Annotated in this window: 50 protein-coding genes, 1 tRNA gene and 1 pseudogene (1 of these 52 cut by a window edge); 21 read left to right on the top strand and 31 right to left on the bottom strand. The window is 59.8% G+C overall.

The features are described 5' to 3' along the window. Both AUC43_RS19210 and AUC43_RS19205 read right to left on the bottom strand, forming a co-directional pair. Positions 1–2,291, bottom strand: the 5' portion of a protein-coding gene (locus AUC43_RS19210) for an efflux RND transporter permease subunit (RefSeq protein WP_071885982.1). Its footprint begins 802 nt before the window's first position; the window shows 2,291 of its 3,093 coding nt (coding positions 1–2,291); it begins with the start codon at positions 2,289–2,291; its stop codon lies beyond the left edge, outside the window. A 228-nt stretch (positions 2,292–2,519) separates the two neighbouring features. Continuing rightward, positions 2,520–3,740: an efflux RND transporter periplasmic adaptor subunit gene (locus AUC43_RS19205; protein ID WP_082685223.1), complete on the bottom strand. Its 1,221-nt coding sequence runs from the start codon at positions 3,738–3,740 to the stop codon at positions 2,520–2,522. 184 nt (positions 3,741–3,924) lie between these two features. On the opposite strand from AUC43_RS19205, the gene AUC43_RS19200 reads away from it, so the two are divergent. Both AUC43_RS19200 and AUC43_RS19195 read left to right on the top strand, forming a co-directional pair. Continuing rightward, positions 3,925–4,281, top strand: coding sequence for an MGMT family protein (locus tag AUC43_RS19200; RefSeq protein WP_068197583.1), 357 nt, complete (start codon positions 3,925–3,927; stop codon positions 4,279–4,281). A 58-nt stretch (positions 4,282–4,339) separates the two neighbouring features. Continuing rightward, positions 4,340–4,990, top strand: coding sequence for a TonB-dependent receptor (locus AUC43_RS19195; RefSeq protein ID WP_157781185.1), 651 nt, complete (start codon positions 4,340–4,342; stop codon positions 4,988–4,990). 142 nt (positions 4,991–5,132) lie between these two features. Here the strand turns inward: AUC43_RS19195 and AUC43_RS19190 are convergent, their stop codons facing one another. Next, positions 5,133–5,549 carry a response regulator gene (locus tag AUC43_RS19190; RefSeq protein ID WP_068197576.1) on the bottom strand — a complete coding sequence of 139 codons (417 nt, stop codon included), beginning with the start codon at positions 5,547–5,549 and terminating at the stop codon, positions 5,133–5,135. Beyond that, positions 5,546–6,349: a sensor histidine kinase gene (locus AUC43_RS19185; RefSeq protein ID WP_157781184.1), complete on the bottom strand. Its 804-nt coding sequence runs from the start codon at positions 6,347–6,349 to the stop codon at positions 5,546–5,548. The genes AUC43_RS19190 and AUC43_RS19185 overlap by 4 nt, the downstream gene beginning before the upstream one ends. Positions 6,350–6,628: 279 nt before the next feature. Here AUC43_RS19185 and AUC43_RS21150 point away from each other — a divergent pair, with 279 nt between their 5' ends. Further along, positions 6,629–6,949, top strand: coding sequence for a hypothetical protein (locus AUC43_RS21150; RefSeq protein WP_157781183.1), 321 nt, complete (start codon positions 6,629–6,631; stop codon positions 6,947–6,949). Positions 6,950–6,955: 6 nt separating this feature from the next. Here AUC43_RS21150 and xseB read toward each other — a convergent pair whose 3' ends face one another. Continuing rightward, the gene (xseB, locus tag AUC43_RS19180) at positions 6,956–7,261 is read right to left on the bottom strand and encodes an exodeoxyribonuclease VII small subunit (protein WP_082685222.1); all 306 of its coding nucleotides are present in this window, start codon (positions 7,259–7,261) and stop codon (positions 6,956–6,958) included. Between the two features lie 35 nt (positions 7,262–7,296). Next, positions 7,297–8,679: an exodeoxyribonuclease VII large subunit gene (gene xseA / locus AUC43_RS19175; protein ID WP_068197571.1), complete on the bottom strand. Its 1,383-nt coding sequence runs from the start codon at positions 8,677–8,679 to the stop codon at positions 7,297–7,299. Between the two features lie 458 nt (positions 8,680–9,137). Here xseA and AUC43_RS19170 point away from each other — a divergent pair, with 458 nt between their 5' ends. The 4 genes from AUC43_RS19170 (at position 9,138) to AUC43_RS19155 (ending at position 14,782) form a co-directional block, all read left to right on the top strand. After that, complete coding sequence (locus tag AUC43_RS19170) at positions 9,138–11,147, top strand: M13 family metallopeptidase (protein WP_233254059.1); 2,010 nt, start codon at positions 9,138–9,140, stop codon at positions 11,145–11,147. Between the two features lie 154 nt (positions 11,148–11,301). After that, on the top strand, positions 11,302–13,398 hold the full coding sequence (locus AUC43_RS19165; protein WP_068197565.1) for a M13 family metallopeptidase: 2,097 nt from the start codon (positions 11,302–11,304) through the stop codon (positions 13,396–13,398). Positions 13,399–13,575: 177 nt separating this feature from the next. Next, entirely contained in the window at positions 13,576–13,971 is a 396-nt protein-coding gene (locus AUC43_RS19160; protein WP_071886144.1) for a BLUF domain-containing protein, read from the top strand. Between the two features lie 154 nt (positions 13,972–14,125). Continuing rightward, positions 14,126–14,782, top strand: a complete 657-nt coding sequence (locus AUC43_RS19155; protein ID WP_082685221.1) for an outer membrane beta-barrel protein — start codon at positions 14,126–14,128, stop codon at positions 14,780–14,782. Positions 14,783–14,857: 75 nt separating this feature from the next. Here the strand turns inward: AUC43_RS19155 and AUC43_RS19150 are convergent, their stop codons facing one another. The 3 genes from AUC43_RS19150 to AUC43_RS19140 form a co-directional block, all read right to left on the bottom strand. After that, on the bottom strand, positions 14,858–15,598 hold the full coding sequence (locus AUC43_RS19150; protein WP_068197556.1) for a peptidylprolyl isomerase: 741 nt from the start codon (positions 15,596–15,598) through the stop codon (positions 14,858–14,860). Between the two features lie 129 nt (positions 15,599–15,727). Then, on the bottom strand, positions 15,728–16,651 hold the full coding sequence (locus AUC43_RS19145) for a manganese catalase family protein (protein WP_068197552.1): 924 nt from the start codon (positions 16,649–16,651) through the stop codon (positions 15,728–15,730). A gap of 157 nt (positions 16,652–16,808) precedes the next feature. Further along, positions 16,809–18,005, bottom strand: a complete 1,197-nt coding sequence (locus AUC43_RS19140; protein WP_068197549.1) for a zinc dependent phospholipase C family protein — start codon at positions 18,003–18,005, stop codon at positions 16,809–16,811. A gap of 154 nt (positions 18,006–18,159) precedes the next feature. On the opposite strand from AUC43_RS19140, the gene AUC43_RS19135 reads away from it, so the two are divergent. Continuing rightward, on the top strand, positions 18,160–18,726 hold the full coding sequence (locus AUC43_RS19135; RefSeq protein WP_068197546.1) for a hypothetical protein: 567 nt from the start codon (positions 18,160–18,162) through the stop codon (positions 18,724–18,726). Here AUC43_RS19135 and AUC43_RS19130 read toward each other — a convergent pair. Both AUC43_RS19130 and AUC43_RS19125 read right to left on the bottom strand, forming a co-directional pair. Further along, complete coding sequence (locus tag AUC43_RS19130; RefSeq protein ID WP_068197544.1) at positions 18,723–19,277, bottom strand: CinA family protein; 555 nt, start codon at positions 19,275–19,277, stop codon at positions 18,723–18,725. The genes AUC43_RS19135 and AUC43_RS19130 overlap by 4 nt on opposite strands. 201 nt (positions 19,278–19,478) lie before the next feature. Beyond that, positions 19,479–20,777: a metal-dependent hydrolase family protein gene (locus tag AUC43_RS19125; protein ID WP_068197541.1), complete on the bottom strand. Its 1,299-nt coding sequence runs from the start codon at positions 20,775–20,777 to the stop codon at positions 19,479–19,481. Positions 20,778–20,847: 70 nt separating this feature from the next. Here AUC43_RS19125 and AUC43_RS19120 point away from each other — a divergent pair, with 70 nt between their 5' ends. After that, positions 20,848–21,102, top strand: coding sequence for an acyl-CoA-binding protein (locus AUC43_RS19120; protein WP_068197538.1), 255 nt, complete (start codon positions 20,848–20,850; stop codon positions 21,100–21,102). Positions 21,103–21,364: 262 nt separating this feature from the next. On the opposite strand, the gene AUC43_RS19115 is transcribed toward AUC43_RS19120, so the two are convergent. After that, positions 21,365–22,798 (bottom strand): SusD/RagB family nutrient-binding outer membrane lipoprotein, encoded by a 1,434-nt coding sequence (locus tag AUC43_RS19115; RefSeq protein ID WP_071885980.1) that lies wholly within the window; start codon positions 22,796–22,798, stop codon positions 21,365–21,367. 18 nt (positions 22,799–22,816) lie between these two features. After that, on the bottom strand, positions 22,817–26,047 hold the full coding sequence (locus AUC43_RS19110) for a SusC/RagA family TonB-linked outer membrane protein (protein WP_068197533.1): 3,231 nt from the start codon (positions 26,045–26,047) through the stop codon (positions 22,817–22,819). An 863-nt stretch (positions 26,048–26,910) separates the two neighbouring features. Between AUC43_RS19110 and AUC43_RS19105 the strand changes: the two genes are divergently transcribed. The 3 genes from AUC43_RS19105 to AUC43_RS19095 all read left to right on the top strand — a co-directional run bounded on the left by AUC43_RS19105 (position 26,911) and on the right by AUC43_RS19095 (position 31,358). Continuing rightward, positions 26,911–27,945: a hypothetical protein gene (locus tag AUC43_RS19105; protein ID WP_068197529.1), complete on the top strand. Its 1,035-nt coding sequence runs from the start codon at positions 26,911–26,913 to the stop codon at positions 27,943–27,945. Positions 27,946–28,331: 386 nt separating this feature from the next. Continuing rightward, positions 28,332–29,726, top strand: coding sequence for a S8 family peptidase (locus AUC43_RS19100; protein WP_068197525.1), 1,395 nt, complete (start codon positions 28,332–28,334; stop codon positions 29,724–29,726). A 234-nt stretch (positions 29,727–29,960) separates the two neighbouring features. Continuing rightward, on the top strand, positions 29,961–31,358 hold the full coding sequence (locus tag AUC43_RS19095) for a S8 family peptidase (protein WP_068197522.1): 1,398 nt from the start codon (positions 29,961–29,963) through the stop codon (positions 31,356–31,358). Between the two features lie 156 nt (positions 31,359–31,514). Here AUC43_RS19095 and AUC43_RS19090 read toward each other — a convergent pair whose 3' ends face one another. The 3 genes and pseudogenes from AUC43_RS19090 to AUC43_RS19085 all read right to left on the bottom strand — a co-directional run bounded on the left by AUC43_RS19090 (position 31,515) and on the right by AUC43_RS19085 (position 32,698). Beyond that, positions 31,515–31,739, bottom strand: a complete 225-nt coding sequence (locus AUC43_RS19090) for a CDGSH iron-sulfur domain-containing protein (RefSeq protein WP_068197520.1) — start codon at positions 31,737–31,739, stop codon at positions 31,515–31,517. A gap of 255 nt (positions 31,740–31,994) precedes the next feature. After that, a pseudogene (locus AUC43_RS21895) lies at positions 31,995–32,108 on the bottom strand (four helix bundle protein); the annotation flags it as partial. A gap of 62 nt (positions 32,109–32,170) precedes the next feature. Continuing rightward, positions 32,171–32,698 (bottom strand): GNAT family N-acetyltransferase, encoded by a 528-nt coding sequence (locus tag AUC43_RS19085; RefSeq protein ID WP_068197517.1) that lies wholly within the window; start codon positions 32,696–32,698, stop codon positions 32,171–32,173. Between the two features lie 117 nt (positions 32,699–32,815). Between AUC43_RS19085 and AUC43_RS19080 the strand changes: the two genes are divergently transcribed. Beyond that, a complete protein-coding gene (locus AUC43_RS19080; RefSeq protein ID WP_157781182.1) occupies positions 32,816–33,289 on the top strand; it encodes a hypothetical protein in 474 nt (157 codons plus the stop codon). A gap of 7 nt (positions 33,290–33,296) precedes the next feature. On the opposite strand, the gene AUC43_RS19075 is transcribed toward AUC43_RS19080, so the two are convergent. Continuing rightward, entirely contained in the window at positions 33,297–33,767 is a 471-nt protein-coding gene (locus AUC43_RS19075; protein WP_068197511.1) for a hypothetical protein, read from the bottom strand. A gap of 125 nt (positions 33,768–33,892) precedes the next feature. Here AUC43_RS19075 and AUC43_RS19070 point away from each other — a divergent pair, with 125 nt between their 5' ends. Then, positions 33,893–34,516: a deoxynucleoside kinase gene (locus AUC43_RS19070; protein ID WP_068197508.1), complete on the top strand. Its 624-nt coding sequence runs from the start codon at positions 33,893–33,895 to the stop codon at positions 34,514–34,516. Positions 34,517–34,621: 105 nt separating this feature from the next. Here AUC43_RS19070 and AUC43_RS19065 read toward each other — a convergent pair whose 3' ends face one another. The 3 genes from AUC43_RS19065 to AUC43_RS19055 form a co-directional block, all read right to left on the bottom strand. Then, positions 34,622–35,305 (bottom strand): DUF2461 domain-containing protein, encoded by a 684-nt coding sequence (locus AUC43_RS19065; protein WP_068197505.1) that lies wholly within the window; start codon positions 35,303–35,305, stop codon positions 34,622–34,624. A gap of 110 nt (positions 35,306–35,415) precedes the next feature. Further along, positions 35,416–36,240: an MOSC domain-containing protein gene (locus tag AUC43_RS19060; protein ID WP_068197502.1), complete on the bottom strand. Its 825-nt coding sequence runs from the start codon at positions 36,238–36,240 to the stop codon at positions 35,416–35,418. An 80-nt stretch (positions 36,241–36,320) separates the two neighbouring features. Next, a complete protein-coding gene (locus tag AUC43_RS19055; RefSeq protein ID WP_157781181.1) occupies positions 36,321–36,902 on the bottom strand; it encodes a hypothetical protein in 582 nt (193 codons plus the stop codon). Positions 36,903–37,163: 261 nt separating this feature from the next. Between AUC43_RS19055 and AUC43_RS19050 the strand changes: the two genes are divergently transcribed. After that, a tRNA-Lys gene (locus tag AUC43_RS19050) sits at positions 37,164–37,236 on the top strand. 255 nt (positions 37,237–37,491) lie between these two features. Here AUC43_RS19050 and AUC43_RS19045 read toward each other — a convergent pair. The 8 genes from AUC43_RS19045 to AUC43_RS19010 form a co-directional block, all read right to left on the bottom strand. After that, positions 37,492–38,436 carry an N-acetylornithine carbamoyltransferase gene (locus AUC43_RS19045; protein ID WP_068197496.1) on the bottom strand — a complete coding sequence of 315 codons (945 nt, stop codon included), beginning with the start codon at positions 38,434–38,436 and terminating at the stop codon, positions 37,492–37,494. Between the two features lie 81 nt (positions 38,437–38,517). Further along, positions 38,518–41,748 carry a carbamoyl-phosphate synthase (glutamine-hydrolyzing) large subunit gene (gene carB / locus AUC43_RS19040; RefSeq protein ID WP_068197491.1) on the bottom strand — a complete coding sequence of 1,077 codons (3,231 nt, stop codon included), beginning with the start codon at positions 41,746–41,748 and terminating at the stop codon, positions 38,518–38,520. 63 nt (positions 41,749–41,811) lie between these two features. After that, on the bottom strand, positions 41,812–42,198 hold the full coding sequence (locus tag AUC43_RS19035) for a DUF3592 domain-containing protein (RefSeq protein WP_157781180.1): 387 nt from the start codon (positions 42,196–42,198) through the stop codon (positions 41,812–41,814). Between the two features lie 14 nt (positions 42,199–42,212). Next, positions 42,213–43,301 (bottom strand): glutamine-hydrolyzing carbamoyl-phosphate synthase small subunit, encoded by a 1,089-nt coding sequence (carA, locus tag AUC43_RS19030; RefSeq protein WP_068197485.1) that lies wholly within the window; start codon positions 43,299–43,301, stop codon positions 42,213–42,215. 538 nt (positions 43,302–43,839) lie between these two features. Then, complete coding sequence (locus AUC43_RS19025; RefSeq protein ID WP_068197480.1) at positions 43,840–44,979, bottom strand: aspartate aminotransferase family protein; 1,140 nt, start codon at positions 44,977–44,979, stop codon at positions 43,840–43,842. Then, positions 44,979–45,959, bottom strand: a complete 981-nt coding sequence (gene argC, locus AUC43_RS19020; RefSeq protein ID WP_068197476.1) for an N-acetyl-gamma-glutamyl-phosphate reductase — start codon at positions 45,957–45,959, stop codon at positions 44,979–44,981. The genes AUC43_RS19025 and argC overlap by 1 nt, the downstream gene beginning before the upstream one ends. Next, entirely contained in the window at positions 45,949–47,139 is a 1,191-nt protein-coding gene (gene argG, locus AUC43_RS19015) for an argininosuccinate synthase (protein ID WP_068197474.1), read from the bottom strand. The genes argC and argG overlap by 11 nt, the downstream gene beginning before the upstream one ends. Beyond that, positions 47,136–47,762 carry a GNAT family N-acetyltransferase gene (locus AUC43_RS19010; RefSeq protein ID WP_082685220.1) on the bottom strand — a complete coding sequence of 209 codons (627 nt, stop codon included), beginning with the start codon at positions 47,760–47,762 and terminating at the stop codon, positions 47,136–47,138. The genes argG and AUC43_RS19010 overlap by 4 nt, the downstream gene beginning before the upstream one ends. Before the next feature lie 424 nt (positions 47,763–48,186). On the opposite strand from AUC43_RS19010, the gene argB reads away from it, so the two are divergent. From argB to argH, 3 genes are all read left to right on the top strand, one after another. Next, on the top strand, positions 48,187–48,969 hold the full coding sequence (argB, locus tag AUC43_RS19005) for an acetylglutamate kinase (RefSeq protein ID WP_068197471.1): 783 nt from the start codon (positions 48,187–48,189) through the stop codon (positions 48,967–48,969). After that, the gene (locus AUC43_RS19000) at positions 48,957–50,048 is read left to right on the top strand and encodes a M20 family metallo-hydrolase (RefSeq protein ID WP_068197468.1); all 1,092 of its coding nucleotides are present in this window, start codon (positions 48,957–48,959) and stop codon (positions 50,046–50,048) included. Before argB ends, AUC43_RS19000 begins: the two co-directional genes overlap by 13 nt. A 122-nt stretch (positions 50,049–50,170) precedes the next feature. Continuing rightward, positions 50,171–51,484 (top strand): argininosuccinate lyase, encoded by a 1,314-nt coding sequence (argH, locus tag AUC43_RS18995; protein ID WP_068197466.1) that lies wholly within the window; start codon positions 50,171–50,173, stop codon positions 51,482–51,484. An 86-nt stretch (positions 51,485–51,570) separates the two neighbouring features. On the opposite strand, the gene AUC43_RS18990 is transcribed toward argH, so the two are convergent. Both AUC43_RS18990 and AUC43_RS18985 read right to left on the bottom strand, forming a co-directional pair. Then, a complete protein-coding gene (locus AUC43_RS18990; RefSeq protein ID WP_068197463.1) occupies positions 51,571–52,371 on the bottom strand; it encodes a phosphatase PAP2 family protein in 801 nt (266 codons plus the stop codon). A 73-nt stretch (positions 52,372–52,444) separates the two neighbouring features. After that, complete coding sequence (locus AUC43_RS18985) at positions 52,445–52,867, bottom strand: EamA family transporter (RefSeq protein WP_068197461.1); 423 nt, start codon at positions 52,865–52,867, stop codon at positions 52,445–52,447. Positions 52,868–53,005: 138 nt separating this feature from the next. On the opposite strand from AUC43_RS18985, the gene AUC43_RS18980 reads away from it, so the two are divergent. From AUC43_RS18980 to AUC43_RS18970, 3 genes are all read left to right on the top strand, one after another. After that, positions 53,006–53,737 carry a PD-(D/E)XK nuclease-like domain-containing protein gene (locus tag AUC43_RS18980; RefSeq protein WP_068197458.1) on the top strand — a complete coding sequence of 244 codons (732 nt, stop codon included), beginning with the start codon at positions 53,006–53,008 and terminating at the stop codon, positions 53,735–53,737. A gap of 111 nt (positions 53,738–53,848) precedes the next feature. Continuing rightward, complete coding sequence (locus tag AUC43_RS18975) at positions 53,849–54,442, top strand: TetR/AcrR family transcriptional regulator (RefSeq protein ID WP_071885978.1); 594 nt, start codon at positions 53,849–53,851, stop codon at positions 54,440–54,442. Between the two features lie 58 nt (positions 54,443–54,500). Next, positions 54,501–55,427, top strand: coding sequence for an alpha/beta fold hydrolase (locus AUC43_RS18970; RefSeq protein WP_068197452.1), 927 nt, complete (start codon positions 54,501–54,503; stop codon positions 55,425–55,427). Between the two features lie 66 nt (positions 55,428–55,493). On the opposite strand, the gene AUC43_RS18965 is transcribed toward AUC43_RS18970, so the two are convergent. Then, the gene (locus tag AUC43_RS18965; protein ID WP_068197449.1) at positions 55,494–56,504 is read right to left on the bottom strand and encodes a J domain-containing protein; all 1,011 of its coding nucleotides are present in this window, start codon (positions 56,502–56,504) and stop codon (positions 55,494–55,496) included. Between the last annotated feature and the right edge of the window lie 77 nt (positions 56,505–56,581).

The raw sequence follows: 56,581 nt of genomic DNA, 5'->3' as shown, positions 1-56,581 counted from the left end.
AGGGGCTGGTTGCGGTCTTCGCGGGCCACCTGGCCGATAATCTGGTACTGCTTGCCGTTGCGGATGAAGTAGCCGTAGCGTTGCCCACTCAGGCCCGCCTGCAGCGTCTGCGAGATGCTTTGCACCGACACGCCCAGGCTCTGGGCCTTTTCGCGGTCAATGTTGACGCGCAGCTCGGGCTTGTTGAACTTCAGGTTCACGTCCACAAACTGGAAGGTGGGGTCCTGCCGAGCCAGGTCCAGAAACTTGGGCACCGCGGTGCGCAGCTTCTCAAAGTCCTGGGTTTGCACCACGAACTGCACCGGCAGGCCCCCACCGCCGCCCGAGCCAATGCTCTGGTCCTGCGACACCGACGTGCGGGCGGCCGACAGGCGCTTCACGCCGTTGGTCAGCTTTTTGGCAATGTCGTCCTGCGTTTTTTCGCGCTGGTCGGCTTCCACCAGCAGCACCCGGGCAATGCCGGAGTTGGAGCCGCCGGCAAAGCCCGGCGAGGTCACGGCAAACACGCTGCTCAGGTTTTTCTCACCCACCGAGTCCATCACCAGCTTAGTGACCTGGTCCATGTACTTGTCCATGAACTCAAACGAAGCACCTTCCGGCCCGGTGGCATTCACGATGATGCGGCTGCGGTCCTCAATCGGGGCCAGCTCCGAGGGCAGGGTTTTCATAAAAAACCAAATGCCCCCGCCCGTCACGGCAATCATGGCCCAGGCCATCCAGCGGTTGCGCAGAAAGGTTTGCAGGCTGCCCTGGTAGGCGCCAATCATCTTCTCGAAAAAGGGCTCGGTTTTGCGGTAAAACCAGTTGTGCTTTTCCTCGCGCTTCAGCAGGCGAGAGCACATCATGGGCGTGAGCGTGAGCGACACGAAGGCCGATATCAGCACCGAGCCCGCCACCACAATGCCAAACTCGCGGAACAGGCGGCCCGTGATGCCCGTGAGGAACACCACCGGCAAAAACACCGCCGCCAGCACCACCGTGGTACTCACCACCGCCATCAGAATTTCCTCCGAACCTTTGATGGCCGCCGTTTTCGGATCTTCGCCGTCTTCTATCCGGGAGTAAATGTTCTCCAGCACTACAATGGCATCGTCGACCACCAGGCCAATGGCCAGCACGATGGCCAGCAGCGTCAGCACGTTGATGGAGAAATTGAGCAGGTACATCACGAAGAAAATGCCCACCAATGACACCGGTATGGCCACCACCGGAATGATGGTGGAGCGCCAGTCGCGCAAAAACAGGAAGATGATGATTACCACCAGCACGAAGGCCTCGATGATGGTGTGCTCCACCTCGCTGATGGACTTGCGAATGAAGATGGAGTTGTCGAAACCCGGCTTCAGCACCAGGTCCTTGGGCAAGTCCTTCTCGTAAATCTTGATGCGCTTGTTGAACTCCGTGGCAATGTCAATCTGGTTGGAGCCCGGCTGCGGAATCACGGCCAGGCCCACCATGGGCACGCCGTTTACCTTGAAGATGGTCTGGTCATTTTCCGGATACAGCTCGGCATAGCCAATGTCAGACAACCGAATCAGCGAGACGGCATCCTTGCGGATAATCAGGTTGTTGAAGTCTTCCACCGACGAAAGCCGGCCCATGGTGCGCAGCGTGAGCTGGGTGCTCTGGCCCTGGACCGAGCCGCTGGGCAGCTCCACGTTTTCGCGGGTGAGGGCCTGCTGCACTTCCACCGGCGACACGCGCAGGGCGGAAAGCTTCACCGGGTCAAGCCACAGGCGCATGGAATACTTCCGCTCGCCGTACACGCGCACTTCCGACACGCCGGGGATGGTCTGAATCCGCTCTTTCAGGGTATTGTTGGCGTAGTCCGTCAGCTCCAGCAGCGTGCGTTTGTTGCTGCTCAGGTAGGTCATCACAATGGGTTGGGAGTCGGCGTTGGCCTTGCTCACCACCGGCGGGTCAATGTCGCGCGGCAAGCGGCCCTGGGCACTCGAGACTTTGTCGCGCACGTCGTTGGCAGCGCTTTCCAGGTCGGCGTCGAGGTCAAACTCTACCGTAATCTGGGTGCGGCCGTCGCGGCTGTTCGACGTCAGGTTCTTGATGCCGGCAATGCCGTTGATGCCTTCTTCCAGGGGCTCGGTCACCTGCCCCTGCATCACGTCGGCCGAGGCGCCGGTGTAGCTGGCCGACACCGTAATAATAGGCGGGTCCACACTCGGGTACTCGCGAATGCTCAGGTACCGAAAGCCGATAACGCCAAAAATGATGATGACCAAGCTCATCACAATGGCGAGGACCGGCCGGTTGATGCTGGTGCTGGATAAACTCATGTTATAAACTCAGAGTATGCTAATTCAGAACAAAAAACTCCCCTCCTTATCAAGTAGGGGATGTTTGAGCTTCAGCTCAAACGGGGGTGGTTGCGTTGTTGAACGATATCAGCACGATACCCGAACGGCTCCAGACCAACTCGTTCGGGCATCCTTCAACGCCTTTAACCACCCCGGCTAAACTGCCAAGTTGAGCGTCCCCTCCTTACCAAGGAGGGGAGCGGGTTTTTATTTTGTAGCCTTCACCCGGTCGCCGGGCTTCACCTGCAGAATACCGGTGCGAATCACGGAATCGCCCACGGCCAGGCCATCGGTGATTTGAATCACCTTGTCGGAGCGAATACCGATTTTAACGTTCTTGGGCACCATTTTGCCCCCTTTCACGGTGTACACGCTGTAGCCGCTGGCTTCCGGTACCACCGATTCGGTGGGGATTTGCAGCGCCGTGTTCGTTTCGCCGAGCTTAAGGTTCACCCGCACAAAGGCGCCGGGGCGTAGCTCGTTGTTGGTATTGGCGTAGCGGGCGCGCACGGGCTGGGTGCGGCTCACAGGGTCAATCTGTGGGTCGATGGCGTAGACCTTGGCGTCATAATTCTTATTAGTCGTTTCGTCTACTACGGTCACCACGTCGCCCACGCGCACATTGGCAGCAAAGCGGCCGGGCACGGCAAAGTCAATCTTCACCGGCCGCACGCGCGACAGGGTGGTGATTTCGGTGCCGGGGCTCACGTAGGTGCCCACGGTGGCCGTGGTCAGGCCCAGAATGCCGGAGAAGGGCGCCCGCACGTAGGCCTTGGCCAGGGTGGCGCGCAGGGCCTGCAGGTCGGCCTGGGCCGTGAGCAGCTGGTTGTTTGACTGCTCGTACTCCTGGGCACTGATGTACTCCTTGTCCAGCAGCGTGCGCTGGCGGCGCTCCTGGTCGCGGAAGAGCTTGATGTTGTACTCCTGCTTGCGAATAGCGGCCTGCGCTTCGTCGGCGTTGATGCTGAACAGCAGCTGGCCCTTGCTCACGGCCTGGCCTTCCTTGATGTTGAGGCTGGTGATTTTGCCCGACAGCTCGCTTTTGATAATGACCGACTCATCGGCCAAAACCGAGCCCGTGGCGGCTACTTCGTCGGCCAGGCTGGTGGCTTGCACCACGTATACCTGCACGGCCAGGCGCTGCCCGCCTTTGCCGCCGGCCCCGCCTGGGCCGCCTTTGCCTCCGACCCCGGGGCCCCCGGCCGCGCCACCTTTCTTATCGCCGGCCGCGTTGTTGGGGAAGTACTTCATCTTAATAAAAACCAACGCGCCAATTACTAGGGCCGCAATCAGCCAGCCTAACCAGCCCCGGCCCTTAGAGGGAGGGGTTTCGGGCGTGGGGTCGGAGGGAGGTGCGGCAGTGGGCCCAGGTGTAGTGGTGATATCCCAGGTAGGAGCAGGTGCAACGGTGGTGTTTTCGAGGGGCATAGGTTGCAAGAACGCGCGAGCAGAAGTGGATGTTCATGGCTTTTTGCCCTGCCTGGACCGTAGGCCAGCCCAAGGGGTGCGAAAGTCGAACTGATAAAGAGCAAATTTCGCTTAAAAGGTTGCGCAGTCACTTTTAAAATAGACGTACAACAGGGCAACCTAGACCGAGAGTACCTTCGCCCCGATGAAGCCAACTGCCTCCAACGGTTCCGAGCCGCGCAATTTTTTTCAGGATGTACACGAAGTAGTGCGCCTTATTCCGCCGGGCCGTGTGAGCACCTACGGCACCATAGCCCACTACCTGGGGGCCCGCCACGGCGCGCGCACCGTGGGCTACGCCATGCTGGCCGCCCACACCGCCGAGCAATACGTGCCAGCCCACCGCGTGGTCAACCGCCTGGGCCACCTCACCGGGCGGCTCCACTACACCAGCCCTACCGCCATGCAGGAAGCCCTGGAAGCTGAAGGCGTGCGCGTGGAAGAAGACCGGGTGCTGGACTTCGCCAAGCTGTTCTGGGACCCGGCCGTGGAGCTGGCATAGTTGAGCTGGCGTAGGCACCGTCTTGTCCCATAGCTCAACTCCTGCCAAAGGACCGGAATTGGACTCATCCTCCTCTGATATAGGTGCCACAGCTCGAGTACAAGACGCCGCTGCTGTCGGCCGTGGTCAGTGGCACGCTCTCGCAGGTACCGGCGTGGAGCTGAGCGTGGCCCAGGGAATCAGCCGCCGGCTCCAGCTCAACGCCGCCATCTCACTCGGCGACTGGCGCTGGAACGGCAAGAGCTTGCTGAACCAGACCTTCGAAGACGGCTCGCCCGCCACCAGCGAAGTCGACGTGCCCGTGTACCTCGACGGCGTGTACGTGGGCGCCGCCGCCCAGAACCAGTTCCAGATGGGGCTGCGCTACGAGCCTTTCCGCGGCGCCTACATCCGGCCTTCTTACCTGATTTTCACGAAGTATTACGCCGCCTTCAAGCCGGAAACCATCCGCGACCAGGCCACCAGCACCGCCGCCTACCGCCTGCCCACCTCCCGCAACCTCGACATTCACATGGGCTACGATATCAAGCCCCTGATTAACGAAAAAGTCCGCTTTGGCGTGAAAGCCTCCGTGCTCAACGTGCTCAACGAGTTTTACTTCACCGACGTGTCGAACCGCGCCGCCTCCAACACCAGCAGCCTCGACCTGCTGCAGGCCTTCTTCAACCGCGACCGCACCTTCACCGTGGGCCTTTCGGCCACGCTGTAAGGTTGACGATTAGCCACTAATTGGGTGCTAATAACAAGCCCCGCTCTCTGCTAGCCAGAGAGCGGGGCTTGTTATTTAAGAGAAGAGTAGTAGGAGGGGAGTAGCGAAGGACAGCTGCGAATTTCCGCCACTCAGTCACTCGCTAGTCTCTTTTACCAGCGGCTGCGGCGGCGAGTACCGCGCTGCGCATTTCTTCTGGCGAGGTGTTTTTTACCAAGTAGCTGTGGGCGCCCTCGGCCAGCACGGTGCTCACCAGGGAGGGGTCGTCGTGCATGGAAATGATGACCACCCGCACCGCCGGAAACTGGGTGCGCAGCAGCCGGGTGGTTTGCAGGCCGTCGAGGATGGGCATTTGCATGTCCATCAGCACCACGTTGGGGCTGCTCCCCTGGTCCAGAAGCTCGAGCAGCTCCTGGCCATTGCCGGCTTCGCACACCACTTCGATGCCCGCGTAGCCGCTCAGCAACGCCCGCAGGCCCTTGCGAAACAGGATATGGTCGTCGACGATGGCCAGCCGCACGGGGACCGCACCGGCCGCGGGAGCGTTGTTGAAGGTCATGAGTTTAACGTAAAAGTGGGGCTGGGTGTGCCAGCGGGCAAGAGCGTAACCGGTAAAACAGCCTCGACGCGGGTACCCACGCCGGGCTCAGAATGATAGTGGAGCTGGCCGCCGAGCACGGCCACGCGGCTGCGCAGGTTGATAAGGCCCATGCCCACGGGCTGGCCGTGGGGGCCGGGCGGGGGCAGTTCCTCGAGGGCGGCCAAATCAAAACCCTGGCCGTCGTCGGAGTACGTGAGGGTGAGCAGGCCGGGCACGGCGGCCACGCGCAGCAAAATGTGCAAGGCATCGGCGTGCACCAGCCCGTTGGTGAGCAGCTCCTGGGCTATGCGGTACACCATCAGCTCGTGGGGCGGGATGAGCCGGCCTAGGGGGCCTTCCTGCTCCAGGCGCACTTCGGGGCCGCTCTCGGTGGGCACGGCCTGCACCAAAGCCCGGAGCGCCTGGGCCAGGCCCAGCTGCTGAAGCGTGGCCGGCTGCAGGTTGCGCGAGATGCGCCGCACCTCGGCCACGGCCTGGTCTATCAGCGCGCTGGCTTCGGGCGCGGGCGGGCTGCCCGGGGCAAACAGGTGCAGCTTGGCCAGGGCCAGGATGGTCCCCACGCCGTCGTGCAGTTCCCCCGCAATGCGTTGGCGTTCGTCTTCCTGCGCGACCAGCGCCGCGGCCAGCGCCTGTTGCTGGGCGGCTTCCTGCATCTGGGCCAGCTCCTGGTGCTGCCGCATCTGCGCTCGCTGGTAGCGCACCACAAACCACACCAGCCCAAGCACCAGCAAGAGCAATGTAGGAGTGAGAAGCAGCAAGGGTAAAAAGTCCGTCACGTAAAGGCTCCCAACGCGTGGGTAGCACAAAAGAAGATTAAAACAACCTATTAGCGCAGCGGCAAAGGGCCAGGAGAAGGCGTGTAGCGCACGTAGGACGGTTCAGGTTGCGAATTGATTTGGAAATGGAGTCTGTCTTATTCGCTGCATCTTAATACAGATCAGCTATTTAGAGCCGATGCTTGAACAACGCGCTAAATACTTAAAAAGAGGTCAGCGCGCATAGTTTCTGGCTGCGAAGCCGTTGCTTCCAATGGTTTAGTGCGTAAAAAAGCCAAGGTTAGGAAAAAGTTAACCGTCGAGCTGTCTTCATCCATAAACAGGTACCGCCAGACCCGATTGCCTATTGTCGTTGGTGCTAATGTCGTAGCTAAAGGAGCTGATGGTCACGGCCGAGTAGAGGAGCTGGCCCATGCTTACGAACCTCCCCGGGACTTTCTGCGGCGAAACGAATGCTTTTTAACTGTTCATGCTAATGGGTCCACTGCAAAAGCCACTGAAAAAAATGTAAGAAAAAAGAGTTTGTATTGGATGCGCAAGACGAAGGTACTGCCGTTTTTAAAAAATAATATTTCCGCTTAGAAATACTTACCAGCCCCGGCCCGGGCCGCCCGCCAGGTCGTCGTGCTCGTCCTCTTCCTCTGGTTCTTCGTCGTCGGCTTCCTCCTCGTCTTCCTCTTCCTCGTCAAGCAGCTCGTCGGCTTCATCTTCATCGTCGAGGGTATCGAATACGCGGTCGAGCGATGCTTCGGCGTGGCGCAGCTTGTGGCGGCAGAGCCGAATCAGCTCCGCGGAACGTTCGACGCGGGCGGTGAGGTCGTCCACGTCCACGGCATCGGTTTCAAGGGCGCGGAGGATGGTTTCCAGTTCCTCAATGGCTTCGCGGTAGGTCATGTTTCAGTTAATGGTAATCAGTGAGCAGTGAGTGTTTAACGATTGTCAGTTGTTGGTTTGGCGGGCGCCTGGCGCACTATTCGCTGTTCCTTAATACCCGTTAACTGACACAGGCGCAGCTCGGCGCGGTGCAAGTGGCGCTCCAGGGCCAGCTGCAGCCGGAAGCGCCGCCGCAATACGTCTTCGCGCCGCCGCCGGTGGTGGCGGATAAAGCGCCCAAGCAGCGCCCGGCCGCGCTGGCGCAGGCCGCGCTGCTCGCGGGCCAGGGCGCGGCGCGCGGCCCGCGGGAGCTGGTGCCGGAAGCGGACCAGGTGCTGGCCCAGCTGCCGCAGCTGCTCGCGCGGGCCCTGGGCGGCCTGGCGAGCGCGCTGGTGCAGAGCCTCGCGGGCAGCATCTACCTGCCGGTGGGCGGCGTAGCGGCTGCGGCCGCTGAGCTGGTCGAGGCGGGCGTGGCGCTGGCTGAGCTGCCGCCGGGCCAGCGCAACCACCTGCTCGCCGTAGCCCAGCAGGGCCGCTTCGAGGCGGGCCAGGCGCTCGACCAGGAAAGCCGCCACGGCGGTGGGGGTTTTGAGGGAGCGGTGGGCGGTGAGGTCCACCAGGGCTTCGTCGCGCTCGTGCCCTATGCCGGTGAGCACCGGCAGCGGAAACGCGCCCACGGCGGCGGCCAGGCCATATTCATCAAAGGCCAGCAAATCGGTGCGGCTGCCTCCGCCGCGGATAAGCACCACGGCATCGAACTGGCTGCGGCGGGCGCGCACACCGTCCAGCGCCGCCCGAATGCTGGCCGGGGCCTCGTCGCCCTGCATCATGGCAGGAAACAGGGTGACGGCAAAGTCAAAAGGCGCTTCGTCCAGCTGCTGCACAAAATCCTGGAAGCCCGCCGCTGTGGGCGACGAGATAACCGCCAGGCGCTGCGGGGCCAGCGGCAGCGTGAGCAGCTTCTGGCGCTCCAGCAGGCCTTTTTCTTCCAGCAGCCGCAGGGTGCGCAGCCGCAGCAAGGCCAGCTCGCCCACGGTGTAGCTGGGGTCGATGGCCACCACGTCGAGGCTCAGGCCGTATTGCTCGTGAAAGCGCACCTGCACCCGCAGCAGCAGCTTCAGGCCAGGGCGCAGGGGCTGGCCGGTGTGCCGCTCAAAAGCCGGGGCCAGCTGCTGGTAGCGCTGGCTCCAGAGCGTGGCGCGGGCCTGGGCCTTCACGGGCACGCCGCGGCCGTCGGTGGTTTGCTCCGTGAGGGTGAGGTAGCAGTGCGCGCCCGCAAACCGGGGCACGGTGAGCTCGGCTACTTCGGCCACTACCCAGTACGAATCGGCGAGCTGCTGCTGCAGCGCCTGGCGCACCCGCCCGAGCAAGTCGGCCAGGCCCAGCGGAGCCGGCGGCAGAATGGGCGGGAGCTCGGGGCGGCGGTTGTAAAGCGGCATTGGCGCAAGTTACGGGGGATATGCGCACCCAAGCGAACAGTAGCAAGGCCATGGAGTACCCGCACTCCCCTCCTTACCAAGGAGGGGACGCTCAACTGCCAAGTTGAGCTGGGGTGGTTGAGCCGTTGAACGACTGGCGAACGGTTGGGCCTGAACATCTCGCGCTCGAATCGTTCGGGTATCGTGCAACGAGGGCAACCACCCCCGTCCGAACCTGCGGTTCGAACATCCCCTCCTTGGTAAGGAGGGGAGTGGTCGTTGTTATTTCATTTAAGTAGTTGACAATCTGGGTTTAATGTTTGTCTCAGCCGCCCGCTAATATTTAATGTTGAGCTGCAACTATGAGGAAAGTGACGTGTCTGTAACATCACGGCATCATTTCCCAACCCAACACTTCTTACATGGTTTTAACTTCTATTGCACGACGGCTTAGCTTGGCCGTATTAGGCCTGGGTAGCATGGCTACCACGGCAGCGGTGGCCCAAACCACCAAGTCTGCGCCTGCTTCCAAAGGCGTGGGCATCAACATTGCCAACATCGACCCGACGGTGAAGCCCTGCGAGGACTTCTTCCACTTTGCTTCGGGCAACTGGCTCAAGAACAATCCCATCCCGGCTTCCGAAAGCCAGTGGGGCTCATTCCACGAGCTTTTTAATTCCAACCAGGCCACCCTGCGCACCATCCTGGAAGACGCGGCCCGCAACGCCTCCAAAGCCACCAAAGGCACCAACGCGCAAAAAGTAGGCGACTTCTACGCCTCAGCCATGGACTCGGCCGCCATCGAAGCCGCTGGCCTCAAGTTCCTGCAGCCCCACCTCAGCCGCATCGCGGCCATCAAGGACCTGGGCGAAATGCAGCGTTTCCTGGCCGACCCCAAGGCGCACGCGGGCAGCGTGTGGTACGGGTTTGGCGTGGGCCAGGACGAGAAAATCAGCACGCAGTACGCCGTGCAGATGAACCAGGGTGGTCTCACGCTGCCCGACCGCGACTACTACCTGAAGGACGACGGCCGCTCGAAAACCATCCGCACGGCCTACGATACCTACCTCGTCAACACCTTCAAGCTGCTCGGCGACGACGAGGCCACGGCCAAGGCGAACGCCGCTGCGGTGCTGCGCATCGAAACGCGCCTGGCCAAGGCCAGCAAGAGCCGCGTGGACTTGCGCGACCCCATTGCCAACTATAATAAAATGACGGTGGCCCAGGCCAACGCCGCCTTCCCCAACCTGAACCTGCCGCTTACGCTAAAGCAAAACGGCCTGGGGGCGGCCAAGGAAATCATTGTGGGCCAGCCTGAATTCCTGAAGGAAGCCAGTGCCATGCTCAAGGAGGCCCCCATTGCCGACCAGAAGCAGTACCTGCGCTGGCATTTGGTGAGCAGCGTAACTGGCGCCCTGCCCAAAGCCTTCGGCGATGACGCCTTCCGCTTCTCGCAAGTGCAAAGCGGCGCCAAGCAGCAGCAGCCCCGCTGGAAGCGCATGCAGGCCTCGACGGACGGCGCCCTGGGCGAAGCCTTCGGCCAACTGTACGTCGACAAAGCCTTCTCGCCCGCTGCCAAGGCCCGCGCCAAGCAGATGATTGAGAACCTGCGCACGGCCTACGCCGAGCGCATCAAAGCCACGGACTGGATGAGCGCCGCCACCAAAGCCGAGGCATTGAAGAAGCTCAACGCCTTCGCCGTAAAAATCGGCTACCCCGATAAGTGGAAAGACTACTCCAAGCTGACCATCAGCCGCGAATCGTACCTCAACAACCTGCTGGCCGCCCGCGAGTGGGCCAGTGACTACGAAGTAGGGCACTTCGGCAAGCCGATAAACCGCGGCGAGTGGGGCATGACCCCGCCCACGGTGAACGCCTACTACAACCCGCCAATGAACGAGATTGTGTTCCCGGCCGGCATCCTGCAGCCGCCCTTCTACGACCCCAAGGCCGACGACGCGGTGAACTACGGCGGCATCGGCGCCGTGATTGGCCACGAAATGACCCACGGCTTTGATGACCAGGGCCGGCAGTACGACGCCAAAGGCAACCTGCGCGACTGGTGGACCAAGGAAGATGCCGAGAAGTTTACCACCCGCGCCGCGGTGGTGGGCAAGCAGTTCGATGCCTTCTCGCCCCTGGACTCGGTGCACGTAAACGGCCAGCTGACCATGGGCGAGAACCTGGCCGACCTCGGTGGCCTCACCATTGCCTACGCCGCTTTCATGAAGACGCCCCAGGCCAAGGCCGGCAAGGCCATTGACGGCTACACGCCCGAGCAGCGCTTCTTTCTGAACTGGGCCCAGGTGTGGCACAGCAACACCCGCCCCGAAGCCCTGCGCCAACGCATACAAGTTGACCCGCACGCGCCCGACCAGTACCGCACCATCGGCCCGTTGCAGAACATGCCCGAGTTCTACAAAGCGTTCAACTGCCAGGACGGCAACAAGATGATGCGGGCGCAGGCCGACCGTGCCAAAATCTGGTAGGCTCAGACATCAATTAATAACGGGAGAGGGGAAGATTTCAGCTCAATTGCTATTCTTTCATTCTTTCCTTTGCTTTGCTGAAAATTCTTAACAGCATGTTGCGGTTGTATCTTGCAGTTCGTAACGTTTTGCTCCTTTTCTTTTTAATCCCATTATGCAGCAATTTTCTTTTGTGCGGCGCGCGGCCCTTTCGGCGGCAGTGCTGGGCTTGGTAGCCGGCACGGCCCAGGCCCAAACCAAGATTAAAACCAAGTCCAGCGCGGGCAAGGAAAAAGTGTCGGTTGCTACCTCTGGCCAATCGGGTGTCGGTATCACGCTAGCCAACCTGGACCGTACGGTAGCGCCCTGCGACGACTTCTACCGGTTTGCCAACGGCAACTGGATGAAGAACAACCCCATTCCCGCGTCTGAAACCGGCTGGGGTGGGTTCAACCAGCTTCGCAACCGCAACCGCGACGTGGCCCGGGGCATTCTGGAGAAAGTAGCCGCCGACCGCACCGCCAAGCCCGGCTCGAATGCGCAGAAAGTGGGCGACTTCTACGCCGCTGCCATGGACAGCGTGGCCGTGGAGCGCGCGGGCCTGAAGTACCTGCAGCCCCGTCTGGATAAGATTAACGCCATCCAAGACGTGGCTGGCATTCAGCGATACTTGGCCGACCCCAAAAACTACGGCAAAGGCTGGTATGGCCTCAGCGTAGGGCAGGACCCCAAGAACAGCAGCGTGTATGCCGTGCAGATGCGGCAGGGCGGCCTGACGCTGGCCGACCGCGACTATTACCTGAAGGACGACGCCCGTTCGAAAGCCATTCGCGCGGCCTACCGTACCTACCAAATCAACACATTCAAGCTGCTGGGCGATGACCAGGCCACGGCCGAGAAAAACGCAGATGCCGTGACGCGTATGGAGACGCGCATGGCCAAAGCCAGCCGCGACCGGGTGGCGCTCCGCGACCGCGACAAGAACTACAACAAAATGACCGTGGCCCAGGTGGCCACCGAATTCCCCAACCTCGACATTCCGCAGCGCTTAAAAGAAAGCGGCTTGAGCGGAGCCAAGGAAATCATTGTGGGCCAGCCCGACTACCTGAAGGAGGCCAATGCTATGATTAAGGAGGAGCCCGTGGCCGACCAGAAGCAGTACCTGCGCTGGCACCTGGTGGAAGGCGTGACGGCGGCCTTGCCAAAGGCCTTTGTGGACGAGGACTTCCGCTTCACGCAAGTGCTGACCGGTGCCAAGCAGCCACAGGCTCGCTGGAAGCGTGCCTTTGCCGCCACCGACGGCGCCCTGGGCGAAGCTTTTGGCCAGCTGTACGTGGACCAGGACTTTAGCCCCGCTGCCAAAGCCCGTGCCAAGCAAATGGTGGAGAACATGCGTGTGACATATGCCGAGCGCATTATGGCCACGGAGTGGATGAGCGCGGCCACCAAAGCCGAGGCCCTGAAAAAGCTCAATGCTTTTGTGGTGAAAATCGGTTACCCCGACAAGTGGAAGGACTACTCCAAGCTGACCATCAGCCGCGAAAGCGCCCTGAATAACTTGTTTGCAGTGGCAGAGTTTAACACCAACGACAACCTGAGCAAATACGGCCAGCCCGTCGACCGCAGCGTGTGGGGCATGACCCCGCCCACGGTGAACGCCTACTACAATGCTAGCTTGAACGAGATTGTGTTCCCGGCCGGCATTTTGCAGCCCCCGTTCTACGATCCCAAGGCGGACGACGCGGTGAACTACGGCGGCATCGGCGCCGTGATTGGCCACGAAATGACCCACGGCTTCGACGACCAGGGCCGCAAGGTGGACTCGCAGGGCAACCTGCGCGACTGGTGGACCAAGGAAGACGGCGAGAAGTTCATGGCCAAAGCCGATGTGGTGGGCAAGCAGTACGACGCCTTCACACCCCTGGACTCGGTGCACGTCAACGGCAAGCTCACGATGGGCGAGAACCTGGCCGACCTCGGCGGTTTGACCATTGCCTACGCGGCTTTCATGAAAACTCCCCAGGCCAAATCCGGTAAAACCATCGATGGTTTCACGCCCGAGCAGCGCTTCTTCCTGAGCTGGGCGCAAATCTGGCGCATCAACCAGCGCCCCGAAACCACCCGCCAGCTGGTGCAAACCGACCCGCACTCGCCCGGTCAGTTCCGCACCATTGGGCCGCTGCAGAACTTCCCGGAGTTCCACAAAGCTTTCGGTTGCAAAGAGGGCGACAAGATGGTGCGCCCCACCACCGACCGCGCCAAAATCTGGTAAGCTATTTGTGTGGTGCCAATTGAATCAAGAGTGAGAAATTGTTCTCCCTCCTGATAGAAGAAGGCCCGCTTCCGTTGGAAGCGGGCCTTTTTATTGGCCTACGACGCCAAATGCCGTTGTGGTTGTGCTTTTCGGCCGTAATATTTAGCTTTGACGGGAATACGTCTCTTGCCCGGCATGCATTACATCGTCTATACCAGCACGACCAGCCTTCCGCTTACCGAAGCAGAATTGAGCCGGCTGCTGGTTCATTGGCGCGCAAATAATGCCCGCCTGGGCGCGACCGGGGTGCTGCTCTACAGCGAGGGCCACATTATGCAAGTGCTGGAAGGAGCTGCCGAAACGGTGCACGCCCTGTTTGGCACCATCGAAACCGATATTCGGCACCGGGGCGTGACCAAACTAGCCGACGGACCCGTGCCGGAACGCGCCTTTGCCGACTGGTCGATGCGGTTTCGGGCCATGGACCTGGCCGATTACAACCGCTTTGTGCATCGCATGAAAGCAGCTCCTAACCACGCTAGCAGCTTAGCTCCGCTGCTGGAAGTATTTATGGGTCCTCAAGCCTGGTAGCTTACCCAACGGGTTGCTTTGGTGGGGTATGGCGTTGGGCTGAATAGAACTATAAGGAAAGTTCTGGTTTGTTTCTCTGCTGATGCAACGATTTGCTTCGCCAGAGATTCTTATATTAGCAGTTGCCTATTCTTCCTCCTTTACCCGCTAGCCAATGCCAGCCTCCCGATTTGCCCTCTGCGGGCTCTTGCTAAGCGTGTCCCTCGGGGGCCGTGCCCAAAGTGCGGACCCCGACCCCAAGCCGGCTTATCGGCTGTATGGGGATTTAGCCGCCTACAGCAGTTATTTTCTGCCACTGGGCAACCACTCGGGCACCGGGTTTGGCTTGCCCTTGCAAGCCACGTTGGGCTACCAATTGCGTCCCCGGCTGGCGGTGCAGGTAGGAGTGGCGTACCGCGCGGCCTCGGGCAACAGCGAGGGAACCATTCTAGACAACGGCAGCTCCCGGGCCTATGCCAACGATTACCGCAACACGAATTTGTCGGTGTCGGCCCTGGGCCGCTACACCCTCACGCGCAACCCGGCCCACCGGTTTCAGTTCGACGTGTTGGGCGGCATGACGCTGGAGCGCCACACGTTCCGGGGCACCGGGTTTTACCCCGATTACGACCAGCCCACCGGCTCCGTGGAATTCAACCGAAGCTCGAGCAACAACCGCTACCTGCTCACCGCCGGCGCCAGCGTGCGCTACCAGCTCAGCCCGCGCTTCGAGCTGCTGTACACCGGCACCGTGAACACCGACATCCGGAGCTTTCAGCAATTGACCACCTCCTCGGCCCTGGGCCTGCGTTACCGCTTCGGCCGCCGCTGAGCAAGCCGTGCGCGAATCACTAAAAAGGCCTGCTCCGCTACGGAACAGGCCTTTTTTTAACGGATAAGCAAAGGGTTACTTCACTACTTCTACTTTAATGGGAATGTCGGTAACGGGCCACTTATCCGATTCCACGGGTTCGTTGGCGATTTTATCTACCACGTCCTGGCCTTCGATTACTTCGCCAAATACCGTGTACTGGCCGTCGAGCGAGGGTACGCCGCCCACGGTGGCGTAGGCTTTTACCTGGGCCGGTGTGAGCGTGCGGCCGGCCATGGCCTGCGATTGGTTGGGTGCGAGCTTTTCGCCCACCACAAAGTAGAAATCGGTGTTTGACGACAGGCGGCCGGGGTTCTTTTCATCGTCGTAGCGGGCCATGCCTAGGGCGCCTTTCTTATGAAAGTGCTCGGGTCGAATTTCGGGGGGCAGGCGGTAGCGCTTCAGCCGGATGGTGCGGGCGCCGTAGGTCTGGCCGCCCTGCACGGCAAAGTCCTTCACCACGCGGTTGAACATGGTTTCGTCGAATACGCCCTTGCGGGCCAGCAGCAGGAAGTTGGCCTTGTGAATGGGCGTGTCGTCGTACAGCTTCACCCGGATGTTGCCCAGGCGCGTGCGTATCAGCACTTCGGAGCCGGGGTACTGGCGGCCGTAGGCCAGCAGGGCGGCCGGCGCGGTGCTGTCGGTGAGCGTGGCCAGGTCGGGGCCGGGCACCACGGGCGCCTTTTTGGTGGGCTCGGTGGCGGGCGGCGCTTGGTTGCAGGCCGCCAGCAGCGCCAGCCACACCAGGGCAAAGCGGCAGGGAAGGTAAAGAGACATATCAGCAGGAGTGAGGAAGGGCCGAAGACCGGGACAAAATAAGCGCGGGCCGGCGCCGCTTGGTGCTCTTATACGGCCACAAAAAAGCCCGCGCCGGAGCGCGGGCTTTTAAGCCAAGCAGTGCGGGGGCTAGTGGTAGTTGCGCAGCTCTTTCTCCAGGCCCAGCTTCTTGGCCATGTCGCCAAACATTTCGGGGTCAAACCCGTCGTCTTCGCCGGGTGCGTTGAGCTGGGGTTCTTCTTCCAGCACGGGGTAGGGCACGCCCTTTTTGGCGCCGGGTATCACCACCAGCTCGGAGCCGTCTTCCGGGTGCGTGCCGTTCCAGATAAGGCCGGCTTCCATGTAGGCGTTGGGGGAGAAGGTGTAGAGCTCCCGGTGCAGGCCGTGCTTCATGAAGGCGCGCGCCTCGGGGAATTTCGCATTGGAAAGGGTGGGGATGGGCATGAGCTTTTTCACATCCACGCCGGTGAGTTTTTCCAGCGCCATGGCGTAGGCGTACACGTGCAGGCCGCCGCGCACCAGCAGGTAGCCCACCATGGTGCGGGCGCAGGGGTCGGTCACCATTTCATACACTCGCATCTTGTTGGCGCGGGCGCCGCACTCCAGGAAGAAGTTGTGCAGCAGGTCGAGCCGCAGGTTGCCGGAGCTGAACACGTTGTCGCCGGTCCAGGGGCGGCCCATGGAGTCGATGGGCAGCGACGACTGGCCGCTGGCGATGAAGTGGTAGGTGTTGCGGGCATCGGCCGCGCCGGCCAGCGGCGCGGCGGCGGGGTCGGGGTTGCGCCGGCTCACGCCGGTCAGCAGCAGGTTGATGGCGTAGCTCACCGCCTCGATGTGGGAGTATTCTTCGGCCGCGATGGCCGCCGTGAGGGAGTAGAACGGCCGGAGCCGGTCGCGCCCCCGGAAGTTGAACGATTGGAACGTGTAGTTCATCAGGGTGCTCATCTCCCCGTACTTGCCGCCCAGCAGCTCTTGCACGGCGGCGGCATCGTTGGCGGAGGGGTTTTTGGGCGCGGGCAGGTCGAGGGCTAGTTCATCAAGGCGCAGTATCATAAGCGGACGGGGATAAGGTGAAAAAATAGAAAAGCCGGCCCCGCTACTCGCGAAGCCGGCTTCTGCATACGACACCTTTTGGCCTGCGGCCATGCCCAATTTTATAGGCTAATCCGTGGTTTAAAGCGGTTCTTAGCCCAATAATCACGGGCAGTGGCTACTTCAACTCGTCGCCCTTCTGCTTAATTTTTTCGGTGCCGGTCGCGGTTTTGCTCTTCACCTTGAGCTTATCAATTTTCGGGGTGGGCGAGTCTACTGCCGGGGCCGGAACCGGCTCGACTGGCACCGTTTCGCGCACGGCGGTCGGGGCCTGGCCCATGTCCTTGGCCGGCTTGATTTCGTCGACTACTTCCACTTTCTTGGCCTTCTGCTGGGCCAACAGCAACTGGTCCTGGGCGAGGGTGTTCTTCTTCCAGGCGGTGAGCTCGGTGGCGAGCTTTTCCTTTTCTTCCTTGGTGAGCTTGGGCGGGTGCATCAGCTCGTTGAGGTTGGGCTTGCCACCGTCTTCCCACGCGGTGAGCCAGAGCGACGACACCATGGTGGGGGCGCCTTTGAGGCGAAAATCCACCATGCCGCCCACTTCCTTCTCGTAAGCATCGGCAAAGGCATCGGAGTAGCGCCGCGTGGTTTTGCCGTAGCGGTGCGAGAACGTGAAGCGAACGTCGGGCTTCATGGTTTTCTCAATCTTGGTGGCCCGGTCGAAGGTTTCGCCCAGGAAGCCGTAGCTCTGCTGCAGCACGCCCCAGATGGCATCGAGCGGGTTCTTGACGTACTTGGCGGGCTCGCCGTCCAGCTTGTAGTCGGCGATGAACCGCTCGGGCAGCTGGCTTTCCCAGAGGCTGTGCAGGCCCTTTTGGTCGGTGAGCTGGCCGTCGTAGTTGATGGTGGTGTGCAGCGGCACAAAGGCATCGCCCACGTAGTGGCTCAACTCGGCCGAATATTTGATGATGGCCAGCGTGTCACGCTGCCGGAAGGCTTCGGTGAGGTTGTCCTTGGTTTCCAGCACCACCCACGGCACGGTGCCGTACTTCTTGAGCGTATCGGCCGAGAATTTCTCCACTGCTTTGTCGTACTGCTTGGGCACTTTGCCGAAGGGGTTTTCCTCGGAGTAGTGGTCCATGTCGATGAAGTGCTTGGGCGCTTCGGTGGGGTCGTCGTTGCGGCGCTCATCGGGCGCGGTGCTTTGGCGCACCAGCTCGGCCATGTGCCGGTAGTAGAAGGCCTGCATGGCCGCGGGCAGCTCGTACACCGCCACCTGCGTAATGGTGCGGTGGCCGAAGAACCCCCAGGCGCCGGCGGTGCCATGGGCAAGCATGAGGGCCGCCAGCAGCAGCGGCAAAAGGGTTTTTTTCATTGAAAATAAAAGATTACCGGGCCAGGGGGACTGGCCCTGCCCAAAGTTCGGTAATTGCCGTCATATTCACCGGGCGCGCACTTTGCCGGGCCTGTAGCCGGCCCGCAAGCCGGGTAAGTTCGCCCAAACAGTAGCCGCCGGCTAAGGATTCGCCATGAAAGCTGCCCGCTTCTTTTTCTCGCTTCTGTTGCTGCTGGCCCGGCCAGCGTTAGCCCAACTGCACCCCATTCCGCCAGGAGCCTACCGCACGGCCGAGGCCTACCACCGGCGCCAGCCCCAGCCGGCCGGCACCAACGCCTTTTACCCCGACAAACGCAGCCAGCTCGTGGTGGAAGTGCCGCAGGGCGCCCGGACCCAGAAGGTGCGCCTGATACCCGACAGCGTGTGGGGCTACGCGTCGGGCAAGGGGCGCACCTTCCGGTTTTTCCGAGGCGAAGAATACCAGCTGCTATATGCCGATACGCTCTGCCTGTACTCTAGCAATATTGGGCTGGCCAAAGGGGCGCCGCCGGGCGCGCCCCGCTACTTTTTCAGCCGCGGCCTCAAGGGCCTGATTTTTCCGCTCACGGTGCGCTACCTGCGCGAGATGTACGAGGCCAGCAGCCCCGCCTTTGTGGCCGCCCTGGGCCAGTTGCGTTTCGGCCAAAGCCTTGCCGACTTCGACCGAAAAACGGGCCTGTACCGGGTCACGACCCTCTACCGCGAGGCGGCCGTGCACTAATTTGAGCGAACGGCGGCCTGGTCGGCGAGGTGTTTTTTGCTGGGCTGGGAGGCGCCGGCCATGGCCTGCCGCCGGGCCAGCAGGTCGGCGAGTTTGTCGTAGATAAAGTTGGCGGCCTGCTCGCGCAGCTTATCGGCGTTGCCCTCAAACTGCTCGCGGTATTCGTAGGCATGGCCTTCCACCAGAATGGTGAAGAACATGGTGCCCACCGGCTTATCGGGCGTTTCCGAAGCGCCGGGGCCGCACAGGCCGGTCACGGCCACGCACACATCGGCATTAGGCAGAGCGCGGTGCAGTCCCAGCGCCATTTCGTTGGTCGTTTGCTGGCTTTCGGCCGAATACGTGACCAGCGTTTCTTTCTTCACGCCCAGCAGCTTCTGCTTGGCCTCGATGTGGTACGTAACCACCGAGCCCAGCAGCACCTCGCTCACGCCCGTAGCCGGGGCCATTTGGGCCGCTACGAGCCCACAGGTGCAGCTCTCCGCCAGGGCCAGCGTGAGTTTGTGCTGTAAAAATTGTAATACGAGGGCGTTTATATCCGGCTTTTTCATAAATGGAATAGAAGGGCTAAGCCGCTGCATACGCCACCGCCCACCCATCAGGTTGCGGTTGAGCTTACTTTTAGATGCTGCGCTTAATTAAAATGAGGAATGAAGAATGAGAAATAAAAAAGTGGAATTGACCTAAAGGGCCCGAACTTCCTCATTCCTCATTCCTCATTCCTCATTCCTCATTCCTCATTCAGCACAGCGTTATTCCTGTCGGTACGTCACGCCGGCTTTCATCACAAAGGTGGGCCGCATCATGGCCGAGATGTCTTGCAGCGGGTCGCCGTTGAGGGCCACGATATCGGCAAACTTGCCCACTTCCAGGGTGCCCATGTTCGTGGTTTCGCCCAAGAGCTCGGCAGCGCTAACTGTGGCCGCCCGAATGGCCTCGATGGCCGGCATTCCTGCGCCGGTCATGTAGCCAAATTCCAGGGCGTTCACGCCGTGGCGGTACACGCCGGCGTCGGTGCCGAACGCAATTTTCACCCCGGCTTTGTAGGCGCGCCCGAAGCTGGCCTGGAGCATGGGCCCAATGCTCAGGGCCTTGGGCTGAATGGCGGCCGGAAAGTAGCCGGCCACGCGGGCCGAGTCGGCCACCGACTTGCCGGCAATGATGGTGGGCACGTACCAGGTGCCTTTCTGCTTCATCAGTTTGCGGCCTTCGTCGTCCATCAGGGTGCCGTGCTCGATGCTGCTCACGCCCGCCCGCACGGCCCGCTTGATGCCTTCGGGCCCGTGGGCGTGGCAGGCCACCTTCATGCCGAGGTCGCGCGCGGTTTCCACCACGGCCCGGATTTCCTCTTCCGAGTACTGCGGGCCGCTGCCGTCCTTGCTCAGGTCGAGCACGCCGCCGGTGCTGGCTATTTTGATAACGTCGGCCCCGCGCTTAAACTGTTCGCGCACAGCCTGGCGACACTGGTCGGGGCCGTTGGCGATGTTGGCGGGCTGCCCAATTTTATCCATCAGGTCGCGGCTCAGGCCGTCGGCGTCGTCCATGTGCCCGCCGGTGGCCGATATAGCCGCGCCCGCGGTGAAGATGCGCGGCCCCACCACTTGGCCCTTGTTGATGGCGTTGCGCAGGGAGATGTTTACGCCGTCGTCGCCGCCCATGTCGCGCACGGTGGTGAAGCCGGCGCGCAGCGTCAGCTGGGCGTCGCCCATGGCCCGGTAGGCGTAGTCGGCCGGGTTCATCGTAAACTGGTTCATGTTGCTGCCCTTGCCGGGGTGCGAGAGCACGTGCACGTGGCAGTCGATGAGGCCGGGCAGTACGGTGCGGTTTTCCAGGTTGATGACCTTGTCCTGCGCACCCGTGCCGGCCGTGTAGCCGCCCTGCACGGCCACGATGCGGTCTTTTTCTACCACAATCGTTTGCTGGCTTAGCAGCTTGCCGCTGCGCACATCCAGCAGGTGGCCACAGTGCAGGTAAGTTTTTTGAGCGAAAGCGGCCGGTGCCAGCAAGAGCAAGGCGGCCGTAGCGCCTGCGTGAATAGATTTGCGCGTCATAGGTTTGTCTTAATGAGCTGCCAAGGTACAACGGCGCTCAGCACTTAAAACACGCTTTTTTACCCATCCCATGACCACGCAAGAAGAATTTGAAGCCGCCAGCCAGCGCGCCCAGCAATTGCCCGCCAAACCCTCCAACATGGTGCTGCTGCAGCTCTACGGCCTCTACAAGCAAGCCACCGAAGGCGACGTATCCGGCGACCGCCCCGGCGGCTTCGACTTCAAAGCCATGGCCAAGTACGATGCCTGGGCCAGCCTGCGCGGCACCAGCAAAGACGCCGCCCGCCAGCAGTACGTGGAGCTGGTGAGCGAACTGGCCGGATAAGGCCAGTGAGGCGTATTAATTTGCGTTTGCTGTTGAAAGGAGCGGGGGAGCATACCATCTGGGCGCGCAACTGCTAACCAGCTGGGCCCATTATGGGGGCAGCAAACATGCCCGCCCTACAGCGCTCGTGCGCGTGCCAGTCCGCTACGTTCGTCCGGGTTACTCGTTTTGGCGCGCCCTGCACGTTTTTACTTCTGGTGCCCAGACTGCACAAAAAAGGGCTGCCCAACGGGCAGCCCTTTTTTTTTTTGGAAAAGTGATTTTAAAATTTATCCCAGAAAATTCTCGTCGTCACAACATCTCCGCCAATTGCATCGGCAGCAGCTTTATTGCTTGCGGTGTTGAGGTTTTTCTCGGTGGTTGGATAGGTAAAGCGAAGCGGAAAAGCCGACACGGCCGACTTGGGAGCAACGATTTTAGGCCAATCGAGGCGCCGCACCTCCTTGTAGGCTTCTACCGGGTTGTCGTACAGGGCATAATACTTTTGCGTGCCAATCTTCTGCTTATAATCGCCAGCGGCCGTGGCGTAGGCCACTTTGGGCTGGGCCAGATAGGTCGCGGCATCGGCAGCGGTGCCACCGAAAGACAGGATGGAAGCCGTGATGGCCGCGTTGTAATGCGACTCGGCCGTACCCGTGACCGCGAAGCCGCGGGCCACCGCTTCGGCCAGTAGGAATTCCACCTCCGAATACGTCTGCAGTACGCCGGGCAGCGTGGGGTTTTCCAGAGCCGTGCCGGGGGCCGAGAAGCTGCTGTACGGGCTGGTCGAGCCCGCCGTGCCGCCGGCATACACCGTGGTGTTGGGCTTCAGCTTAAAGAAATACGGCAGGCGGGGGTCGTTCACCGCGTTGAGCTGGTCGATGAAGAACGACGTGCCCACGAAGTCTTTGCGGTTGCTTTGGATTAGGTCCTCAAACAGCGGGTTAGTGTTGGGCGAAGCCGAGGTAAACGCCAGGGCAGCGTTGTCGGTATTGGCCGTGAAGACTTTGCCCACGGTCTGCTCCGCCAGGGTTTTCGCCTTGGCGGCGTCTACGTCGGCAATGGTCAGGGCCATGCGCAGTTTGAGGGAGTTGCCAAACTTGGCCCACTTCGAAATGCTGCCGTTGTAAATCAAGTCGGCAGAGCCCAAACCAGCCGCCGTGGGATCCAGCGAAGCCAGGGCCGCATCCAGGCGTTTGAACAGGTCGGTGTAGATGGTGGCGGCGTCGTCATACTTCGGCGTGGGCTTGGCAAAGTCCAGCGCCTCGCTGTAAGGCACGTTGCCGTAGGTATTCACCAAGGTCGACCACGCGTACACGGCCAGAATTTCGGAGCAGGCCTGCTGGTTGGCTTTCACCTTGGCGTCGAGCGTATTGTCGGCAGCAATTACCCGGTTGGCTTCCTTCAGGTTGGTCAACACGCCGACGTACATCTCCGCCCAGAAGTTGCGGTTAATGGTTCGGGTTTCGAAGTCGTAATTCGCCTCGTCGAGGTAGGTGGTTTCGGTCCAGTACTGCACGTACAGCCGGAAAGGGTTCTGGTTGACGTTGGTGCTGGTCAGCTCCCGCACCAGGCGGCGCTCAGCCCCGGATACGAGGGTGGCGCCCTGTACGTTGGTGGCGCTCTTGGGGTCTACGTTATAGTCTTTCAGGCTGTCCACGCACGAGGTCGCACTGAAAAGCAACGCCGCCGAGCAAAGAATAAGGGTCTTTTTCATGAGTATAAAGACAAAGAATTAAAAGCTGAGACGCAGGTTGGCACCGAGGGTCCGGGTGGCGGGATAAGAACCCGACTGGTAGCCCTGGGCCAGGTTGCCGGAGCTCAGGCCATCCTCGGGGTCGCTGAACGGCGTGTTCTTGTGGATAATCCACAGGTTGCGGCCGATGATGGAAAAGTCCACGGCTTTCAGCAGCGTCACGTGGGAGAGCAGGGCCTGGGGCAGCGAGAACGTGAGGGCCACTTCGCGAAGTTTTACGAAGCTGGCGTCGTACACAAAGGCCGCGGCCGGGTTGCGGCGGTAGCCGTAGAGGCCGTATTGGTCGTTGGGCACCCGCTTTGTATTGGTAGAGCCATCAGCCAGCACGCCGGGGACGATAACGCCACCGCCTTCGGCGATGGGCAGGCGCGACGGCTTGCCCAGGTCGTTAAGACCGGCTGTCTCGGGGCTTTGGCCGATGGCCAGGCCGTAGTAGCGGTCGAGCGAGAATATCTGCCCACCCGAACGAACGTCCACCAGGAAGGTAAGGGCTACACTTTTGTACGACACGGTGTTCGTCACGCCCCCGCGCCAGCGGGCGTTCGGGTTGGCAATGTTCTGGTTCGAAGCCCGGGCGTAGTAGCCATCGGCCCCTACCACCTTCTGGCCGTTGAGGAATACGAAGTCGGTGCCCCGCAACACGCCGAAGGGCTGGCCCACGGTAGCGTTCGACGAGATGCCGCCCTGGTAGGTGGCCAGCTGAATGTTGTCGGTGCCCTCGGTGAGCGACAGCACGCGGTTCTGGTTGTGCGTCCAGTTGGCGTTGATTTTCCAGTTCAGGCCGTTGGTGTTCTGCACCGGGCTCACGAAGGCCGACAGCTCGATGCCGCGGTTGCGCACCTCACCGGCGTTGATGAAGCGGGAGTTGAAGCCGGCCGCCTGCGAAATGTCCACCGCGATGATTTGGTTGGTGGTGTTTTGCTGGTAGACCGTGGCGTCGAAGCCCAGGCGGCTGTTCAGGAACGAGGCCTCAATGCCGGCCTCGGCGCTGCGGGTCAGTTCGGGCTTCAGGTCCGGGTTGTTTTTGGTCGTGGGCAGGGCAAACAGCGGCGTGCTGCCAAAAGCCGTGGGCTTGGCGTAGATGTCGAATACGCTGAGCGCATCAGCGCCCGAGCCTACCTGCGCATAGTTCACGCGCACTTTGCCGTAGGACAGCCACGGGGTTTTGTCCTTAAGGTCCTCGGAAAAGACGTAGCCCAGGGCCGCCGAGGGGTACACGTACGTGTTGTTGGCAGCGGGCAGGGTCGTGGATTTGTCGCGGCGGATGGTCAGGTCCAGGAATAGCCGGTCACGGAAGCCAAACGTAGTGCTGGCAAAGATGCCGTCGCGGCCAATGTTCGTAACGCTTTCGGTGGGCGGGGAAAGGGTGCCTTTCGAGTTGCTCAGCGAATACAGCCGCTCAACCACCAGGCCGCCATTGGTGGAAGCGAAGATAGACTCCCGGTTGATGCGGTTGATGTTGGCCCCCACTAGGCCGCGGAACGAGAAGCTCTCGGTAAAGTTGAAGTTGAAATTGCCAATCAGGTCGTAGTTGTACTCCCGCGAAGTGCGGTTATAGCGGCGATAAAACGGCACCCCACTGGCGCCGATGGCGTTGCGTTCCTCCTGCTGCTCGTCGTAGGTATCGGCCGATACCCGGCCGAGAACGTTGAACCATTCGGCAAACTTGTACGTGGCGGCCACGTTGCCAAAGGTGCGGTTGCGGCTGTCGTTTTCGAAGTTCTCGTAGCGCGAGAAATACGGGTTGTTCCAGAAGATGGGGGAGTAGTCACCGTTGGCGGCGTCCGTCATGTTCCAGGTATTATTTTTCTTGTTGAGGTTGTAGGCCTGCTCCAGCTCCTTGATGTCCACGTTGTTGGCCCACCACTGGCGGAACAGGCCCATTTGGTTTTCAGCCCCGTTACCCGAGCCGTAGCCCGTGCCGTAGCGGCCCAGGCCGGTCACCCGGGAGTAGTTTACCGAAGCGCTGGTGGTCAGGCGGGGGGTTACATTGAAGGAGCCCGCGAAGTTGAGGATGTTCTTTCCAACCTTGCTGTTGGGCAGGATGCCCGTTTCGGTGTTGTTGGAGTAGCCCAGCTTGAACGTGCCCACGTCGCTGCCCCCGTCAATGGTGACGCTGTTGAGGTTGCCCACGGCCGTTTTGAAGAAGGTGCTGGGGTCGTTGGCGGCGCTCACCCAAGGGGTGGCCTGCCCGAACGTGGGCGAGCCGGGAACAAACGAAAACCACTGCCGCACCTTTAGGTTCGGGTCGTAGGGGCCGCCAAACGAGCCGTCCTCGTAGGTGGGCACCACCAGCTGGCTGGCGTCGGTGTTCAGGTGGTCGAAGAATTCATTGCCCTTGGGGCCGTAGAATTTGCCATAGCCCTGGCCGTATTCGTGCTGGTACTCGATGAAGGTGCTTTTGTCGATTCGGCCTACCGTCACGCCGGTGTTCACGTTCACGCCCAAGCGGCCTTTGCGGCCTTTCTTAGTGGTAATCAGGATGACGCCGTTGGCGGCCCGCTCGCCGTAGAGGGCAGTAGCGGCCGCGCCTTTCAGTACCGTGGTGGTGGCAATGTCGTCGGGGTTGATGTCGGATGCGGCGTTGCCGTAGTCGTAGCCACCCCGGCCCGTCTGCTGGTTGGCAGAGTTGGTGTTGTCGTTGCTAATCGGCACGCCATCGACCACGAAAAGGGCTTGGTTGTTGCGGCCAATCGATTTGGTGCCGCGGATAACCACGTTGCTCGAGCCGCCCAGGGTGTTGGATTGGGTGATGGCCAGGCCGGCCACTTTGCCCGACAGCGAATTGACGGGGTTGGGGTTGCGCGCTACTGTCACGTCGCTGCCCTCAATCTGCGTAGCAGAGAAAGCCAGCGAATTGCGGGTGCGCTCTACGCCCAACGCCGTTACCACTACTTCATTCAGTTGCTTGACGTCGGTAGCCAAGGTAACGTCAATGGTATTGGAGGCGCCGATGGCCGCTTCCTGCGAAGCATAGCCAATAAAGCTAAATACCAAGGTGTTGGCAGCAGCGGGTACGCTCAGCGAGAACCCCCCGTCGGCGTTGGTGCTGGTGCCCACCGTGGTTCCTTTGGCCAGCACCGTCACCCCGGGCAACCCCTGGTTGGTGGCTCTGTCGGTTACCTTGCCTGAAATGGTGCGGTCCTGCGCCTGGGCTTGCCGCAGCAAGCCGACAAAGAGCAGTAAAAGGAGAAGTAGGGTTCTTTTCATTGAATTGTTTGGTTGGTGAAGAGAAGGTGAGGGTGTAAAACTAGCAAAGGGCACGCAAGTATTATCATTTTTAAGGCGGTAGTCATTGCTGCTTGTTTGCATACTATTGAGAACCGCTATGTTTGGTCAGCATAAAAGTCACCACTCCAGGAGTATAAAAAAATGGAATGGAAGCTCGGATATTGGCCGCAAGAAAAGAATGCGATAAAGCATAAAAGCGGTACCACGAGAGCCAGCGCGACCATCTCCCGACCGCATCGGTGCCAAATCGCATTGTAGCTGCTACGCCATAGCAGCACCAGCCCTTATCAATTTGACATCAGCCCCAGCAACGGTTTCTATCTCGAGGATAAAATTTGCTGTGTCAGCACCTACCTGCACTTCCAACCTAATTGCTTCAATATATCAACGGGTTAACTAATTACCGCGTTGAACCTATTCGCCCAACTTGTAGCTCTTGACCAAAAGTAAGCAATTGCCAACAGTAAACGGAAAAGTTGGTGCCACCTAATAAAAAGTGACCAATGCTTTTTAGCCTTACCTGTTTATTTTGAGGGTATTATGAATCTAATAGTTAGCTAATCCGGCTTTTGAAAGTTGCTTCGGCGGCTCTGAATGACCGTTAATTAAGCGTTTGGCAAAAGAGTTTTCAGAGCTTCTCTACACGATGATTGGTTTGCCGATAATGCTTTCATGCTATTGCGGTAGCACACGGCACGCTTTATTGACAGCATCCGTACGTCGCCAAGAACCATCAGAATTGACTGGTTGCGTAGCATTAATTGGCCTGAATAAGTGCTAGACCCTTAAAAGTAACAGAGTATTTTGTTGTTTTCTCCAATTTGTCAGTTAGGTACCCTCTCTTGGACATCTCCCGCAAAAAGCCGTCTTATCCCCTCACACCGGAACTGCGCCAGTATCTGCGCGATTACGACCGGGAAGCGCCGCTGCCCATTACCTACGAGGACCTGCGGCACTTCAGCAACTCCTTTCCGCTGCTCGACCGCACGGGGCACGATACGCTATGGCAAACGGTGTTTTTTGAGCCCCAGGCGCTGCGCGAGCTCAGCCAGGGCCTCACCGAAGTGTACGCGCTGCTGAAAACGGCCGGCGACCTCTCGTTTACCGAGCACCTCATTGCCGACCGCATCGACTACTGCCAGTTCGGCAATTCTAACCCGTTTCGGGTGCGCATCGTCAACCAGTTCAACGACAACTACGACTACTTCTACGTGAAGAAGGCCGATGCCTCGCGCCTCTACGGCCTCGAGCTAGAGCACCTGCTGTCGCCCAATTCCATGAACTTCCTGGTGCACGGCGACACGCTCATCGAAGAGCACATCGCCGGCATTCCCGGCGACGACTTCATTCGCTTGCGGCTGAGCCAGCCCCACATCAACCAAGTGCGCATTGCCAAGGAGTTCGTCAAATTCAACGAGCGCTGCTTCGTGCGCCTGCTCGGCGACATGCGGGCGTACAACTACGTTATCGACGTCACGCCCGACTTCGAGGACGAGCAGTACCGCGTGCGGGCCATCGACTTCGACCAGCAGAGCTACGAGGGCCGCCGGATAATGTACCTGCCGCAGTTTTTCAAGGACAACGCCGCCGTGGTGGAGATGTGCGCCCGCCTGCTCAAGCCCGAAACCCTGCGCCAGTACCAAACCGAAGAGCGCGCCCTGATGGCCCGCCGCGCCCGCGCCGAGCGCCACCGCCTGCGCGACTTGCTCGACGTGATGCGCCGCCACAACTTGGCCCCGCCCGACAAAGTAGCCCAGCTCAAAGCCGAGCTCAACCGCTACCACCGCACCGAGGCATTCAATAAATGCGACTCGATGGGCGACGTGGTGCGCCAGAACCTGTGGCTCATGCTCGGGGCCGGCGCCAAGCCCGCGTAAGCGCCACCCGGAGGGAAGTAGCCGTGGTCGTGCCTAAAGAGCAGGGCCCATGCCCGGCTGCGCCATCAAAACCCGTTTGGAGCACTAGAAAAAGCCCTTGGGGCGCTAAAAGTCGCCCCCATACGGACCTTGGCTAAAAAGGTTTTGTGCATTTGAGGAGGGGTTTGAAGTCAGTGGTTGACCACGGAAAGTTGTTAATCTCCTCTGTAGTGATTAATGGTTGAAGTATTTTATTAAATAATTTAATTTATTAATCATTTGATAATTTTTCACTCGAATTTTGATGAAAAGATATTGATATGGAAAATTAAATCATACATTACCACAGTCTTTCAACCACCACACAAACAAATTTTTTTTAGTCACCCCCAAAAAAAATCACATTTATGAAATTCAATTACCCCGCCTTAACCGGCAAACCCCTGATGGCTGCGGCCCTGTTTTCTGCCTTCGCTTTGGCGAGCTGCGAGAAGAACGTTGAATCTCCCGCCTCCACGGTGAGCACCGTTACGAGTTCGGCCGATGCCTACGGCCAGCCCGGTGTCAATTATGTGGCCAACGAGGTACTGGTGAAGTTCAAAGCCGGTACTTCGGCTACGGCCAGAGCAGCGGCCCTGTCCCGCGTAAATGGACAGGTGGCCGAAACCATCCTGACCAAGGCCATGCAGCGGGCCGGCGAAAAAGAAGCCCTGCTGCTGGTACGCACCCCGCTGGCTGCTGCCGAAGCCATCGGCCGCCTCCGGGGCGAAGAAGTGGAGTACGCGGAGCCCAACTACATCTACACGCACTCTGCCGCAACCAACGACACCTACGTGGCCAATGGCTCGCTGTGGGGCATGGACGGCAACGTGTACGGCAGCCAAGCCTCGACGGCCTGGGCTGCCGGGCACACCGGTTCGGCTTCGGTGGTGCTCGGCGTCATCGACGAGGGCATCCAGTTTGACCACCCCGACCTGACCGGCCAGGTCTGGACCAACCCCTTCGACCCCGCCGACGGCGTGGACAACGACAACAACGGCTACATCGACGACATCCACGGCTGGGACTTCGACGGCAACAACAACTCCATCTACGACGGCGGTACTAATGGCGGCGTAGACGACCACGGCACGCACGTGTCGGGCACCATCGGCGCCAAAGCCAACAACGGCCAGGGCGTGGCCGGCATGAACTGGAGCACGACCCTTATTTCTTGCAAATTCCTGGGCCGCCGCGGCGGCACCACGGCCAACGCCGTGAAAGCGGTGGACTACCTGAACGACCTGAAAACGCGCCACAGCATGAACATCGTGGCCAGCAACAACTCCTGGGGTGGCGGCGGCTTTTCGCAGGCCCTGTATGATGCCGTGAACCGTGCCAATACCCAGAACATCTTGTTCGTGGCCGCAGCCGGCAACGGCGGCAGCGACGGCGTGGGCGACGACAACGACGCCGTGGCCAGCTACCCTTCCAACATGGACCTGCCCAACGTCATCGCCGTGGCCGCCATCACGTCGGGCGGTGCTAAGTCGTCGTTCTCCAACTACGGCGCGACTACGGTTGACCTGGGCGCGCCCGGCTCGGGCATCTGGTCGAGCACGGCCTACAGTATCTACGAGTCGTACAACGGCACGTCCATGGCCACGCCGCACGTGACCGGCGCTGTGGCCCTGTATGCCTCCACTCACCCGGGGTCTTCCGCTGCCACCATTAAAAACGCTATCCTGAGCAGCACCACGCCTACGCCTTCGCTGACGGGCAAGTGCGTAACCGGCGGTCGCCTCAATGTGAGCACCTTCTAAGCCTTGTTGTTTGGCAGTTAAAGCCAAGCATCAGAAAAAACGCCTGCTCAATAAGCAGGCGTTTTTTTATGCCCAATGCCCAGCTTACGAAACATGTAAAGAGTAGATTGTATAAATAATATTATAAAAAACTTGATTTATCAAAATGCGAAACAATTGATAAAATATGGTAACTTTATTAGTGCATGGAATTTAGCTTTTATCTCTATTCACAAATTTTATACAGCCCTAACTATGAAAGTCAATAACCTCGCCTTTGCCGGCCATCGCGTATTGGCTGCGGCTCTCGTGTCAGTTTTCGCGTTAGCGAGTTGCGAAAAAATCGCAGAAACTCCAGCGTCTACCTCAACTGAAGTAAGCAGCTTAGCTGGTACCCAAGATGAACCGGGACTCAATTATGTGCCCAACGAGGTGCTGGTGAAGTTCAAAGCAGGCGCTTCGCCTTCGGCCAAGGCAGCTGCCCTGTCCAATATAAATGGAGTAGTAACTGAACGCATCCTGACCAAAGCCATGGAGCGCGCCGGCGAAAAAGAAGCCCTGCTGCTGGTGCACACGCCACTGGCTGCTGCCGAGGCCATTGGCCGGCTCCGGGGCGAGGAAGTAGAGTACGCGGAGCCCAACTACATCTACACGCATACCGCAGTCACAAACGACACGTATGTGGCCAATGGCTCGCTCTGGGGCATGGATGCTGCCAACCAGTACGGTAGCCAGGCGTCAACAGCTTGGGCCGCCGGCCACACCGGTTCGGCTTCGGTGGTGCTCGGCGTCATCGACGAGGGCATCCAGTTTGACCACCCCGACCTGACCGGCCAGGTCTGGACCAACCCCTTCGACCCCGCCGACGGCGTGGACAACGACGGCAACGGCTTCATCGACGACATCCACGGCTGGGACTTCGACGGCAACAACAACTCCATCTATGATGGTGGTACGCGTGGTAGCCTCGACGACCACGGCACCCACGTATCTGGTACCATCGGCGCGAATGCCAACAACGGCCAGGGCGTGGCCGGCATGAATTGGAGCACGACCCTTATTTCTTGCAAATTCCTGGGCCGCCGCGGTGGTACCACGGCCAACGCCGTGAAAGCGGTGGACTACCTCAACGACCTGAAAAGCCGCCACGGCCTGAACATCGTGGCCAGCAACAACTCCTGGGGCGGCGGCGGCTTTTCGCAAGCCTTGTACGACGCCGTGAAACGCGCCAATACCCAGAACATCCTGTTTGTGGCCGCAGCCGGCAACGGCGGCAGCGACGGCGTAGGCGACAACAACGACTTGGTAGACAACCAGCCTTCGAACATTGATTTGCCCAACGTAATTGCCGTAGCCGCTATTACTTCCACGGGCGCTCTGTCCACGTTCTCCAACTACGGGGCCACCAAGGTTGACCTTGGGGCTCCAGGCCAAGGCATCTGGTCGAGCACCGCGTACAGCATCTACGAGTCGTACAGCGGCACGTCCATGGCCACGCCGCACGTGACCGGCGCTGTGGCCCTGTATGCCTCCACGCACCCGGGGTCTTCCGCTGCCACCATTAAAAACGCTATCCTGAGCAGCACCACGGCTACGCCTTCGCTGACGGGCAAGTGCGTAACCGGCGGTCGCCTCAACGTGAGCACCTTCTAAGCACCCCCGGGGCCGGCTAACGCTGGCTGCTAAAAGCAAAAAAGCGCCTGCTGATTCAGCAGGCGCTTTTTTATTAGTCTTTTGGGTCTTAGTTATCGCAGGTAGAGCTAATAATTCCAGGTCCTGCTAACGAATGACACAGGCCAACTGCTAGAGCTAAACCTTGGGCGCGGGCAAATCAAACGCCACGGCGGCGTGCTCAAAATGGCCTTTGTGCGAGCCGTCGCAGAAAGGCTTTTGCTTCGACAGGCCGCAGCGGCAGATGCTGACGCGCTGGCGGCCGCCCAGCCCGTACGGCTGGCCTTCGGCGTCAACTATTTCAATGTCTTCGCCCTCTACGCGGAGGGAGCCATTGGAAAGAACGGTGATTTTGGTGGGCATGGGGTGGTTGAGTTATGAGTTGGTAATTATGAATTATGAGTTGGGCTTCGAATTTGTGTTGGCTTTGGTGGTTATGAGAATGCTGGACAAAATCTTGATGATTTCGGTACTATGGGCGTGAATGGAGTCAAAGGCAGCCTGGGGCAGATAGTCATTATTTCGTAGCAGGCGCAATCAGTAGGAAGTTTCGCAAGCTTCTTTGGCGGCAATGTTGAGTTTATGGATGAAATCGGTAGTTGAGCTAGCGGCCAGTGCTTACTCCACATTGGCACCAATCGAGGTGCCGCTGCGCAACAGCTGCTTTGACAGCACATATCCCCGCTGCTCACCCTCCAGAAACCTATATGCCTTCACAATGCGGGAGGCAAAGTCATAAGTCTTCTATTGAATGATGCTTGATTTCATGCCCAAAACAACTCATAACTCGAAACTCATAACTCTTTTCTCATTATGTAGTCGTTCATGAAATAGGGCCCAATGGGTACGTCGACCTCGCGGTGGCGGGCAAACCCGCGCCGCTCGTAAAAGGCAATGGCGGGGTTGTAGCGGTTCACGTTCAAGTCCAGGAACTTGCCGCCGGCTTCGCGGGCCGCGTTTTCTACGGCCTCGATGAGGTGCACGCCCAAGCCCTGGCCTTGCCGAGTGGGCAGCACGTATATTTTGTGCAGCTTGTAGCCGGCTTCCCCATCCTCCTCGGCGGGCTGGGGGCTGAAGGACGCAAACCCGGCCGGCTCGCCAGCTACGTACGCCAGCAGAAACGAATGGTGCTGCTCGGCCATCTGCCGCTTGAGCGAGGCCGGCGTGTAGATGACGCGGTACATGTAATCAATCTGCTCGCGCGAGATGATGAACCGGTACGTGGGCTCCCAGGTAGCCTCGGCCAGCTGAATAATCGTCGGGATGTCGTTGAGCGTGGCGGGCTCAATGCGCGGCGGCGCGGTAGGGGCGTCAGAAGTCATAAGCGGCAAAACACGAAATTGCGGCGAAAAAACCGAAACGGAACCGCAGGTTTCAATACGGTTGGCCCGTTCATTGCGTTAACACCGCCGTAATCTCGACATTCTTCCTGCTTTCTCATGAAATCTGCACCTTTCTTTTTGTTGCTTCTCGCCGGTCTACCCTTCAATGGCCACGCCCAGTCCCGTACCACTGCCGATAGCATGCGCCAGCGCGGCGAGCTCACCGGCGCCCGGCCTTCCGGCGATTTGCTGGCCAAGCCCCGCACAGCACCGGCGGCCAGCCGCACCACCGCTTCTTCCGACCCCATTCAGCAGCACCTGCTGAACTCCGACGTGAACCTGACCCGGGTAAGCGGCGCCGAGCTGCCCGACCTCTACGAGCGGTTTATTGCCACCACGCGAGACGAGCGCCGCCGGTGGAGCTACCAGGACTGGGACAACGCCGCCACCGTACTCGCCCGCCTCAACCAGCGCTACGAGAAAGTACGCACCGAACTGCCCATCGAAGAGCGCCTGCGCATCCGCACCTACCAGGGCGAATTTCATACCCTGCGCGGCGCGCGGCAGGTAAAAGATAAAATCGACGAATAACGCCGCGCTACTGCGCCGCGGGCAGCGCCGCCGAGGCGCTGTCCGAGAGGCGTTTTTGCTGGTGTAGCCACGCCAGGGCCACGTCCACGTTCTCAAATAGCTCAATGGCCATGTGGGGCCGCAGCGCCGCTACAAACGTCTGGGTGGCGAACTGGTTTTCCCGGTCGGGCGAAAACACGTACGCCATGGCCTTCACGCCGGCACTCACGGCCAGCGGCAGCCACTCGTACTGCAGCCAGGGCAGGGCCTCGCTCCAGTCGCCGCCGGTGTCGCTTTTGTCGTTCAGGATGTAGGAGTAGTCGAGCTGGTTGCGCCATTGGCCGCCCTGCTGCACGCCGCGCACCACCTCGGCGCCAGTAAGGTGCCCGTGCCAGCGCACGTACAGCAACTTATCGGCGGGATAATACAGGTATTCGGCCAAGGGAGCCCCGTGGCCATCTTCGAGGGCAAGCAGCTGGGTTGGACGGGTAGAGGACATGGCAGCAGCAAGTAGATATAGAGGAGTTACCCCAATATAGCTGACGCTTAATAAATATGTTGGTTTTCAATCGCGCTGCTACCTTTGGGGTTCTGCTTTTTTCTCGTCTTTTTCGTTCGTAGCGCATGCACATTGCCATCGTCGGCAACATTGGGGCCGGTAAAACCACGCTGGCCCATAAGTTGGCCCAGCATTTTCGCTGGGAAGTATTTTTGGAAGACGTGGACGACAATCCTTACCTGAAGGATTTTTACCACGACATGCCCCGCTGGGCGTTCCACCTCCAGGTGTATTTTCTCAACGGCCGCTTCCGCCAGACCCAGCGCATCAAAGAGCTGCAGAAGGCCGGCAAAGGCATCATTCAGGACCGCACCATCTACGAAGACGCCCACATCTTCGCGGCCAACCTGCACGAATCGGGCCTGCTCGAAACGCGCGACTATAACAACTACTATGCGTTGTTTGAGTCGATGGTGGACCTGGTGGCACCGCCCGATTTGGTGCTCTACCTGCGCGCCGACCTGCCCAAGCTCATCAGCCAGATTGAGAAGCGCGGCCGCGACTACGAGAACACCATCAGCATCGAGTACCTCAAAAACCTCAACGAGCACTACGAGAAGTGGATTGGCACCTACTGTGCCGGCCGCCACCTCATCGTGGACGTGAGCGAGCTCGACTACGTGCGCAACCCCGAAGACCTCGGCACCATCATCGACAAGATAAATAACACGCTCTTCGGCCTGTTCTAGCCGGAGGCCCTGGCACAACTGCTGCCGGAAATCAGCTCAATTTCACGACAAAGCCCCGCCGTCGATTTTCGATAGCGGGGCTTTGTCGTGAAATTGAGCTATTGCCTATTGAAGTTCAGCAATTGGCAGGGCTTCATTGAAAAAGTCGACTAAGGGCCGGGCCGCGGCAATGCCTGCTAACACGTTGGCCACAAAATCTGGCGCTATCACTTCGGCATCGGAATAAAAGCGGCCCACCCCGTAGGTCTTGAGCCGCAGCCAGGCTAGGTCCGGGTCGTCGGCCGAGTAGCCGCGCGGCGGCCGGGTGAGCTGAGGCCCCGTGGTGACCACTCCTTCCGGAAAGTACTGCACCAGGGGCGGCGCCTGCCGCAGCCGGTGAAATTCGGCGCCGTTGTAATGAATCTCCTGCCGGATGGCCGCCAGCATGGCTGGGGTAGGGTGGAAAGTGCCGGCCCCCAGCCAGCTCCGCCCACCGGGCTGAATGGCCAGGAAATACCCCGCCCGCGGCGCGTGGCGGCCGCCGAGCTTCAGCCCCGCGCCCATGCGGCGCTTGTAAGGCTCGGGGTCGCGGTGGGCGCGGTCGTTCTTATGCAGCCGAAACATAACATCAGCCGTGGTCAGGCCCACTAGGTCGGGGTCGGTGGCAGCGGCCTGGGCCAGTACCTGGCGCACTAGTTCGGTGCAGGCGGCGCGGGCCCGCAGGTAGGCGGGGCGGTGGTCCGCCATCCAGGCCGTGGTGTTGTTGGCCGCGAGTTGGGCCAGAAAGTCGAGCAGAAAGTCCAGTTCCATTAAAAAGCCGGGCGTGGAACCCGGAAAAACAGAACGCTACTGCCGCTGCCAGAGTTGCGGCTCCCCTTGGCCGGGCGCGTGCATAGCCGCATGCGCCAGCACAGCAGGGATTACTTGTAGCTGAGCACCGTTAGCGCGTCGCCTACCCGCAGGCGGCCGGAACCATACCCGGTCACGTTTTGGCCAAACATGGCGTTGTTATCCACCTGGCGGTAGGTGAACAGGGTGCGCAGCGGGTCGCCCACGGGGTTTTTGATGGCGGTTTGCTGGTCGATGGTGGTGAGCACGCAGCGACCGCACCCGCGCACAGCCCGGAAAGGCACGGTGCCAATATGAAAATCAGCCCAATTATCGTCTTCGTACGCCACGCCGCCCCCAAACACGAGGTTGGGCCGGAAGCGGTTCATGGGCACTGGCTGGGCAAGGCGGGCGTTCAAATCGGCCAGGGCAGCCTCGCCGATGAGCACAAAGGGGTAGGCATCGGCGAAGCTCACCAGTTGGCCTTCGGGGTTGAAGTCGGGCTCCACGTCGCGGCGCACCATGTCGGACATGTACACCAGCCGGCAGGGGCGGCCCAGGGCCTCGGCCATCCACTCGTCGGCTTCGGGCGTGGCGCGCCAGGCCCAGGCCATGTCGTCCCAAATGGTCACGAACAGCGTGCGCTCGGGCGTGGCCTCAAATGGCACAAACAAGGGCAGCAAGTCGGGCCGCTGGCGGTGGCTGATGAGGAAGCCATTATAAGCAGGCGCCACGGTTAGCAACGCCAGCTCCGGCTGCTGCCGCTGGGTCATAAAGCGGTTGCGTTCGTCCACCAGCAGCCAGCGGCGGTCGTACCGCAAGCCGCGGGCCGTTACGTCGGCTTCGGGCACGGCGTAGCCCCCCAGGGATTTCACGGGGTACAGATAGAGGCCGGTCAGGGTTAGCGCGTCGGACATGGCACAAAGGTAGGGGAGGCCATGGGGTAACCGCAGCACCGCTGGCTGGGTAGCTCAATAATGGCGCTTGCTTTTCAAAGTCACTCCACCAAGAGCAAATCGGCCTCCCGCACATATGCTTCCCGCTGCTGCCACCGTACCCGATACCAAATATCCTGCCGGCCCAGCACCAGCAGGCGGTCGCCGATGGCGGCGGTACTCAGCCACGCGGCGCCCGCACTTGGCCCGGCCATGAGTACCGTGCCGGCCCGCGCCACCAGCCCCGCCGGCTTCGGCCGCAGAAAATGCAGGTAAATGCCCACCAGCCCCACACAAGCCGCGTAGCTCAGCCAGGCTGTGCGTCGGCTCCGGCGCCACAGCAGCCAGATGGCGCCCACCACCGCCCCAGCCAGCAGTGCCTGCAAGCCGGGGTAGTAGTAGCGCTGGGCTTGCACCCGCAGTTCCTGCTGCCATGTGGCCGGGTAGCCCACCAGCCGGTGTTGGGCCGCCAGCGTAGCCAACTGCCGCCAGGTGCGCACGCGGGGCTCCCGGGCCTGGGCCAAGCTCAGGTAGAGCAGGGCGGCTGGGTAGTGGCCCAGTTGCTGCTGGGCATACGCCAGCTTCAGCAGCAATTCCGACGATGCCCGCCGCTCCTGCCAAACTTGTTGCCTAAAAGCGGGCACAGACGCCGCGTATTCGCCGGCCGCGAACAACGAATCGGCCTGCTGCAGCGCCTCCGTCGGGTTCGAAGCATGTTTTTTTGTGAATTTATTTTCGGGTGGATTTGCACCCAATGCCCAGAGAGGCAGGAGGATTAATCCGAGTAAAAGCGGCCGCACAGAAAGAAAAGAGACTTTTTTTTGAATCAAGGTTGTGTAGTTCCGGACGTGCTTGTACTTTTGTGCCCACAAACAGGGTAACGCCCTTGTGAAGTGAAAGGTACTGATTCTGTAGCTCAGCTGGTAGAGCAATACACTTTTAATGTATGGGTCCTGGGTTCGAATCCCAGCGGGATCACAGCAAAAAGGCCCTCTCTGGAAACAGGGAGGGCCTTTTTCTTTGGGTTGCTCCAGCCCGAGCTGCGGCACTTGCGAAGCAGGATTTCAGTATTCTGCTACTGAAACCAGTACTCCGCATGCGATGACAATGGAGGGAACTGGAAGCTAAAGCGAAATTGGACTGGGCATATCTTTCCAATCGGAAGCACTAGGATATAAAAGCCCCGCCAAATCTGAATTGGAGGAGCTTTTATATTCAAAGGCATGTAGGTGGCTACTTTAGCAGCTCGTGCAGCACAGTTTGCATGGAAATGGTGCGGTTGCCGGCTTCCTGGATGATGAGCGAGCCCGGCGCGTCGAGCACGGCGTCGGAGACTTCCACGTTGCGGCGCACGGGCAGGCAGTGTAGGAATTTGGCGTCGTTGGTGTAAGCCATGTGCCGGGGTGTGAGCATCCACGCGGGGTCGTTCTGGAGCAACTGGCCGTATTGCTGGTAGCTGCTCCAGTTCTTGGCCTGCACGTAGTCGGCTCCTTCTAGGGCTTTGCGCTGGTCGTATTCGATGCGGGCTCCTTTTGTGAACTTGGGGTCCAACTCGTAGCCTTCGGGGTGGGTAATGACGAAATCCACCCAGTCGATTTCCGAAAACCAGTCGCAGAAGGAATTGGGCACGCACTGGGGCAGGGCGCGCACGTGCGGGGCCCAGGTGAGGACCACTTTCACGCGCTCCTTCTGCTTGGTTTCGGCCACCGTGATGAGGTCAGCAAACGACTGCAGGGGATGTAGGGTCGCGCTTTCCAGGCTGATGACGGGCACGGTGGCGTATTGTAGAATCTTATTGAACACGACTTCCTGGTAATCCTCGTCGCGGTCTTTGAGGGTGGGGAAGGTGCGCACGCCGAGCACGTCGCAGTACTGGCTCATCACTGCGATGGCGTCCTTGATGTGCTCCTGGGTGCCGCCGTTCATCACCGCCCCGTCGGCCATTTCCAGGGTCCAGGAGTCGGCGCCGGCGTTGAGCACCCAGGCCTGGGCGCCCAGGTTGTAGGCTGCCTTCACCGAACTGAGGCGGGTGCGCAGGCTGGGGTTAAAGAAGATGAGGCCGACGGTTTTATTCTTGCCGACGTGCTGGAAGCCGTAGGGATTGGCCTTGATTTTCAGGGCTTGCTGCAACAGGGCTTTGTAGTCGCCAGCATCGGCGAAAGAGGTGAAGTTTTTCATGGGCTGGTGTCAGGTGGTAAAACAAGAACGCCATGCTTCGACTAGTTCAGCATGACGTTCTTTTAATTCGAGTTAGCCAGTTTACATCGCCTTATACTCGTTCCAGCTCTTGATCTTCAAGTCCTTCATCTCCAGCGTGCAGAAGGCCTGGATAAACGCCTTCGCCAGCCGCGCATTGGTCAGCAGCGGAACCCCAAAGTCTACGGCCGTGCGGCGGATTTTATAGTCGTTGTCCAACTCGCCTTTCGAGAGGTTTTTGGGGATGTTGATGACCAGGTCGATTTTCTTCTCCTTCAGATAGGTCAGCACGTTGGGCTCCTGCAGCTCATCAGGCCAGTAGACTAGGCTGCTGGGTACGCCGTTTTCGGCAAAGAAGCGGTGCGTGCCTTGCGTGGCGTAAATGGTGTAGCCTTTTTTCACGAGCATCTCGGTGGGCGCGAGCAGAGCCACTTTGGAGATGATGGGGCCGCCGGAAATGAGCACCGATTTCTGCGGGATTTTGTAGCCCACGCTCAGCATTGATTTCAGCAAGGCTTCCTCGGCGGTGTCGCCCAGACAGCCGACTTCGCCGGTGCTCACCATATCGACGCGCAGCACCGGGTCGGCGCCGGGCAGGCGGGTGAAGGAGAACTGCGGGGCCTTCACGCCCACGAAGGGCAGGTCGTAGACCCGCTCGCTTTCGTCGCGCGCTACTTTCTTGCCTAATAGTACCTGGGTAGCTTTTTTGATGAGGTTGTTGCCCGATACTTTCGACACGAACGGGTAGCTGCGCGAGGCCCGGATGTTGCACTCAATCACACGGATTTGGCCGTTTTTCTCCAGGAACTGGATGTTGAACGGGCCGCTGATTTCGTAGCGCTTGGCAATCTTTTCGGCGATGATTTTCAGCTTACGGATGGTGCCCACGTACACCCGTTGGGGCGGGTAGTACATGGTGGCGTCGCCGGAGTGCACGCCGGCAAACTCCACGTGCTCGGAAATGGCATAGCTAACGATTTCGCCGTGGTCGGCTACCGCGTCCAGCTCGATTTCCTTGGCTTCCTGAATGAATTCTGAAACGACCACGGGGTATTCGTCGCTCACTTCCTTGGCGGCTTTCAGGAATTCCTCCAGCTCAAAGTTGTTGGAAACCACGTTCATGGCCGCGCCCGACAGTACGTAGGAAGGCCGGATGAGCACCGGGAAACCTACTTCTTTTACGAAGTCGAACATGGCGTTCAGCGAAGTCAGCTCTTTCCAGCGGGGTTGGGCGATGCCCAACTCGTCCATAATGCTGGAAAACTTGTGGCGGTTCTCAGCCTGGTCGATGCTGGCCGCGGTGGTGCCCAGAATGGGCGCGTTGGCCTCTTCCAGGCGAGTGGCCAGGTTGTTGGGAATCTGGCCGCCGGTGGAGAGAATCACGCCAGTTGGCTGCTCAAAGTCCAGGATGTCCATCACCCGCTCGTAGCTTAACTCCTCGAAGTAGAGCCGGTCGCTCATGTCATAGTCGGTGCTGACCGTTTCGGGGTTGTAGTTGATGATGATGGTTTTGTATCCTTCCTCGGCAGCGGTTTGCACGGCTTGCACGCCACACCAGTCGAACTCCACGGAGCTGCCGATGCGGTATACGCCCGAGCCCAGCACCACGACAGACTTGTTGGTTTCGGGCTCCAGGTCGTTTTCGGTGCCGTGGTAGGTGCTGTAGAGGTAGTTGGTTTTGGCCGGGAATTCGGCCGCCAGCGTGTCAATCTGCTTGATGACGGGCAGCACACCCAGCGCCTTGCGACGGGCGCGCACCAGCAACTCATCGGCTTTTACGTCGCCTTCGCCCAGCAGCTTTACCGCGATTTGCTGGTCGGAGAAGCCGGATTTCTTAAGGTCGCGTAGCAGCCCAGTTTCCAGGCCATCAAGGCCGTTGGCGCGTCCTTCGGCGAGCTTGTTGCTGAGCTGGAAAATGGTGTACAGGCGCTGCAGAAACCAATGGTCAATGCGCGTCAGGGCGTGCACTTGCTCCAGCGTGTAGCCGGCTTCAAAGGCGTCGTTGATGGCGAAGATGCGCTCCTCATTGGGCTCGCTAAGCAGCTTGTCAATGGTCGCGGCATCGATGTTCTCAGGTTTGTTGGCCACGAAACCGCGCTTGCCGGTGTCTAGCATGCGCAGGCCCTTTTGGATGGCTTCCTCGAAGGATTTGCCGATGGCCATGACCTCGCCCACGCTTTTCATGGCGCTGCCAATTTGCCGGTTCACGCCCTCAAACTTGCCCAGGTCCCAACGCGGCAGCTTTACCACCACGTAGTCCAGGGCCGGCTCGAAAAACGCCGAGGTGGTCTGCGTCACGCTGTTTTTTAGCTCCGACAGTGAGTAGCCCAAGCTCAGCTTGGCCGCCACAAACGCCAGCGGGTAACCCGTGGCTTTAGAAGCGAGTGCCGAGGAGCGGGAAAGGCGCGCATTCACCTCAATCACGCGGTAGTCTTCCGAAACGGGGTCCAGCGCGTATTGAATGTTGCACTCGCCCACGATGCCCAAATGGCGGATGGTTTTGATGCCGATGGTGCGCAGCTTGTGGTACTCGCGGTTGCTGAGCGTCTGCGACGGGGCCACCACGATGCTCTCGCCGGTGTGAATGCCGATGGGGTCGAAGTTCTCCATGTTGCAGACCGTGATGCAGTTATCGTACTGGTCACGCACTACTTCGTACTCCACTTCCTTCCAGCCTTTCAGCGACTCTTCCACCAGAATCTGGTCGGAAGTCGTGAAGGATTTCTGGGCTAGGGTCCGCAGTTCGTCCATGTTATTGGCGAAGCCGCTGCCCAGGCCACCCAGCGCAAACGCCGCCCGCACGATGATGGGGAAGCCGATTTTCTCGGCCGCCGCTAGCGCGTCGTCCATCGTCGTCACGGCCACGCTGCGGGCCGAAAGCACGCCAATCTGCTCGAGCTTCTCCTTGAAAATATCCCGGTCCTCGGTGTCGATGATGGACTGCACGGGCGTGCCCAGCACCTTCACGTTGTACTTCTCAAACACGCCACCGCGGTACAGGGCCACAGCGCAGTTCAGCGCCGTTTGGCCACCGAAGGCAACCAGAATGCCGTCGGGCCTTTCCTTTTTGATGACTTCCTCCACGAAGAAGGGCGTCACGGGCAGGAAGTACACGTCGTCGGCAATGTTGTCAGACGTCTGCACGGTGGCAATGTTGGGGTTGATGAGGATGGTGCGGATGCCTTCCTCTTTCAACGCCTTGAGGGCTTGCGAGCCGGAATAATCGAATTCCCCGGCTTCGCCAATTTTCAGCGCGCCGGAACCGAGGATGAGAACTTTGTTGGGTTTGTTCATTTCAAATGTATGACCTGTAGGGCTAAGCACTTTGCTATCCTCAGTGAAGGAGGAATTAGTTGTTTAATTTTCTGAGACCGGAATAAAGCCCTTCTTGAGTTGTGCGTTGCTAGGGTCATCTCGCGAGTATATCACAACTGCAGTATCGCCAGCTGCACGGCCCTTCATCAGTTCGTCTGAGACACTGTGTTTGAAGAAATAAGACCGACCAGCAACTTTAAACTCAACTGCGAGGTATGGTTTTCTAACTTGGGTGATGGTGCCAACCACAAGTGTATGGTCTTCAAGAATATTCTTTGTCTTGTACCCAGAATATTTAACCGATATGAAATAAAGCGAAAGAAGAGAGGCTGCCATCACTGAAACGACTTCCAGCGCAACTCTTCTCTCCGACTTAGGGGAGGGACGTTTATTGTGCTTGCGCTTACTAAGGCTTTTTCCTCTTTGCATTACGCACAGTCATCTTAGACTCGCTGCGCTTTATGCTCCGCCACGGCCGTCAAAAAATCATCAAACAGATACTCGGTATCCTCCGGGCCGCCAGCGGCTTCGGGGTGGAACTGTGTGGAGAAGAATGGCTTGGTTTTGTGTTTGATGCCTTCGCAGGTGCCGTCGTTCAGGTTTTCGAACAGCATGGTCCACTCCTCGGGCAGCGTGGCGGTGTCTACCGCGAAGCCGTGGTTTTGGCTGGTGATGAAGCTGCGCTTGGTGCCCGTGAGCAGGACCGGCTGGTTGTGGCTGCGGTGGCCGTACTTCAGCTTGAAGGTGTCGCCGCCCGCGGCGAGGCTCATGAGCTGGTTGCCCAAGCAAATGCCGAAAATGGGCTTGTCCTGTTGCAGGGCCGTTTGGAGGTGGGCGATGGTGGCCTCGCACATCTTGGGGTCGCCGGGGCCGTTGCTCAGGAACAGGCCGTCGTAGTCCAGGGTGTTGAAATCGTAGTCCCAGGGCACGCGAATCAGCTCCACGTCGCGCTCCAGGAAGCAGCGGATGATGTTGGTTTTGGTGCCGCAGTCTACCAGCACGATTTTGTTCTTGCCGCTGCCGTAGCGCTGCACGCCGGACTGGCTCACCTGAGCTACCAGATTTTCCAGGTTGGGGTCGTGAAACGGGATGTCCTGCTCGGCCACAATCTTGCCCAGCATGGCGCCTTTTTCGCGCAGCTTCTTGGTGAGCATGCGGGTATCCACGCCGAAGATGCCGGGGATGTTGTACTCCTTGAGCCAGTCGCCGAGGCTTTTGGCGGCGTTCCAGTGGCTGTGCTCTTCGGAGTAGTAGTTCACCACCAGGCCGGCAATGTGAATCTGGTCGGATTCGAATATCTTCGAAATCGACTCATATAAGTCCTCGCCGGGCACGCCGTAGTTGCCCACCATGGGGTAGGTGAGCACCAGAATCTGGCCGGCGAAGGACGGGTCGGTGAGGTTTTCGGGATAGCCGGTCATGGCCGTGCTGAACACCACTTCGCCGGCGGCGGAGGTGAAGGCCCCAAAGGAAGTACCCTGGATTTCGGTGCCGTCTTCCAGGACTAGTTTTACCGATTTAGCGTTTTCCACTCTGTTATGCAAAAAAGGATGTATGCTGTTGTTAATTTTTGGCCTTAGTCAGGCACGCCGCGTCCTGGCTGGTTGCGCTGCAGGGCCGTGGCGCGGGTGCCCATCATACCCATCAGCGCTAATGGGAAGCGGGCAATTGGCAGGAAGGGGGCCGATTCGGGAAGTGCTGCTGCCGGGCGCTGGGCGGGTGGGTGACGTCGGCTGAGCCCGCATTTGCAGCCGTCCCGATACAATTTCGGCTGGAACAGGACCATAAATCAAGGGTCTGTTCCAGCCGATGCAGGAGGGATGCCGAACGGGAGCGAAAGTGTGTAAATCAATCTGCTCCACGCACTGCCGTTTCCAGATGTCAGGCATCGGGAAGTCGGGCGGGCACAACTGCTGGAAAGAAAAAGTAGAGGCAGCTCCTTCGCGGAAAGAGCCAGCCGGTGGCTGCGCAACAGAGGCCAATGGCAGCGTGCAGCTAATCAGAAGGGGAGCCAGGCTCGTAAACTTCATCGTGCTACTCATTGGGGCTGCAAGTTAGCTCTTAAGCTGCTTACTTCCTTGCCTCTGCCGGAATAAGTGTGTACAGCGCCTGCAAAAACCGGTCGACTTCCGCCTTGGTGATATTGAGCGGCGGCAGCAGGCGGAGCACCGTGGGGTCGGAGGCATTGCCCACGAAAATGTGGTGTTCCGACAGCAGCTGGTCGCGCACTTCCTTGATGGGGAAGTCGTATTTGATGCCCACCATCAGGCCGCGGCCGCGTATTTCCTCGGCGCCGGCGTTGGCTTCCAGCTCTGTGCGCAGGTACTGGCCTAGCTCGGTGGCGTGGGCCAGGAGGTTTTCCTGCTCAATAACCTCCAGCACGGCCAGCGCGGCGGCGCAGGCCAGGTGGTTGCCGCCGAACGTGGTGCCCAGCAGGCCGTAGGATGCTTTCAGCTCCGGCGCAATCAGAATGCCGCCGATGGGGAAGCCGTTGCCCATGCCTTTGGCCACCGAAATCACGTCGGGCCGGATGCCGGCGTGCTGGTGCGCGAAGAACTTGCCGCTGCGGCCGTAGCCGCTCTGCACTTCGTCGGCAATCAGCAGGGCGCCGTACTGTTTGCACAGCGCGGCCAGACCAACGAGGAATTCATCGGAAGGCATGATGATGCCGCCCACGCCCTGAATCGGCTCAATAATCACGGCGCAAACGTCGCCGCCTTGCAGGAGCTGCTCTACCGCCGCCAAGTCGTATTCCACGAAGGAAATGGCGTGGCCGGCGTTGAAGGGAGCGACGATTTTCGGGTTGTCGGTAGCGGCCACGGCACCAGAAGTGCGGCCGTGGAAAGCACCTTTAAAAGCAATGACGCGGCTTTTTCCGGTGTGGAACGACGCCAGCTTCAGCGCATTCTCGTTCGCCTCAGCGCCGGAGTTGCACAGGAATAAGGAGTAGTCCTCGTAGCCTGACACCTGGCCCAACTTGTGCGCCAACTCCTGCTGAATCGGAATCTGCACCGAGTTGGAGTAGAAACCGATGTTCTGCAGCTGCTCCGTGAGGCGCTGCACGTAGTGCGGGTGGCTGTGGCCGATGGAAATAACGGCGTGGCCGCCGTAGAAATCCAGGTATTCCCGGCCCTTGTCGTCCCAGAGTTTGGCGCCCAGCCCTTTTACCGGCGTGATGTTGACGAGCGGATAAACGTTGAAAAGCTCCATTAGAAAAGCACCGATTTGAGGTGAAGGCCCGTGGTTTCCGGTAGGCCAAAAAGCAGGTTCATATTCTGGACGGCCTGCCCCGAAGCGCCCTTCACCAGGTTGTCGATAACCGAGGTAATGAGCAGCTGCTTACCAAGTTTCTGCACGTGCAGTAGGCATTTGTTGGTGTTGACAACCTGCTTAAGGTGGATTTCCTTGTCCGAAACCGTGGTGAACGGCGCCTCGGCGTAGAAATTCTTGTACATCTCGCGCGCCTCATCCTGGCTCAAGTCTGACGGCGTGTAGACGCTGGCGAAAATGCCCCGCGAGAAATTACCGCGGTAGGGGATGAAGTTGATGTCGAGGTCCAACTGCGGCTGCAGCTGCGCCAGGCTCTCGCCGATTTCGCCGAGGTGCTGGTGGGTGAAGGGCTTGTAGATGGACACGTTGTTGGTGCGCCACGAGAAGTGCACCGTTTCCGACAAGCTCTGGCCCGCGCCCGTGGAGCCGGTGATGGCCGACACGTGCACATCATCTGTGAGCTTACCGGCCTGCGCCAGTGGCAGCAGCGCTAGCTGAATGGCGGTGGCAAAGCAGCCGGGATTGGCAATGCTCTGGGCCTGCTGGATGCGGCTTTTGTTCAATTCCGGCAAGCCGTACACAAACTCGCGGCCATCGAATTCCTGGTCGGCGGCTAAGCGGAAGTCGTTGCTCAGGTCGATGACGTGGGTAATTTCGGGCAAGGAGTTCTTCGCCAGCCAAGATTTGGAGTTGCCGTGACCCAGGCACAGAAACACCACGTCTTCGTCGCCGGCCAGCTCCGAAGCAAACACCAGCTCGGTGTCGCCGAGCAGGTCGTCGTGCACCTGGTGAAGGGGATTCCCGGCGTTGGAAGAACTGACGATGCCGCCCAGCTCCACGAACTTGTGGTGGAGCAAAATGCGCAGGAGCTCGCCGGCCGTGTAGCCGGCGCCGCCCACAATGCCGGCCTTAATTTTCATCGTTGAGGCTGGCGCTAATTTTCAGCTGGTTGCCGAAAATCTTGATAAAGCCACGGGCATCACGGGCGTCCCAGGCGTTGTTTTCTTCGCCGTAGGTAGCCACTTTCGACTGCATCATGTCGTACTTCGACTCGATGCCGAGCAGGTCGAATTGATACGGCTTGAGCTGCACGAACACCTTGCCCGACACGTGATTCTGCGACGACGTGAGGAAGGCTTCCATGTCGCGCATCACCGGGTCGAGGTACTGCGCCTCGTGCAGCAGCGTGCCGTACCAGTTGGCGATGTAGTCCTTGTGCAACAGCTGCCAGCGGGTGCTGGTGTGCTTTTCCAGCAAGTGGTGCGCCTTAATGAGGATAAGCGGTGCGGGCGCCTCAAAGCCCACGCGGCCCTTAATGCCCAGAATGGTGTCGCCCACGTGAATGTCGCGGCCAATGGCGAAGGCCGAGCCCAACTCGTTCAGCTTCTGAATCAGCTCAACGGGCGCCAGCGTCTCGCCATTTAGCGCCACCGGTTCGCCCTTTTCGAAGGTGATTTCCACGCGCTCCGAATCCTGGCGCTGCAGCTGCGAGGGGTAGGCGCTGTCGGGCAGGGCTTCGTGCGAGGTCAGCGTTTCGACGCCACCCACGCTGGTGCCCCAGATGCCTTTGTTAATAGAATAGCGGGCCTTTTCCCAGCTCATTTCGAAGCCCTGTTTCTGCAGGTACTCAATCTCGGCCTGGCGCGAGAGTTTCAGGTCGCGGATGGGCGTGAGAATCTCCGTTTTGGGCGCAATCACCGAAAAAGCCACGTCGAAACGCACTTGGTCGTTGCCGGCGCCGGTGCTGCCGTGCACGATGTAGTCGGCCTCATTGGCCCGCGCATATTCGGCGATGGCCAAGGACTGGAACATGCGCTCGGCACTCACGGATAGGGGATAGGTGTCGTTCTTGAGCACGTTGCCAAACAGCAGGTAGCGCAGGCAGTCGTGGTAAAACCGGTCGGTCACGTCAATGACTTCGTGCTTCACCGAGCCCAGCTCGTAGGCACGCTTCTCGATGCTGGCCAATTCCTCGGCCGAAAAGCCGCCGGAGTTGACGATGACGGTATGCACTTCCAGGTTGAGCTCGCGTGACAAATACACGGCGCAAAACGACGTGTCGAGGCCGCCGCTGTAGGCCAGTATGGCTTTTTTCTTCATAATGCAGAATCGGTTTCAGGGTCAGTAGCAGAGTCGTGGGCAACGGGCAGGGCAGGAGTGGCGACGGCAGCAAAATCCGGCACTTGCACCTGCACGAGCTTGTCGGCAGCGTCGAAGAGCATGCCGGTGCAGAGGCACATCTTGCGCTCGTTCTCCATCAGGATGCCGTAGTTTTTGCAGCTTTTGCAGCCTTTCCAGAAGTCTTCGCTGGACGTGAGCTCCGAGAACGTCACGGGCTCGTACCCCAAATCGGTGTTGATTTTCATTACGGCCAGGCTGGTCGTAATACCGAAAATCTTGGCCTGCGGGTACTTGGTGCGCGAGAGGTTGAACACCGCTTGCTTGATGGCCCGGCCCACGCCACCCTTGCGAATTTCGGCATTGACTATCAGGCCCGAATTGACGACAAAGGTCTTGTCGTCAAACGTTTCGATGTAGCAAAAGCCGGCCAGCTCGCCGTCGACGAAGGCAATGATGCTGTCGCCGCTGGCCATTTTCTGGGCCACGTAGGCTGGCTCGCGCTTGGCGATGCCGGTGCCGCGCGTTTTGGCCGACTCAACGTACCATTGGCATAATAAGTCAGCGTACTGAGCGTCCGCTTCCGTTGCAACCCGAATTGTCATTGATTATAAAATACTTAGGGATAGATGCGCGGCTCTCCGGTAACCCCGCCGTTGTTGTTTACGGGGAATCCCTGCTAAAGCCCAAACCTGTCTGTAAGTTGAGCGGATACTAGCCCGGCTCAAAAGGGCTGGCCAAGGGGCCAACATGCGGCTGTTGAAGCCGCTAGGGTCGTCGCACCAGTGCGCAAGCGGTTTCGCATACGCCGGCTATTCCTGGCCAGGCGGCAAGGGCAAGCATGCTAGACGTATAAACCGAAGGGGACATGGCGGTGAAAACTGGTTCGGTCGCTTAAACGAGCAACTATACCAAGTGGTTCAATTCTGGCGCAAAGGTAAAAGCCCCTACTTTTGCCTGCAACAAAACCCAACGTTATTTTGAAATATCGGCTGCCAACCAAGCAACTGCGTAAATATTTAAGTAATAATGAAATCCCAGCTCAAGATATTTAAAATAGGCGGTGGTATTATCGACCACGAGCCCGATTTGCTGGAATTTCTGCGGCTGTTTTCGGAAGTCAGCGGGCCCAAAATTCTCGTGCACGGCGGGGGCAAAGGCGCCAGCGAAATGATGACCAATCTGGGCATTGCCCCGCAAATGGTGAACGGCCGACGCATCACCGATGCGGCCACGCTGGACATCGTCACCATGTTTTACGCTGGCAAAACCAACAAGCAAGTAGTGGCCGGCTTGCAAAAACTAGGCGTCAATGCCTTGGGCCTCAGCGGGGCCGATGGCAACGTAATTCAGGCCGTGAAGCGGCCGGTGCGTGAAATAGACTACGGCTTTGTGGGCGACTTGGACGAGACGAGCATCAACGCCAGCCTGATTCACCAGTTTCTGGAACTGGGCCTGACGCCCGTATTCTGCCCCATAAACCACGACGGCCACGGCCAGTTGCTCAATACCAACGCCGATACGATTGCCGCTTCACTGGCCAAAGCGCTGAGCCAGCAATACGCCGTGGAGCTGCATTTCTGCTTTGAGAAAAACGGAGTGTTAACGGACGTCAACGATAATCAATCAGTAATTCCTAAAATTACTCCGGTCAATTACACGGAATTAAAAGAACAGGGAATAATTGCGGCTGGCATGTTGCCGAAATTAGAAAATGCATTTGATGCGTTAAATTACGGCGTTGAGAAAGTAATTATTGAGCATGCGCTGCACATCAATGGCACGCTAAAAACGGAGCTATGTATGAATTAATTAATCAGCTTAGCGACGATGCCGTAGCGTTATTAATTCGGCTAATTCAAACCCCTTCTTTTTCCCGCGAAGAAGACCAAACGGCCGCGCTCATTCAGCAGTTTCTTTTCTCGCACGGCACGACGCCGCAGCGGCAAAAGAATAACGTATGGGCCGTTTCGCAGCATTTCGACGCGGCCAAGCCCACCATTCTGCTCAATTCGCACCACGATACCGTAAAGCCGGGCGCAGGCTGGAATTATCCGCCTTTTGGCGCGGTGTTGGAAGGCGATAAATTAATTGGGCTGGGCAGCAACGATGCTGGTGCATCGGCGGTAAGTTTATTAGCGACGTTTCTGTATTTCCAGAACAAGGCCAACGCATTTAATCTGATTTGTGCCATTACAGCCGAAGAAGAAATTTCGGGAGCCAACGGAATTAGAAGTGTGCTGCCGGAATTAGGCCCAATTACATTTGGAATAGTGGGCGAACCTACCGGCATGAATCTGGCCATTGCTGAAAAAGGGCTAATTGTGCTGGATGCTACGGCCCACGGTAAAACCGGGCACGCCGCCCGCGACGAGGGAGAAAACGCCCTGTACAAAGCACTAGACGATATCCAGTGGCTCCGTCAGTATCAATTTCCCCGGGTGTCGCCGCTGCTGGGCCCGGTGAAAACAACGGTCACTCAAATTTCCGCCGGCCAGCAGCACAACGTGGTGCCCGACCGCTGCCAGTTCGTGGTGGACGTACGCACCAACGAGCTGTACCAGAACCAGGAAATTGTCGATATCATCCGGGCACATGTGCAGTCTGAAATTGTGCCGCGCTCCACGCATCTGAACTCCTCCAGCATTTCTGAAAACCACCCGCTGGTGCGCAGGGGAGTAGCCATAGGTAAGCAGATATACGGCTCGCCCACATTGTCAGACCAGTCGATGATGCCGTTTGAAACGTTAAAAATGGGGCCGGGCGAAAGTGCCCGCTCGCATACGCCGGATGAATTTATTCTGGTAAGTGAAATACGGGCCGGTATTCAAGATTATATCACCCTGCTGACGGACTTCGACGCGCAAAGTCTCGCGAAGTTGGAAAATTAAGTTTCGCTGAGTTTTTAAATGTTCTGGACCATTACAATTAATAGTTTCTCAAGCAGTCGGCAGATTTGAAGCCGTCGCTGCCTTTGCGAGACTTACTTTTTAACCTTGCGAAACTTTGCGCTATGAAGATTTGGGAAAAAGGATTTTCCGTTAACGAAACCATTGAGAAATTCACGGTGGGCCAGGACCGGGAATTGGATATGCACTTGGCGTATTTCGATATGCTGGCTTCTAAAGCCCAGGCCAACATGCTGGCTAAAGTGGGCCTGATTTCCCCGGTGGAGCAGAAACAGCTTATCACGGGCTTGGATGAACTGCTGGCTCAAGTAGAAGCAGGTGTCTTCGAAATTGAGCCGGATTTCGAGGACGTCCATTCCAAAATAGAGTACTACCTGACGGAGAAGTTTGGCGATGCCGGCAAGAAGATTCACACGGCCCGCTCGCGCAACGACCAAGTACTGACTGCCATTCAGCTTTTTATAAAGGACTACACGGAGCGGATTTCGGCCAAAATGCTGGCCTTGGCTGAAGTGCTGCTGCAGAAAGCGGAGAAACACCAGGGCGATTTGCTGCCGGGCTACACCCATTTCCAGGCGGCCATGCCGAGCAGCTTTGGGCTGTGGTTTTCGGCTTATGCCGAGCATGCGCTGCTGGACTTGAGCTTGTTTGAGGCCGCGCACCGGGTGGCCGACCAAAACCCGCTGGGCTCGGGCGCCGGCTTCGGCAGCAGCTTCCCGATTGACCGCGAAATGACGACGCGGGAGATGGGTTTTGGGAGCGTGGCGGTGAGTGCCGTGGGCGCCCAGATGCTGCGCGGCAAAACCGAGAAAACCCTGGCGTTTGCCATTGCGGGCGCCGCGGGCACCCTGGGCAAACTGGCCTACGACCTGGTGCTTTACAACAGCCAGGACCTGGGGTTTGTGACCTTGCCCAAGGAGTTTACCACGGGCTCGAGCATCATGCCGCACAAAAAAAACCCCGACGTGTTTGAGCTGGTGCGGGCCCATGCCAACCGCTTGCAGGCGCTGCCCAACGACATTATCCTGGCCACCAGCAACCTGCCCAGCGGCTACCACCGCGACTTCCAGCTGCTCAAGGAACTGCTGTTTGGCCCCATGATGGAGTTTGCCAACCTGCTCGACATCCTGCTGTTCGCGCTGCCCGAAATCAAGGTGAAATCCGGCGTCATTGAGCAGGCCAAATACGACCCCATTTTCTCGGTCGAAAACATCAACCAGCTGATTATCGCCGGCGTGCCGTTCCGGGATGCTTACCAGCAGGTGGGCCGGGCTGTGGAAGACGGCAGCTACGTGCCGCACCGGGAGTTCCATACCACGCACCTGGGCAGCATTCACAACCCGGGGCTGGCCGAAATTGCGGCCAAAGTCCGCCGTTGGAAGGAGAGCAGCCCTTTGTTTAAGAAGCTTGAGGCCTAAATAAAATCAGGCCCTCAGCCATTCAGGATTGCTGAACGGCCGAGGGCCTGATTTTATTTAGGTTAGGCCGGTTAATATGGATTGCTTTATAGCTGCTTGCTGAGCAGCAGGCCGCCGTAGGCATAGCCGTTGGTATTGATGCCTTGCATAGGCAGCACGGTCATGCCAGCGCCAGCGGCGGTGCGGTGGAGATGGGGCACTAGTACACCCATGGTTGCGCCCACGGCGTAGCCCAACAAGTTGTCGGACAGGAAGTGCTTGCCCGCCTCGATGCGGCAGTAGCCTACTGCGGCCGGTACCAGCGCGGCGGCGGCCCACACGTAGGGTTGGGCAGGCGAGTCGGGGTGAAAATCGTGGAAGACCTTAGCGGCAAAAAATGTGGCCGCGGCCGAGTAAGCCGTGTGGCCTGCAAAGAAGGAGTTAGTGGCGTTTTGGCGGGTGCGCTCGGTAATAGAGGCGGTAGAGGAGTAGGTGAGGGGGCGCTGGCGGTACACGGTGCCGGCGGCCATGGTGAAAATGGCCCCGGTGGCCACCATGGTTTGCACGTAGAGGCCGGCAATCTGGCCGGCCCGGCCCCTGATGCTGGGGTCGAGGGCCAAAATGGCGGGGCTGCCTATTAGCGAGCCTATCAGGGTGTAGTCGCTCACGGTGCGGTAGCCCTCGTCGTAATACCCGGCCGAAAAGCGGTCGAAGAACGGCACGTCGGTCTTTTTGAGGGCTATGGCGGCCTCGGGGCTGATGCCGGTTTTAGCCCGAATCAGCAGCAGGCCTGCCACATTCACGCCGGTGAGGCCCAGGGTGATGGGGCCGTCGGTGGCAAAGCGGGTGTGATAAGGAGAGGAAGCGGTTTGGGCCTGCGCGGAAAACGAGCTCACAACGGCAGCCAAAAGGCAAAGGAGGCACAAAAAGGTCTTCATATGGGCCTTCAACGGTTCTTCTAAAGGAAAGTTGGGCCCTGCCTCAGGCCCAAACCAGCACCACCGTACCGGCCAGGATGAGCCCGGCACCCAGCGCACCCCGCACCGAAATGGTTTCGCCCAAAAATGCTACCGCCAGCAGCAGGGCCAGCGCCACACTCAGCTTGTCTACGGGCGCCACTTTGCTCACGGGCCCCAGCTTGAGGGCGCGGAAATAGCACAGCCACGACGCCCCCGTGGCCACGCCGGACAAGACCAGATACAGCCACGTGCGCCCCGTGAGGACCGGCAGCCCGGCCGTGGCCCCGCGCGCCAGGGCGATGCCCCAGGCCAGCAACAGAATGACGACGGTGCGAATGGCCGTGGCCAAATCAGAATCGACGCCCTTGATGCCGATTTTGGCGAAAATGGCGGTCAGGGCGGCAAACAAGGCCGAGAGAAGCGCGTAAGGAATCCAGGAAGCCATGAGGTAAAAAGGAGTGAAACGGCCGGGCTCGCAACCCGCTGAAGCGGAGTACGCACGCTGCCCCAAAACTGCTGACTCTAGATTGGGCCAGTGCCCAAGCGGAGCCATTATGTGCTTTTTCCTGTTACCTTTTCAACCATGCCAGAATCCGCTATTCCGTACCGCCGCCCCGACCTGCTGCGCCTCGATTACGACACTTACCGCGCCCTGCCCGCCATTGCCAATTCCGACCTCTCGCGGCTGCGCGACGCGTTGGATGGCCGCCCGCCGCGCCCCCAAACCAATTCCAACGAGGGGGCGCTGAGCTTTGGCACCGCGTTCCACACCGCCCTGCTCGAGCCAGACGACTACGTAGCCGGCCAGCCCGGCCTCAACGACACGCTGGTGTGGTGGCTGGTAGAGGGCGTTAAGCTCAACTCGCACCTGGCCGAGCTGCTCACCCTGGGCATTTCGGAAACCAGCGTGCTCTTCACTGAGCCCCAAACCGACACCCTCTGCAAGCTGCGCGCCGACCTGATAGTGGACCACCCCGACCAGCCGTTCACCATCATCGACTTCAAGACCACCATGGCGCGCGACGCCGACCATTTCCTGTGGCAGTGCTCGGCCTACGACTATGACCGGCAGGCGGCCTTCTACACCGATGCCCTGCGCGCCGAGCGGTTTCTGCTGGTGGGCGTGCAGAAAGTGGAGCCGTATGGGGTGTTCACCATCGAGGTGAGCGAGCAGATGCTGGCCGAAGGCCGCCAGAAATACCACCGCCTGCTGCGCCTGCTCAAAGCCCCGGCCACGGCACCCGCGTACCGCGCCGAAGCCGTGCAGGCTGCCGTAGACCTGCTGGGCCTGCCTTCCAATGGGGAGGCGGATTAGTTTACCGGCGCTGTCGCTTCTTTCGGGCCCTTCTCCGCTGTGGGAAGGGCCTTTTTTGTGGGCTTCAAGGATACTTACTTATTAGTTAGTAAGTGGTATCTTTGACTCGTTATGCCTAATCAAACTACTTCAGTTGTCCTGCCAGGCGATACCCGTGCCCGTATCCTGGACTTGGCCGAAGGCTTCTTGCTGGAGCGCGGATTCAACGCGTTTAGCTACCAGCACATCGCCCGCGAGCTGGGTATGAAACCTGCCGCTATACACTATTACTACCCTAGCAAAGACGACCTGGGCACGGCCATTGTGGCGCGCCAGCTGCGGCGCCTGCGCAAGTGGCGCGACCTGCCCCGCGTGGCCGACTTGCCCCCCGCCGAGCAGCTGGAAGCCCTCCTGACCGTGTACGACAGCCACGTCCGGCACGAGTGCCGGGTTTGCCTGTTTGGCGCGCTGGCCGCCGATTTCCGCACCTTGCCCGCTCCTATGCAAGCCGAGCTGCGCACCTTCAATAGCGAGCTCACCGCGTGGCTGGCCCAGGTATTGGCCGCAGGGCGCGCCACCGGTTCGCTCCGCTTCGTGGGCAGCCCATCGGCCAAGGCCCTGCAGGTGCTCACCACACTGGCGGGCGCCCTGCAGGTAGCCCGCGTGCACGACGCGACCCCGTACCACTCCATCGTAGGGCAGCTGCGGCTGGAATTGCTCGCCTGATTCTCTACTGAAGCGCCCTTGCCTGGCCCCAGCCATACTTCGCCTTTACTTCTTTGTAATGACCAACACCTTCTCGCCTGCTCACGACTATTTTCTTTCCGACGAAGTGGCGGCCCGCACGGCGCCGCGCTTGCGCTACCCCTCGCCCCCGGCCGGGCTGCGGTGGCTGCGCCTGCAGCTCCGGGTGCTATCGGCCGTAGCGCCAGAATTAGCCTTTCGGCAGGCGTGGAAGCTGTTTTGCACGCCCCGGCGCCTTCCCCTTAAGGCGTGGGAGGTTCCGGCCTTGGCCGATGCGCGCCGCCGCACCGTGCCCTACGAAACCGGCCCGGTTGCGGTGTACGAGTGGGGCCCGGCCGCCGCGCCGGCGGTGGTGCTGGTGCACGGCTGGGAGCACCGGGCCAGCTTTTGGCGGGCGTGGGTGCAGCCGCTGGTAGCGGCTGGCTACCGGGTGGTGGCGCTGGATGGGCCGGCACACGGCGCTTCTGGCGGGCAACAGACCACGCTCATGGGTTTTAGCGGCGCCGTGCAGGCGGTGGTGAATACGGTAGGCGAGGTGCGCGCCATGGTGGCCCACTCGTTTGGTGCGGCGTCGGTGGCTGGGCTGCCGGTGCGCTTGCCTGCGGGCGTGCCGCTGCCCCGCCTGGTGCTGCTGAGTGCCCCGGTGGGCCCGCGGGAGGTAGCTGAACGATTCGCCGATTTCCTCCGCTTGCCGACTGATTTTGTGGAGCGATTTGCCGCCTACGTGCAGCAGGCTACCGGCCGCCCGGCCTCATCTTTTGGAGCCGCCGTAGCCGGCCCGGGCACCCGCGCCGAAAAAGTGCTGGTGCTGCACGATGAAGACGATGAAATCATCCCCTTCGCCGAAGGCCGGCAGATAGCCGCTGCCTGGCCCGGGGCCGAGCTGCGGGCCACTCGCGGCCTGGGCCACAACCGCATCCTGCGCGATGCCGGCGTGGTGCAGGCCGCGTTGGCGTTTATTGGGTAGCAATTGGCCCGCTAAAGCCAGAAGTGCCCAGTGCAGCCGATGATTTGCAGCACGGGCTGGTGCGGGTCAAATGCTGTCCATGCCTTCGGCGGCTAGCTGGCGCAGCACATCGCGCAGGCCCTCGGGCTCGCGCAGGAGCAAGCCCACGTGCTGCACGTATTCCGCCTCGGCTCGCAGGTCGCGCTTGAGCTGGCGCAGCTCCGATTCCTGCTTTTTAGCCGATGCTCCCTGGTAGCCGGTGGGGCCGTATTTAACCTCATTCATTTCCTGCTTCAGCGTGATTTGCTGCTGCAGGAGGGCCCGCGTGTAGCGCGTTAGTACGTTGTCGGCTGCGGCATCGGCCGGGCCGGATTCGGCCAGCAGTTGCAGCAGCGTGTAGAGGTCGTCGGCTTCGTAGGCTTCGGTGATACGCTGCATCTGGGCCGTTTTATCGGCTTGTTTTTCGGGGTCGCGCTCCAGGTCGGGGTGGTGGGTGCGGGCCAGCTGACGGTAAATGGTCTTGGCGTTCGACTCCAGGTGCTGGCGGTCGGCTTGCTCGGCGGCTTCCTGGGTGCGCTGGGTTTTGGTTTTGCGGCGCGCGCGGGCCCGGGCGGCGGCTTGCTCGTGCGGCGGCAGGGTAGGGTCGGGGATGTACTCATCCTCCGCGGCGCCCGAGTTGGCGGCTGTTGCATTGGCCTTGGGGGCAGGGCGGCGCCCGGCCGGCGCATACTTGCGGATTATCGCGGCCTCATCTTCCCCAAACCGCTCTTCCAGCGCCCACGCGTTGCCCAGAATCAGGTCCGTAATCTGCTGCTCTTCGAGGCGGCTGAAGTAGCCCAACAGCAGCGCTTCTTCCAACGACGGAAACAAACTGCGCCGGGCCGCTACCACGGCCGTGGCCGCGGGCCCTACTTGCTGCCAGTAGCGGCGCCGGGCTTCGGCCTGCTCGGCGCGGAGGTCGCGCAGCCGCTCCCGCAGGTTCTCCACGTCCAGAATGGCCTGCCGAAAGGCTTGTTGGGCTGGCGAGCCAGCGGGCTTATCGGCCAGTCGAACCGGAACGGTAACGGGCGCGGGATGCGCCGAATCAGCTTTTTTCATGGATTGCAAAGGTACGGGCTGGCGCAGGCGCGTTGGGCTGGCGGGCTTTCGTATTGTGCTGGGCCAATAAGAGTCGT

It is taken from the genome of Hymenobacter sedentarius (assembly GCF_001507645.1).
In the GTDB taxonomy this organism is placed as follows: Bacteria; Bacteroidota; Bacteroidia; order Cytophagales; family Hymenobacteraceae; genus Hymenobacter; species Hymenobacter sedentarius.
The sequence above is the reverse complement of the archived record's forward strand: the minus strand, read 5'-3'. Positions and strand labels throughout refer to the sequence as shown.

Bases quoted from the DNA above. Each gene is read 5' to 3' on its own strand.
- AUC43_RS19205 (WP_082685223.1), bottom strand. From the start codon at position 3,740: ATGCCCCTCGAAAACACCACCGTTGCACCTGCTCCTACCTGGGATATC.
- AUC43_RS19200 (WP_068197583.1), top strand. From the start codon at position 3,925: ATGAAGCCAACTGCCTCCAACGGTTCCGAGCCGCGCAATTTTTTTCAG.
- AUC43_RS19190 (WP_068197576.1), bottom strand. From the start codon at position 5,549: ATGACCTTCAACAACGCTCCCGCGGCCGGTGCGGTCCCCGTGCGGCTG.
- xseB (WP_082685222.1), bottom strand. From the start codon at position 7,261: ATGACCTACCGCGAAGCCATTGAGGAACTGGAAACCATCCTCCGCGCC.
- xseA (WP_068197571.1), bottom strand. From the start codon at position 8,679: ATGCCGCTTTACAACCGCCGCCCCGAGCTCCCGCCCATTCTGCCGCCG.
- AUC43_RS19170 (WP_233254059.1), top strand. From the start codon at position 9,138: ATGGCTACCACGGCAGCGGTGGCCCAAACCACCAAGTCTGCGCCTGCT.
- AUC43_RS19165 (WP_068197565.1), top strand. From the start codon at position 11,302: ATGCAGCAATTTTCTTTTGTGCGGCGCGCGGCCCTTTCGGCGGCAGTG.
- AUC43_RS19160 (WP_071886144.1), top strand. From the start codon at position 13,576: ATGCATTACATCGTCTATACCAGCACGACCAGCCTTCCGCTTACCGAA.
- AUC43_RS19155 (WP_082685221.1), top strand. From the start codon at position 14,126: ATGCCAGCCTCCCGATTTGCCCTCTGCGGGCTCTTGCTAAGCGTGTCC.
- AUC43_RS19150 (WP_068197556.1), bottom strand. From the start codon at position 15,598: ATGTCTCTTTACCTTCCCTGCCGCTTTGCCCTGGTGTGGCTGGCGCTG.
- AUC43_RS19145 (WP_068197552.1), bottom strand. From the start codon at position 16,651: ATGATACTGCGCCTTGATGAACTAGCCCTCGACCTGCCCGCGCCCAAA.
- AUC43_RS19140 (WP_068197549.1), bottom strand. From the start codon at position 18,005: ATGAAAAAAACCCTTTTGCCGCTGCTGCTGGCGGCCCTCATGCTTGCC.
- AUC43_RS19135 (WP_068197546.1), top strand. From the start codon at position 18,160: ATGAAAGCTGCCCGCTTCTTTTTCTCGCTTCTGTTGCTGCTGGCCCGG.
- AUC43_RS19130 (WP_068197544.1), bottom strand. From the start codon at position 19,277: ATGAAAAAGCCGGATATAAACGCCCTCGTATTACAATTTTTACAGCAC.
- AUC43_RS19125 (WP_068197541.1), bottom strand. From the start codon at position 20,777: ATGACGCGCAAATCTATTCACGCAGGCGCTACGGCCGCCTTGCTCTTG.
- AUC43_RS19120 (WP_068197538.1), top strand. From the start codon at position 20,848: ATGACCACGCAAGAAGAATTTGAAGCCGCCAGCCAGCGCGCCCAGCAA.
- AUC43_RS19115 (WP_071885980.1), bottom strand. From the start codon at position 22,798: ATGAAAAAGACCCTTATTCTTTGCTCGGCGGCGTTGCTTTTCAGTGCG.
- AUC43_RS19110 (WP_068197533.1), bottom strand. From the start codon at position 26,047: ATGAAAAGAACCCTACTTCTCCTTTTACTGCTCTTTGTCGGCTTGCTG.
- AUC43_RS19100 (WP_068197525.1), top strand. From the start codon at position 28,332: ATGAAATTCAATTACCCCGCCTTAACCGGCAAACCCCTGATGGCTGCG.
- AUC43_RS19095 (WP_068197522.1), top strand. From the start codon at position 29,961: ATGAAAGTCAATAACCTCGCCTTTGCCGGCCATCGCGTATTGGCTGCG.
- AUC43_RS19090 (WP_068197520.1), bottom strand. From the start codon at position 31,739: ATGCCCACCAAAATCACCGTTCTTTCCAATGGCTCCCTCCGCGTAGAG.
- AUC43_RS19085 (WP_068197517.1), bottom strand. From the start codon at position 32,698: ATGACTTCTGACGCCCCTACCGCGCCGCCGCGCATTGAGCCCGCCACG.
- AUC43_RS19080 (WP_157781182.1), top strand. From the start codon at position 32,816: ATGAAATCTGCACCTTTCTTTTTGTTGCTTCTCGCCGGTCTACCCTTC.
- AUC43_RS19075 (WP_068197511.1), bottom strand. From the start codon at position 33,767: ATGTCCTCTACCCGTCCAACCCAGCTGCTTGCCCTCGAAGATGGCCAC.
- AUC43_RS19070 (WP_068197508.1), top strand. From the start codon at position 33,893: ATGCACATTGCCATCGTCGGCAACATTGGGGCCGGTAAAACCACGCTG.
- AUC43_RS19065 (WP_068197505.1), bottom strand. From the start codon at position 35,305: ATGGAACTGGACTTTCTGCTCGACTTTCTGGCCCAACTCGCGGCCAAC.
- AUC43_RS19060 (WP_068197502.1), bottom strand. From the start codon at position 36,240: ATGTCCGACGCGCTAACCCTGACCGGCCTCTATCTGTACCCCGTGAAA.
- AUC43_RS19045 (WP_068197496.1), bottom strand. From the start codon at position 38,436: ATGAAAAACTTCACCTCTTTCGCCGATGCTGGCGACTACAAAGCCCTG.
- carB (WP_068197491.1), bottom strand. From the start codon at position 41,748: ATGAACAAACCCAACAAAGTTCTCATCCTCGGTTCCGGCGCGCTGAAA.
- AUC43_RS19035 (WP_157781180.1), bottom strand. From the start codon at position 42,198: ATGCAAAGAGGAAAAAGCCTTAGTAAGCGCAAGCACAATAAACGTCCC.
- AUC43_RS19025 (WP_068197480.1), bottom strand. From the start codon at position 44,979: ATGGAGCTTTTCAACGTTTATCCGCTCGTCAACATCACGCCGGTAAAA.
- argC (WP_068197476.1), bottom strand. From the start codon at position 45,959: ATGAAAATTAAGGCCGGCATTGTGGGCGGCGCCGGCTACACGGCCGGC.
- argG (WP_068197474.1), bottom strand. From the start codon at position 47,139: ATGAAGAAAAAAGCCATACTGGCCTACAGCGGCGGCCTCGACACGTCG.
- AUC43_RS19010 (WP_082685220.1), bottom strand. From the start codon at position 47,762: ATGACAATTCGGGTTGCAACGGAAGCGGACGCTCAGTACGCTGACTTA.
- argB (WP_068197471.1), top strand. From the start codon at position 48,187: ATGAAATCCCAGCTCAAGATATTTAAAATAGGCGGTGGTATTATCGAC.
- AUC43_RS19000 (WP_068197468.1), top strand. From the start codon at position 48,957: ATGTATGAATTAATTAATCAGCTTAGCGACGATGCCGTAGCGTTATTA.
- argH (WP_068197466.1), top strand. From the start codon at position 50,171: ATGAAGATTTGGGAAAAAGGATTTTCCGTTAACGAAACCATTGAGAAA.
- AUC43_RS18985 (WP_068197461.1), bottom strand. From the start codon at position 52,867: ATGGCTTCCTGGATTCCTTACGCGCTTCTCTCGGCCTTGTTTGCCGCC.
- AUC43_RS18980 (WP_068197458.1), top strand. From the start codon at position 53,006: ATGCCAGAATCCGCTATTCCGTACCGCCGCCCCGACCTGCTGCGCCTC.
- AUC43_RS18975 (WP_071885978.1), top strand. From the start codon at position 53,849: ATGCCTAATCAAACTACTTCAGTTGTCCTGCCAGGCGATACCCGTGCC.
- AUC43_RS18970 (WP_068197452.1), top strand. From the start codon at position 54,501: ATGACCAACACCTTCTCGCCTGCTCACGACTATTTTCTTTCCGACGAA.
- AUC43_RS18965 (WP_068197449.1), bottom strand. From the start codon at position 56,504: ATGAAAAAAGCTGATTCGGCGCATCCCGCGCCCGTTACCGTTCCGGTT.